General features: G+C 70.8%; 51 protein-coding genes, 2 pseudogenes and 1 riboswitch (1 of these 54 cut by a window edge). Of the genes and pseudogenes, 28 read left to right on the top strand and 25 right to left on the bottom strand.

Annotation, left to right across the window (positions count from 1 at the left end; genetic code table 11):
* Both cyc1 and CHR28_RS31510 read left to right on the top strand, forming a co-directional pair.
* Positions 1–848: the 3' portion of an epi-isozizaene synthase gene (gene cyc1, locus CHR28_RS31515; protein ID WP_094057129.1), read on the top strand. It extends 238 nt beyond the left edge of the window; only the last 848 of its 1,086 coding nucleotides appear in the window; the start codon falls outside the window, past its left edge; its stop codon occupies positions 846–848.
* Positions 845–2,215, top strand: coding sequence for a bifunctional albaflavenone monooxygenase/terpene synthase (locus CHR28_RS31510; RefSeq protein WP_094057128.1), 1,371 nt, complete (start codon positions 845–847; stop codon positions 2,213–2,215). Before cyc1 ends, CHR28_RS31510 begins: the two co-directional genes overlap by 4 nt.
* A 12-nt stretch (positions 2,216–2,227) precedes the next feature.
* Here CHR28_RS31510 and CHR28_RS31505 read toward each other — a convergent pair whose 3' ends face one another.
* Positions 2,228–3,190 carry a GlxA family transcriptional regulator gene (locus CHR28_RS31505; protein ID WP_094057127.1) on the bottom strand — a complete coding sequence of 321 codons (963 nt, stop codon included), beginning with the start codon at positions 3,188–3,190 and terminating at the stop codon, positions 2,228–2,230.
* Between the two features lie 93 nt (positions 3,191–3,283).
* Between CHR28_RS31505 and CHR28_RS31500 the strand changes: the two genes are divergently transcribed.
* Positions 3,284–3,526, top strand: coding sequence for a hypothetical protein (locus CHR28_RS31500; RefSeq protein WP_179272617.1), 243 nt, complete (start codon positions 3,284–3,286; stop codon positions 3,524–3,526).
* Here the strand turns inward: CHR28_RS31500 and CHR28_RS31495 are convergent.
* Both CHR28_RS31495 and CHR28_RS31490 read right to left on the bottom strand, forming a co-directional pair.
* Positions 3,439–4,446 carry a ribonucleotide-diphosphate reductase subunit beta gene (locus tag CHR28_RS31495; RefSeq protein ID WP_094057125.1) on the bottom strand — a complete coding sequence of 336 codons (1,008 nt, stop codon included), beginning with the start codon at positions 4,444–4,446 and terminating at the stop codon, positions 3,439–3,441. The two genes, CHR28_RS31500 and CHR28_RS31495, sit on opposite strands and share 88 nt — an antisense overlap.
* Entirely contained in the window at positions 4,446–6,797 is a 2,352-nt protein-coding gene (locus tag CHR28_RS31490) for a ribonucleoside-diphosphate reductase subunit alpha (RefSeq protein WP_094057124.1), read from the bottom strand. Before CHR28_RS31490 ends, CHR28_RS31495 begins: the two co-directional genes overlap by 1 nt.
* 121 nt (positions 6,798–6,918) lie before the next feature.
* Positions 6,919–7,044, bottom strand: a riboswitch (cobalamin riboswitch).
* A 415-nt stretch (positions 7,045–7,459) separates the two neighbouring features.
* Here CHR28_RS31490 and CHR28_RS31485 point away from each other — a divergent pair.
* The gene (locus CHR28_RS31485) at positions 7,460–10,882 is read left to right on the top strand and encodes an ATP-binding protein (RefSeq protein ID WP_256984511.1); all 3,423 of its coding nucleotides are present in this window, start codon (positions 7,460–7,462) and stop codon (positions 10,880–10,882) included.
* Between the two features lie 118 nt (positions 10,883–11,000).
* Here CHR28_RS31485 and mctP read toward each other — a convergent pair whose 3' ends face one another.
* The 3 genes from mctP to CHR28_RS31470 form a co-directional block, all read right to left on the bottom strand.
* Positions 11,001–12,629, bottom strand: a complete 1,629-nt coding sequence (gene mctP, locus CHR28_RS31480; protein ID WP_094057123.1) for a monocarboxylate uptake permease MctP — start codon at positions 12,627–12,629, stop codon at positions 11,001–11,003.
* Positions 12,626–12,892 carry a DUF3311 domain-containing protein gene (locus tag CHR28_RS31475; protein WP_094057122.1) on the bottom strand — a complete coding sequence of 89 codons (267 nt, stop codon included), beginning with the start codon at positions 12,890–12,892 and terminating at the stop codon, positions 12,626–12,628. The genes mctP and CHR28_RS31475 overlap by 4 nt, the downstream gene beginning before the upstream one ends.
* 130 nt (positions 12,893–13,022) lie before the next feature.
* Positions 13,023–13,787: a GntR family transcriptional regulator gene (locus tag CHR28_RS31470; RefSeq protein WP_094057121.1), complete on the bottom strand. Its 765-nt coding sequence runs from the start codon at positions 13,785–13,787 to the stop codon at positions 13,023–13,025.
* Positions 13,788–14,098: 311 nt separating this feature from the next.
* Between CHR28_RS31470 and CHR28_RS31465 the strand changes: the two genes are divergently transcribed.
* The 6 genes from CHR28_RS31465 (at position 14,099) to CHR28_RS31440 (ending at position 19,688) form a co-directional block, all read left to right on the top strand.
* The gene (locus tag CHR28_RS31465; RefSeq protein WP_094057120.1) at positions 14,099–15,382 is read left to right on the top strand and encodes an extracellular solute-binding protein; all 1,284 of its coding nucleotides are present in this window, start codon (positions 14,099–14,101) and stop codon (positions 15,380–15,382) included.
* Positions 15,383–15,452: 70 nt separating this feature from the next.
* Positions 15,453–16,442, top strand: coding sequence for a carbohydrate ABC transporter permease (locus CHR28_RS31460; protein WP_094057119.1), 990 nt, complete (start codon positions 15,453–15,455; stop codon positions 16,440–16,442).
* Complete coding sequence (locus CHR28_RS31455; RefSeq protein ID WP_094057118.1) at positions 16,439–17,278, top strand: carbohydrate ABC transporter permease; 840 nt, start codon at positions 16,439–16,441, stop codon at positions 17,276–17,278. The genes CHR28_RS31460 and CHR28_RS31455 overlap by 4 nt, the downstream gene beginning before the upstream one ends.
* Positions 17,279–17,287: 9 nt before the next feature.
* Positions 17,288–18,826 (top strand): glycoside hydrolase family 3 protein, encoded by a 1,539-nt coding sequence (locus CHR28_RS31450; RefSeq protein WP_094057117.1) that lies wholly within the window; start codon positions 17,288–17,290, stop codon positions 18,824–18,826.
* A gap of 95 nt (positions 18,827–18,921) precedes the next feature.
* On the top strand, positions 18,922–19,170 hold the full coding sequence (locus tag CHR28_RS31445) for a helix-turn-helix transcriptional regulator (RefSeq protein WP_094057116.1): 249 nt from the start codon (positions 18,922–18,924) through the stop codon (positions 19,168–19,170).
* Positions 19,167–19,688 carry a hypothetical protein gene (locus CHR28_RS31440; protein WP_094057115.1) on the top strand — a complete coding sequence of 174 codons (522 nt, stop codon included), beginning with the start codon at positions 19,167–19,169 and terminating at the stop codon, positions 19,686–19,688. The genes CHR28_RS31445 and CHR28_RS31440 overlap by 4 nt, the downstream gene beginning before the upstream one ends.
* Before the next feature lie 101 nt (positions 19,689–19,789).
* Here the strand turns inward: CHR28_RS31440 and nagB are convergent, their stop codons facing one another.
* Positions 19,790–20,575: a glucosamine-6-phosphate deaminase gene (gene nagB, locus CHR28_RS31435; RefSeq protein ID WP_094057114.1), complete on the bottom strand. Its 786-nt coding sequence runs from the start codon at positions 20,573–20,575 to the stop codon at positions 19,790–19,792.
* Between the two features lie 154 nt (positions 20,576–20,729).
* Between nagB and CHR28_RS31430 the strand changes: the two are divergent.
* Positions 20,730–21,056 (top strand): annotated as a pseudogene (locus tag CHR28_RS31430) (SIS domain-containing protein); the annotation flags it as partial.
* A 92-nt stretch (positions 21,057–21,148) separates the two neighbouring features.
* Here CHR28_RS31430 and CHR28_RS31425 read toward each other — a convergent pair.
* Positions 21,149–21,901 carry an SDR family oxidoreductase gene (locus CHR28_RS31425; protein ID WP_094057113.1) on the bottom strand — a complete coding sequence of 251 codons (753 nt, stop codon included), beginning with the start codon at positions 21,899–21,901 and terminating at the stop codon, positions 21,149–21,151.
* Positions 21,902–21,999: 98 nt separating this feature from the next.
* Here CHR28_RS31425 and CHR28_RS31420 point away from each other — a divergent pair, with 98 nt between their 5' ends.
* Both CHR28_RS31420 and CHR28_RS31415 read left to right on the top strand, forming a co-directional pair.
* Complete coding sequence (locus tag CHR28_RS31420; RefSeq protein WP_094057112.1) at positions 22,000–22,650, top strand: TetR/AcrR family transcriptional regulator; 651 nt, start codon at positions 22,000–22,002, stop codon at positions 22,648–22,650.
* A gap of 369 nt (positions 22,651–23,019) precedes the next feature.
* A complete protein-coding gene (locus CHR28_RS31415) occupies positions 23,020–24,486 on the top strand; it encodes a sensor histidine kinase (protein WP_094057111.1) in 1,467 nt (488 codons plus the stop codon).
* Between the two features lie 302 nt (positions 24,487–24,788).
* Here CHR28_RS31415 and CHR28_RS31410 read toward each other — a convergent pair whose 3' ends face one another.
* Together CHR28_RS31410 and CHR28_RS31405 are read right to left on the bottom strand one after the other, a co-directional pair.
* On the bottom strand, positions 24,789–25,046 hold the full coding sequence (locus CHR28_RS31410) for a WhiB family transcriptional regulator (RefSeq protein WP_003992873.1): 258 nt from the start codon (positions 25,044–25,046) through the stop codon (positions 24,789–24,791).
* Between the two features lie 319 nt (positions 25,047–25,365).
* Positions 25,366–26,334, bottom strand: coding sequence for a diacylglycerol/lipid kinase family protein (locus CHR28_RS31405; RefSeq protein WP_094057110.1), 969 nt, complete (start codon positions 26,332–26,334; stop codon positions 25,366–25,368).
* Positions 26,335–26,449: 115 nt separating this feature from the next.
* On the opposite strand from CHR28_RS31405, the gene CHR28_RS31400 reads away from it, so the two are divergent.
* On the top strand, positions 26,450–26,899 hold the full coding sequence (locus tag CHR28_RS31400) for a hypothetical protein (RefSeq protein WP_094057109.1): 450 nt from the start codon (positions 26,450–26,452) through the stop codon (positions 26,897–26,899).
* Positions 26,900–26,944: 45 nt separating this feature from the next.
* Here the strand turns inward: CHR28_RS31400 and CHR28_RS31395 are convergent, their stop codons facing one another.
* The 3 genes from CHR28_RS31395 to CHR28_RS31385 form a co-directional block, all read right to left on the bottom strand.
* A complete protein-coding gene (locus tag CHR28_RS31395; RefSeq protein WP_179272616.1) occupies positions 26,945–28,087 on the bottom strand; it encodes an RNA polymerase sigma factor SigF in 1,143 nt (380 codons plus the stop codon).
* Positions 28,088–28,104: 17 nt separating this feature from the next.
* Positions 28,105–28,518, bottom strand: a complete 414-nt coding sequence (locus CHR28_RS31390) for a hypothetical protein (RefSeq protein ID WP_003992877.1) — start codon at positions 28,516–28,518, stop codon at positions 28,105–28,107.
* 274 nt (positions 28,519–28,792) lie between these two features.
* Positions 28,793–29,053, bottom strand: coding sequence for a UBP-type zinc finger domain-containing protein (locus CHR28_RS31385; protein WP_094057107.1), 261 nt, complete (start codon positions 29,051–29,053; stop codon positions 28,793–28,795).
* 62 nt (positions 29,054–29,115) lie between these two features.
* Between CHR28_RS31385 and CHR28_RS31380 the strand changes: the two genes are divergently transcribed.
* The gene (locus CHR28_RS31380) at positions 29,116–30,711 is read left to right on the top strand and encodes a Na+/H+ antiporter (protein WP_094057106.1); all 1,596 of its coding nucleotides are present in this window, start codon (positions 29,116–29,118) and stop codon (positions 30,709–30,711) included.
* 117 nt (positions 30,712–30,828) lie between these two features.
* On the opposite strand, the gene CHR28_RS31375 is transcribed toward CHR28_RS31380, so the two are convergent.
* A complete protein-coding gene (locus CHR28_RS31375; protein ID WP_094057105.1) occupies positions 30,829–31,746 on the bottom strand; it encodes a 1-aminocyclopropane-1-carboxylate deaminase/D-cysteine desulfhydrase in 918 nt (305 codons plus the stop codon).
* A 10-nt stretch (positions 31,747–31,756) separates the two neighbouring features.
* Positions 31,757–32,248, bottom strand: coding sequence for a DUF6010 family protein (locus CHR28_RS31370; RefSeq protein WP_256984510.1), 492 nt, complete (start codon positions 32,246–32,248; stop codon positions 31,757–31,759).
* A 326-nt stretch (positions 32,249–32,574) separates the two neighbouring features.
* On the opposite strand from CHR28_RS31370, the gene CHR28_RS31365 reads away from it, so the two are divergent.
* From CHR28_RS31365 to CHR28_RS37340, 5 genes are all read left to right on the top strand, one after another.
* The gene (locus CHR28_RS31365) at positions 32,575–33,981 is read left to right on the top strand and encodes a family 2B encapsulin nanocompartment shell protein (protein WP_094057104.1); all 1,407 of its coding nucleotides are present in this window, start codon (positions 32,575–32,577) and stop codon (positions 33,979–33,981) included.
* Between the two features lie 111 nt (positions 33,982–34,092).
* Positions 34,093–35,256, top strand: coding sequence for a family 2 encapsulin nanocompartment cargo protein polyprenyl transferase (locus CHR28_RS31360; RefSeq protein WP_094057103.1), 1,164 nt, complete (start codon positions 34,093–34,095; stop codon positions 35,254–35,256).
* 469 nt (positions 35,257–35,725) lie between these two features.
* Complete coding sequence (locus CHR28_RS31355; RefSeq protein ID WP_094057159.1) at positions 35,726–36,370, top strand: GNAT family N-acetyltransferase; 645 nt, start codon at positions 35,726–35,728, stop codon at positions 36,368–36,370.
* A gap of 179 nt (positions 36,371–36,549) precedes the next feature.
* Complete coding sequence (locus CHR28_RS31350; protein ID WP_094057102.1) at positions 36,550–37,134, top strand: dihydrofolate reductase family protein; 585 nt, start codon at positions 36,550–36,552, stop codon at positions 37,132–37,134.
* A 26-nt stretch (positions 37,135–37,160) separates the two neighbouring features.
* Positions 37,161–37,460 (top strand): hypothetical protein, encoded by a 300-nt coding sequence (locus CHR28_RS37340; RefSeq protein ID WP_107473149.1) that lies wholly within the window; start codon positions 37,161–37,163, stop codon positions 37,458–37,460.
* A gap of 193 nt (positions 37,461–37,653) precedes the next feature.
* Here the strand turns inward: CHR28_RS37340 and CHR28_RS31340 are convergent, their stop codons facing one another.
* The gene (locus CHR28_RS31340; RefSeq protein WP_094057101.1) at positions 37,654–38,406 is read right to left on the bottom strand and encodes a VOC family protein; all 753 of its coding nucleotides are present in this window, start codon (positions 38,404–38,406) and stop codon (positions 37,654–37,656) included.
* A gap of 104 nt (positions 38,407–38,510) precedes the next feature.
* Between CHR28_RS31340 and CHR28_RS31335 the strand changes: the two genes are divergently transcribed.
* Positions 38,511–39,665: an inorganic phosphate transporter gene (locus CHR28_RS31335; protein ID WP_094057100.1), complete on the top strand. Its 1,155-nt coding sequence runs from the start codon at positions 38,511–38,513 to the stop codon at positions 39,663–39,665.
* A 108-nt stretch (positions 39,666–39,773) separates the two neighbouring features.
* Here the strand turns inward: CHR28_RS31335 and sodN are convergent, their stop codons facing one another.
* Positions 39,774–40,169: a superoxide dismutase, Ni gene (gene sodN, locus CHR28_RS31330; RefSeq protein ID WP_004983535.1), complete on the bottom strand. Its 396-nt coding sequence runs from the start codon at positions 40,167–40,169 to the stop codon at positions 39,774–39,776.
* 146 nt (positions 40,170–40,315) lie between these two features.
* On the opposite strand from sodN, the pseudogene sodX reads away from it, so the two are divergent.
* A pseudogene (sodX, locus tag CHR28_RS38615) lies at positions 40,316–40,567 on the top strand (nickel-type superoxide dismutase maturation protease); the annotation flags it as partial.
* A 65-nt stretch (positions 40,568–40,632) separates the two neighbouring features.
* Here the strand turns inward: sodX and CHR28_RS31320 are convergent.
* A complete protein-coding gene (locus CHR28_RS31320; RefSeq protein ID WP_094057098.1) occupies positions 40,633–41,292 on the bottom strand; it encodes a CGNR zinc finger domain-containing protein in 660 nt (219 codons plus the stop codon).
* A gap of 89 nt (positions 41,293–41,381) precedes the next feature.
* On the opposite strand from CHR28_RS31320, the gene CHR28_RS31315 reads away from it, so the two are divergent.
* Complete coding sequence (locus CHR28_RS31315; protein WP_094057097.1) at positions 41,382–42,152, top strand: class I SAM-dependent methyltransferase; 771 nt, start codon at positions 41,382–41,384, stop codon at positions 42,150–42,152.
* Positions 42,153–42,217: 65 nt separating this feature from the next.
* On the opposite strand, the gene CHR28_RS31310 is transcribed toward CHR28_RS31315, so the two are convergent.
* From CHR28_RS31310 to CHR28_RS31300, 3 genes are read right to left on the bottom strand one after another with little or no spacing between them, the layout of a single operon-like run.
* Positions 42,218–42,979: an amino acid ABC transporter ATP-binding protein gene (locus CHR28_RS31310; protein WP_094057096.1), complete on the bottom strand. Its 762-nt coding sequence runs from the start codon at positions 42,977–42,979 to the stop codon at positions 42,218–42,220.
* Positions 42,976–43,917, bottom strand: coding sequence for an amino acid ABC transporter permease (locus CHR28_RS31305; RefSeq protein ID WP_094057095.1), 942 nt, complete (start codon positions 43,915–43,917; stop codon positions 42,976–42,978). The genes CHR28_RS31310 and CHR28_RS31305 overlap by 4 nt, the downstream gene beginning before the upstream one ends.
* A 32-nt stretch (positions 43,918–43,949) precedes the next feature.
* The gene (locus tag CHR28_RS31300; RefSeq protein WP_094057094.1) at positions 43,950–44,906 is read right to left on the bottom strand and encodes an ABC transporter substrate-binding protein; all 957 of its coding nucleotides are present in this window, start codon (positions 44,904–44,906) and stop codon (positions 43,950–43,952) included.
* A 624-nt stretch (positions 44,907–45,530) separates the two neighbouring features.
* Here CHR28_RS31300 and CHR28_RS31295 point away from each other — a divergent pair.
* The 4 genes from CHR28_RS31295 to CHR28_RS31280 all read left to right on the top strand — a co-directional run bounded on the left by CHR28_RS31295 (position 45,531) and on the right by CHR28_RS31280 (position 48,842).
* The gene (locus CHR28_RS31295) at positions 45,531–46,763 is read left to right on the top strand and encodes an NAD(P)-dependent malic enzyme (RefSeq protein WP_094057093.1); all 1,233 of its coding nucleotides are present in this window, start codon (positions 45,531–45,533) and stop codon (positions 46,761–46,763) included.
* 222 nt (positions 46,764–46,985) lie between these two features.
* Positions 46,986–47,951, top strand: coding sequence for a zinc-binding dehydrogenase (locus tag CHR28_RS31290; protein ID WP_094057092.1), 966 nt, complete (start codon positions 46,986–46,988; stop codon positions 47,949–47,951).
* 112 nt (positions 47,952–48,063) lie between these two features.
* Positions 48,064–48,273 carry an HTH domain-containing protein gene (locus CHR28_RS31285; RefSeq protein WP_003992902.1) on the top strand — a complete coding sequence of 70 codons (210 nt, stop codon included), beginning with the start codon at positions 48,064–48,066 and terminating at the stop codon, positions 48,271–48,273.
* On the top strand, positions 48,273–48,842 hold the full coding sequence (locus CHR28_RS31280; protein WP_094057091.1) for a Clp protease N-terminal domain-containing protein: 570 nt from the start codon (positions 48,273–48,275) through the stop codon (positions 48,840–48,842). Before CHR28_RS31285 ends, CHR28_RS31280 begins: the two co-directional genes overlap by 1 nt.
* Before the next feature lie 14 nt (positions 48,843–48,856).
* On the opposite strand, the gene CHR28_RS31275 is transcribed toward CHR28_RS31280, so the two are convergent.
* Together CHR28_RS31275 and CHR28_RS31270 are read right to left on the bottom strand one after the other, a co-directional pair.
* Positions 48,857–49,918 (bottom strand): PadR family transcriptional regulator, encoded by a 1,062-nt coding sequence (locus CHR28_RS31275; protein ID WP_094057090.1) that lies wholly within the window; start codon positions 49,916–49,918, stop codon positions 48,857–48,859.
* A gap of 1 nt (position 49,919) precedes the next feature.
* Complete coding sequence (locus tag CHR28_RS31270) at positions 49,920–50,891, bottom strand: DUF4097 family beta strand repeat-containing protein (RefSeq protein WP_094057089.1); 972 nt, start codon at positions 50,889–50,891, stop codon at positions 49,920–49,922.
* A 147-nt stretch (positions 50,892–51,038) separates the two neighbouring features.
* On the opposite strand from CHR28_RS31270, the gene CHR28_RS31265 reads away from it, so the two are divergent.
* Positions 51,039–51,875 carry a hypothetical protein gene (locus CHR28_RS31265; protein WP_094057088.1) on the top strand — a complete coding sequence of 279 codons (837 nt, stop codon included), beginning with the start codon at positions 51,039–51,041 and terminating at the stop codon, positions 51,873–51,875.
* A 458-nt stretch (positions 51,876–52,333) separates the two neighbouring features.
* On the opposite strand, the gene CHR28_RS31260 is transcribed toward CHR28_RS31265, so the two are convergent.
* Positions 52,334–52,513, bottom strand: coding sequence for a DUF6104 family protein (locus tag CHR28_RS31260; protein WP_003992906.1), 180 nt, complete (start codon positions 52,511–52,513; stop codon positions 52,334–52,336).
* Positions 52,514–52,587: 74 nt separating this feature from the next.
* Positions 52,588–56,083, bottom strand: a 3,496-nt coding sequence (locus CHR28_RS31255; protein ID WP_107473148.1) for a multifunctional oxoglutarate decarboxylase/oxoglutarate dehydrogenase thiamine pyrophosphate-binding subunit/dihydrolipoyllysine-residue succinyltransferase subunit, incomplete at its 5' end; no start/stop codon positions are given.

Here is a 56,083-nt window from a genome sequence, read left to right as displayed (position 1 = left end):
CCCCCGACGAGGTGATGCAGGCCATAGCGGACTACAGCGCCTGGTTCTTCGTCTGGGACGACCGCCACGACCGCGACATCGTGCACGGGCGCCCGCTCGCCTGGCGGACGCTGCGGGACCGGTTGCACGCCGCCCTCGACTCCCCCGGGGAGCACCTGCACCACGAGGACCCACTGGTCGCCGGGTTCGCCGACAGTGTGCTGCGGCTGTACGGGTTCCTGCCGCAGACGTGGAACCTCCGGTTCGCCCGGCACTTCCACGCCGTGATCGAGGCCTACGACCGGGAGTTCCACAATCGCACGCACGGCATCGTGCCGACGGTCGAGGAATACCTCCGGCTGCGCCGGCTCACCTTCGCGCACTGGATATGGACGGACCTGCTGGAGCCGGCCGCGGGGTGTGAACTCCCCGAGGCCGTGAGAAAGCACCCGGCCTATCGGCGGGCGGCCCTGCTGAGCCAGGAATTCGCCGCCTGGTACAACGACCTCTGCTCGCTGCCGAAGGAGATAGCGGGCGACGAGGTGCACAATCTCGGAATCAGTCTCATCACCCATGAAGGGCTGACGCTGGAAGAGGCGGTCGTGGAAGTGCGCCGCCGGGTCGAGGAATGCATCACCGAATTTCTCGACGTCGAGCAGAAGGCCTTGCGATTCGCCGACGGTCTCGACGACGGCACTGTACGCGGAAAGGAACTGAGAGCCGCCGTGCGCCTCTGCCTGAGCGATATGCGGAACTGGTTCAGTTCCGTCTACTGGTTCCATCACGAGTCCGGCCGGTACATGGTCGACAGCTGGGACGACCGGTCCACGCCCCCGTACGTCAACAACGAAGCGGCAGGTGAGAAATGACCGTCGAGTCTGTGAAGCCCGAAGCACCCCTGGCTCCGGAACTGCGTGAACCGCCCCGGGCCGGGGGCGGCGTCCCCGTGCTCGGCCACGGCTGGAAGCTGGTGCGCGACCCGCTGGCGTTCATGTCCCGGCTGCGCGACCACGGCGACGTGGTCCGTCTGAAGCTGGGCCCGAAGACGGTCTACGCCGTCACCACCCCGGCCCTCACCGGCGCGCTGGCCCTGAGCAGCGACTTCATCATCGCCGGGCCGCTGTGGGAGTCCCTGGAGGGGCTGCTCGGCAAGGAGGGCGTGGCCACGGCGAACGGCCCGCGCCACCGCCGCCAGCGGCGCACCATCCAGCCGGCCTTCCGGCTCGACGCCATCCCCGCGTACGGGCCGATCATGGAGGAGGAGGCGCACGCGCTCACCGAGCGCTGGCAGCCCGGCGAGACCGTCGACTGCACCTCGGAGTCCTTCCGGGTGGCCGTGCGCATCGCGGCCCGCTGCCTGCTGCGCGGCGACTTCATGGACGAGCGGGCGGAGCGGCTGTGCGTCGCCCTGGCCACCGTGTTCCGAGGGATGTACCGGCGGATGGTGGTCCCGCTCGGGCCTCTGTACAACCTTCCGCTCCCGGCCAACCGCGAATTCAACCGGGCCCTGGCCGATTTGCATCTCCTGGTCGACGAGATCGTCGCCGAGCGCCGCGCAAGCGGTCAAAAGCCGGACGATTTGCTGACGGCATTGCTGGAGGCGAAGGACGAGAATGGCGACCCCATCGGGGAACAGGAGATCCATGATCAGGTCGTCGCGATCCTGACCCCGGGCAGCGAAACCGTGGCATCCACGATCATGTGGCTGTTGCATATGCTCGCGGAGCACCCCGAACACGCCGACCGGGTGCGCGACGAAGTGCAAGCGGTCACGGGTGGGAGGCCGGTGGCATTCGCCGACGTCCGAGAGCTCAGGCACACCAACAATGTGGTGGTCGAGTCCATGCGTTTGAGTCCGGCGGTGTGGATTCTGACGCGCCGGGCGGTACGCGACACGGAACTCGGCGGATACCGCATTCCGGCCGGGGCGGACATCGTATACAGCCCGTACGCGATCCAGCGCGATGCGAAGTCCTACGAGCGGAACCTGGAGTTCGACCCGGACCGCTGGCTGCCGGAGCGGGTCAAGGCGATCCCGAAGCACGCCATGAGCCCGTTCAGCACGGGCAACCGCAAGTGCCCCAGCGACCACTTCTCGATGGCCCAGCTGACGCTGATCACGGCGGCGCTGGCCACGAAGTACCGCTTCGAGCAGGTGTCCGGGTCGAACGACAGCACGCGGGTCGGCATCACGCTGCGGCCGCACGACCTGCGGGTCCGACCGGTGGCGAGGTGAGAACCGCCGGCCTCAGGCCGCCTCGGGGCCCTTGAACGTGCGCCGGTAGGCGTTCGGCGTGGTGCCGACCGCCCGGACGAAGTGGTGGCGCAGCGCGGCCGCGTTGCCGAACCCCGTCCGGCCGGCGATCGCGTCCATCGTCTCGTCCGTCGCCTCCAGCAGCCGCTGGGCCAGCAGCACCCGCTGGCCCAGCACCCAGCGGTAGGGAGTCGTGCCCGTCTCCTGCTGGAAGCGGCGGGCGAACGTGCGCGGGGACATGTGGGCGCGGGCGGCGAGCTGCTCGACGGTCACCTCCTCGTCGAGGTGGCGTTCCATCCACGCCAGCACCTCGCCGATCGTGTCGGCCTCGGAGTGTGGCAGCGGGCGCTCGATGTACTGCGCCTGGCCGCCGTCGCGGTGCGGCGGCACCACCATCCGGCGGGCGATCTTGTTGGCGACCTCGGAGCCCTGCTCCTTGCGGACCAGGTGCAGGCAGGCGTCGATGCCGGCGGCGGTGCCCGCGGAGGTGATCACCGGGTCCTCGTCGACGTAGAGCACGTCCGGCTCGACGGCCACGCGCGGGTACCGGCGGGCGAGGTCGTCGGCGTGCTTCCAGTGCACGGCGCAGCGCCGCCCGTCCAGCAGCCCGGCCGCGGCCAGCACATAGGCGCCGGAGCAGACGCTGAGCACCCGGGCGCCGCGGTCGACACCGCGGCGCAGGGCGTCCAGCAGCTCGGGCGGGAAGTCCCGGGTCGAGAAGCTGCGCCCGGCCGGCACGGCGATCAGGTCGGCCGTCTCCAGGCGCTCCAGGCCGTGGTCCACCCGCAGCGACAAGCCCGAGTTCATGCGCAGCGACGGGCCCTCGGCCGAGGCGACGGCGAAGTCGTACACCGGCAGGCCGTCGTCACTGCGGTCGGTGCCGAAGACCTCGCACACCACGCCGAGTTCGAAGGGGTTCACGCCGTCGAGGAGGGCGACGGCCACGTTCTGCAGCATGTCCCCAGTGTGCCTCGCCGATGGCAGTAATTCGAGGGTCTACGGCAGTACTGCCACTGACGGTAAGGACCATTCGGCGCGACAGTGGTGTCCATGAACACGAACCAGACACAGACACTCATCGCCATGGTCTTCGTACTCGGGACGCTGGTCCTCCTGGTCCTCCCGTCCGTGCTCGGCCTCGTGCGCGACCGGCGCATCGACCGGCAGATCCGGGAGGCCCAGGAGGCCCGTGAGGACGCCGCGGCTCAGAAGTCCTCGTCCAGGTCGACGGTGCCCTCCACCGCCACCTGGTACGCGGAGGGCCGCCGCTCGAAGAAGTTGGTCAGCTCCTGAACCCCCTGGAGCTCCATGAAGGAGAAGGGGTTCTCGGAGCCGTACACCGGAGCGAAGCCCAGGCGGGTCAGCCGCTGGTCGGCGACGCACTCCAGGTACTGCCGCATCGACTCGGTGTTCATGCCCGGGAGGCCGTCACCGCACAGGTCGCGCGCGAACTGCAGCTCGGCCTCGACGGCCTCGCGGAGCATGTCCGTCACCTCCTGCCGGAGCCGGTCGTCGAACAGCTCCGGCTCCTCCTTGCGGACGGTGTCGACCACGTCGAACGCGAACGACATGTGCATGGTCTCGTCCCGGAACACCCAGTTGGTGCCGGTGGCCAGGCCGTGCAGCAGCCCCCGGCTGCGGAACCAGTACACGTAGGCGAAGGCGCCGTAGAAGAACAGGCCCTCGATGCAGGCCGCGAAGCAGATGAGGTTGAGCAGGAAGCGGCGCCGGTCGGCCTGTGACTCCAGCCGGTCCAGCTTCTCGACCGAGTCCATCCACCGGAAGCAGAACTCCGCCTTCTCCCGGATGGACGGGATGTTCTCCACCGCCGCGAAGGCCGCCGCGCGGTCCTCCGGGTCGGGGAGATAGGTGTCGAGCAGCGTCAGATAGAACTGGACGTGCACGGCCTCCTCGAAGAGCTGCCGCGACAGATACAGGCGCGCTTCAGGGGAGTTGATGTGCTTGTACAGCGTCAGCACCAGGTTGTTCGCGACGATCGAGTCGCCCGTCGCGAAGAACGCCACCAGCCGGCCGATGAGGTGCTGCTCCGCGGGGGAGAGCTTGGCGAGGTCGGCGACGTCCGAGTGGAGGTCGACCTCCTCCACGGTCCAGGTGTTCTTGATGGCGTCCCGGTAGCGCTCGTAGAAGTCCGGGTAGCGCATGGGGCGCAGGGTGAGCTCGAAGCCGGGGTCGAGAAGGTTCTGGGTGCTCATTACTGGCAGGCCTCGCAGGACTCGGGGTTTTCCAGGGAGCAGGCGACCGCCTCGGGGTCGGGGGTGGCCTGCACGGGGACGGCGGCGCGGGCGGCGCGGGCGATACGGGTCGCCGGGCGCGAGCGCAGGTAGTAGGTGGTCTTCAGCCCGGACTTCCAGGCGTAGGCGTACATCGAGGAGAGCTTTCCGATGGTCGGCGTCTCCAGGAAGAGGTTCAGGGACTGGGACTGGTCCAGGAACGGGGTCCTGGCCGCCGCCATGTCGATCAGGCCGCGCTGCGGGATCTCCCAGGCCGTGCGGTAGAGGGCACGCACGTCCTCGGGGATCCAGGCGAAGCCCTGCACCGAGCCGTTGGCCTCGCGCAGGGCCTCACGGCTGCGGGCGTCCCACACGCCGAGCCGCTTGAGCTCGTCCACCAGGTAGGAGTTGACCTGGAGGAACTCACCCGACAGCGTCTCGCGCTTGAACAGGTTGGACACCTGCGGCTCGATGCACTCGTACACGCCCGCGATGGAGGCGATCGTGGCCGTGGGCGCGATGGCGAGGAGCAGGGAGTTGCGCATGCCGGTCGTGGCGATCCGCTCGCGCAGGGCGGCCCAGCGCTCGGGCCAGGTCAGGTCCACGTCGTAGTGGTCGGGGTGCAGCACGCCCCGGGCCGCACGGGTCTTCTCCCAGGCCGGCAGCGGGCCGCTCCGCTCGGCGAGGTCGGCGGAGGCCTCGTAGGCGGCGAGCATGATGCGCTCGGCGATACGGGTGGACAGGGCCTTCGCCTCGGGCGAGTCGAAGGGCAGGCGCAGCTGGAAGAAGACGTCCTGGAGGCCCATCGCGCCGAGGCCGACCGGACGCCAGCGGGCGTTGGAGCGGCCCGCCTGCTCGGTCGGGTAGAAGTTGATGTCGACGACCCGGTCGAGGAACGTCACGGCCGTGCGGACGGTCTCGTCCAGGCGCTCCCAGTCGATGTCCCCGCCGGTCACGAACGCGCCGAGGTTGACCGAGCCGAGGTTGCAGACCGCCGTCTCCCCGTCGCTGGTCACCTCCAGGATCTCGGTGCAGAGGTTGGAGGAGTGCACGACGTGGCCCGGCTCGGCCGTCTGGTTGGCGGTGCGGTTGGCGGCGTCCTTGAAGGTCATCCAGCCGTTGCCGGTCTGCGCGAGGGTGCGCATCATGCGGCCGTACAGTTCGCGCGCGGGCAGCGTCTTCCGTGCCAGGCCCTTCGCCTCGGCCGCCCGGTACGCGGCGTCGAACTCCTCGCCCCACAGGTCGACCAGCTCGGGCACGTCCGCGGGGGAGAACAGCGACCACTGCGCGTCGGCGTTCACGCGGCGCATGAACTCGTCCGGGACCCAGTGCGCGAGGTTCAGGTTGTGCGTGCGCCGGGCGTCCTCGCCGGTGTTGTCGCGCAGTTCCAGGAACTCCTCGATGTCGGCGTGCCAGGTCTCCAGGTAGACCGCTGCGGCGCCCTTGCGGCGACCGCCCTGGTTCACGGCGGCGACCGAGGCGTCGAGGGTCTTCAGGAACGGGACGATGCCGTTGGAGTGGCCGTTCGTGCCGCGGATCAGCGAACCCCGGGCGCGGATGCGGGAGTAGGCGATGCCGATGCCGCCGGCGTGCTTCGACAGGCGGGCGACCTGGTGGTAGCGGTCGTAGATGGAGTCCAGCTCGTCCTGGGGGGAGTCCAGGAGGTAGCAGGACGACATCTGGGGGTGCCGGGTGCCGGAGTTGAAGAGCGTGGGGGAGGAGGGGAGGTAGTCGAGACGGCTCATCAGCCGGTAGAGCGCCGCGACTTCGTCCACGGCCCGCGCGGTGTCGTCCTCGGCGAGGCCGCTCGCCACGCGCAGCATGAAGTGCTGGGGCGTCTCGACCACCTTGCGGGTGATCGGGTGCCGGAGCAGGTAGCGGCTGTGCAGCGTGCGCAGGCCGAAGTAGCCGAAGCGGTCGTCGGCGGCGGTGTCGATCAGGGCGTCGAGCCGGGCCGCGTGCCGCCGGACGAAGTCGGCGGTCCGGTCGGCGATGAGCCCTTCGCGGTGGCCCACGGCGACCGACTCCGTGAAGGAGGTGACGCCCTGGGAGGCGGCCTCGGCGCGGATGCCGATGGTCAGCAGCCGGGCGGCCAGCCGGGAGTAGGCGGGGTCCTCGGAGATGAGACCGGCGGCCGCCTCGGTCGCCAGCTCGCGCAACTCCGTCTCGTCCGCCCGCGCGGACCGGCCGCGCAGCGCGGCGGCGGCGACCCTGCCCGGGTCGGCGTCGGGGAGGTCGGCGGTCAGCTCGGTCAGGGTCCGCAACAGCGCGGCACCGGGAGCGTCGTGCGCGTCCTCGGCGGATGAGACCGGATCGGCTGGCGCGATGGTCACGTGGGGCTCTCCCTCGCTCGGCACGGGGCCTCGCCGAGGGCAGGGGCAGCACACGAGCGCACGCGGCGCCGCGTCCACCGGCCCATTCCACGAGGCCCGGACGTCAGGCACACCGGCCGGGTGGCCGGGTGCACTGTCGGCAGGTCCTCGGACTGACGCTTGCGCACGGAACATGCACAAGTACACCGTTGCGGGACAGTTCCGGATTCGCACCGGATTCCCCTGCGGCGACAGCGAGCATGAGCATACATCTTGTGCCGGGTTCGGATGCCACCCCCAGATGTTGTGTCGCGCTGGTTTCGGAGTGTCAACTGTCAGATGAGGAGAGTGATCTCCCGCAGGGCGCCGCACCGGTTCCGGAGACGGTCTCCGGAACCCGCCGCCACCGGTTGCGGGGGCTGCCCAGAGTGCTTCCATGGAGGTAGGTGCCGCACCCACCAGGTCCTCCGTACCGGAACATCGCGCTCGGAGGGAGGTGGCACCATGACGAGGGTCGTCCGCCGTACCCCCGGCAAGGAGCGTCCGCGCAACGCCCCGATGGCGACGCTGGACGCGCGTCGGATGGCGGGGCGGATCCGCCGTACCGGCGTCGGCTGCTGGCACAGTCTGACCATCCGGCTGGAGGCCCGCCGCGGCTCCACCCGCCCCAAGAAGTGGCGCAGATGGTTCCCTACACCAACCTCGTCCGGGCCGTCTGGGCGGTGGGCGCGCTCGTGGTCTTCGGCTGGATCGGGGCCGGCGTGCACATGCTGGCGGTCACCGGGGAGACCCCGGTCGAGAGATGGCAGAAGGACCCGGGCGTCGAGGCCCTGGTGCGGTTCATCGGTCCGGTCCTCACCGCCTCGGTCGCCGCCGCGCTCTTCCTGTTCTGGTGGTACAGCTGGAACAAGCGGCGGTACCTGGCGAAGGCGCGCAAGAACCCCCACGGACTCGTGCTCACCGCCGGACAGGACCCCATTCAGATCGTGGGCCGCGAGGAGCTCGCCCAGGTCATCGCCCAACGGCTGCGGCAGCGCACGACCCGCCGGCCCTATCTGCTCGTGGGCGGTGTCGGCACGGGAAAGACCGCGGTCCTGGTACGGCTCACCGAACTCCTGGCCAAGGAGCGCGCGGTGCCCGTGCCGATCCGGCTGCGGGACGCCGACGGCGAAACCGACCTGAACTTCGAGCGCATGGCCAAGCGGCGTTTCGTCGAGGAGGCGCCCCAGGGCATCCTGTCGCGCACCAAGATCGACCGGGTGTGGCAGCAACTGCTCGCCGACGACAAGCTGGTCGTGCTCGCCGACGGCCTCGAAGAGGCGCTGCTCGACGGCAGCTTGCAGCAGAACCGGGACAACATCATCCGCCGTGCCATCGAGCGCGCCCACGAGGAGCGGCTCCCGGTGGTCATCGCCTCCCGGCCGCACACCCCGCTGGACACCACGCCCGCCGCGATCGTGGAGCTGGAACCGCTCAGCGAGGAGGAGGCGTTGCGCTTCGTCAAGGACTCCGTGCCGGAGACGGACGAGCGCCGCGTGGACTGGATCGTGGAGACGGCGGAGGTGACCGAGTCGCCCGTCTATCTGCAGATCGCCCGTGAACTGCACCAGCACGGAGCCCTGGAGCGCGACCGGCCGACCGACGACCCGAAACGCCTGAACACCCGCAGCCGGGACCGCAGCACCCTCAGGCTGTGGCTGCTGGACACCTGGTCCCGCTCCCTGGAGGAGGGCCGGCTGCGCGAGAACGTCGCCCTGACGCCGCAGGAGCGCCGGGACACCCTCGCGGTGGTCTCCGCCCTGGCCTGCGTCGGGCTGCTGCAGGACAAACTGGAAGTGGACTTCGCCGAGCTGCTCGGCGAGGACGTCCACCCCAGCCGGGCGCGGAACGCGCGAATCCGGGCAGGGCATCTGTGGACCAGGGCGCGGGCACCCGACCGGTACGGCGAGCGGGGGGACGCCTTCACCGAGTGGCACCGGGAACGGATCTGGACCGCGCTGTGCGCCGCGCTCGGCGACGAGGAGAGCAAGCGGCTGCACAAGGGGAACATGACCCAGTCGCACGCCGTGCTCGCCCGGCTGGTGGGCAACGCGGACAAGCTGGGGCTGCTGGAGGGCTTCGAGAAGAGGGCGCGCTTCCCGCACAGCATCCTGCAGGCCTACTTCGGCTTCCGGCTGCTGAGCGGGCTGGAGGAGGCCGACGCGTACGAGCTGATCGGACAGGCGCTGCAGCCGCCCGGACCCGGGCGTGAGCTCCTCGTGGCCCTGGTGCTGATGTCCCGTCGCCGGTCCGCGGACCGTTCCGCCCGGGACGGCATGAACCGGTTCGGACTCCCGGTGGGCAGGGAGGAGTTGCTGCGACGGGTCCCCGTGCTCGGGCGCGCCCCCTCCGAGAGGCTCTGCGCGGCCGCTCGGCAGCGACCGGACGACCCGAAGACCCTCGATCTGTACGCGGCCGCCCTGGAGGTCGAGAGCGTGGAGGCCGACGCCGGACGGCTGAGCGGCATCATCGAGCGGGTGTCGGACGACTGGCCCCGCATCAAGGGGGACCAGAGCTCACTGGAGGACGCGAAGCTGAGGCTGCTCAGGCAGCTGGGCGCGGCGCTGGAGGGGGCCTCGAAGAAGATCGACACCACGCCCATGTACGAGCAGCTCCTCCGGGTGGGCATAGCGGAGCCCTCGTACTCCATACGTCTGGCCGCCGCTCAGGAATTCGGCAACGGCGGCAACGAGGCGTTCGCCGTGATCCGCAAGTGGGTCGGTCTCAACAGCGACCCCATAGGGGAGTACAACGCCAAGGTCCGCGAGATGAAGGCCGAGCGGACGCGGGAGTTCGAGGCGTGGACCGTGCGCATGGGCCGGGCCAGATCCGTCCGTGCGCGAGAAGCGTCCGACGCGTCCGTCGCCCGGTTGCAGGCCGAGCGGGAGGAGTTCAACCGGCAGTACGAGAGGCACCGCGTCGAGCTGCTGCGGGAGTTCGTGATGCGCGCCTGGATGCTGCCCATGCTGCTGGGGTCGGTCGACGACTCCCATCGCGGAGAGGCCGAGGAGCGCCTCACCAAGTGGCTGCGCCACCTCGACCCGGCCCACACGGGCGGCAGCCCCGACCTGCCGCTCGCCCTTGAGGCGGCGCTGGCCCAGGGCTTCAAGTACGCGGCCAACCGGCGCCGGCGTCATCCGCACACGGACCCCGGACGGCGGGTCGATCTGATCCGGCAGGCGGAGACCGTCCTGCAGCAGTCCCGTTGCTGGTACGCGCAGCTCAGCCTGTTGCAGGCGCTGTGTCTGTGGCGGCTCCCGGACCGGGCGGGCCGGCACGAGGGGGACGGCTTCCTCACGGCCCGGCAGAACGGGAATCACGACCGTTCGCATGAGCCGGTCCCGACGATCGGCGGCGCCACGGCGGTGCAGACCGTGCAGCGCTGGCTGGCCATGGCCGGCACGGTGAACCGGCCGCCCGGAGCGAACGGCAGCTCGCCGCGGCGGCTGCTGCACCCGTTCGTCGCCGAGGCGGGCGACCTGGTGGCCCTCGCCCTGGAGACCGGGCAGCCCGAGCGTTTCCTGTGGATCGACGAGAAGGGTGTGGCCGACAACATCGGATCCCGCGCCATCGACTCCGGCGGATACCGCAAGCACAACCTGTGGATCCCGCCGTCGGTCGGCTGGAGCACCCTCGACGGACGGGCCCAGCGTCTCGTCGCGGACGTGCTCGTGCTGCTGAACCTCATCGAACGGGACGGAAAGCCCGGCGAGGTGGAGGAGCGGATGATCCGTTCGGAGCAGTCCGGCAGGCCGCTGCCGCCGTGCCTGCGCGAGAACCGTGAGCCGCTGCAGCCCGGCGCGCGGGTCGGTACGGCCGCGCCGCCCGCACCCGGCACCACCTGCCTGCCGGACTGCAAGTTCCAGCTCTGCCCGTACCCGCCCAGGGGTGTGCCCCGGGGAGAGATCCGGGAGCCGTTCTGCCGCCAGCAGCAGGCCCTGCTGCCCGGGCGCCTGCGCCGCTGGTTCCCCCGGCTGCTGCGCCGCAAGACGCCACCCTGGGTGAGCATGCGCGTCCGGGAACTGGACCGCTTCTGGGACGAGATGGCCACCCGCACCCGCGACTAGCGCCGCGCCGGGGACGCCGACGGGCCGCCGGATGCCTCTCCGACGGCCCGTCCGGTGCCCGGCTCAGTGCACGGCCCGTCCGGTGTCCGGCTCATGCACGGCCAGTCCGGTGCCCGGCTCAGTGCGAGGTGCCCGCCGTGGCCGGCGGAAGCTCCACCTGCACCCCGGGGTCGCCCGCGTCGGCCGTGTAGTCCTCCGGCTTGGTCTCGTCGATGCCGTCGGGGGCCTTCACGGCCTTGAGGACGAACGTCAGGACCACCGTCACCACCACGTTCAGCACGAACGCCGTGAGGCCGATGTAGCCGATCTCGCCGATGCCGGGGATCTCCTTGGAGGAGCCGCCGAAGTGCTTCTGCGTGGGCGAGGCGACGCCGTACGCGGCGACCGTGCCGTAGACCATGCCGACCGCCCAGCCGGCGAGCAGCGCCCAGCGGTGGAACCAGCGGGTGAACAGGCCGCCCACCAGGGCCGGGAAGGTCTGCAGGATCCAGATGCCGCCCAGCAGCTGGAAGTTGATGGCGACCGTCTTGTCCATGGTGAGGACGAAGACCAGCGCGCCCACCTTCACCAGCAGGGACACCAGCTTGGAGACCTTGGTCTCCTGCGCGGGCGTGGCATCCGGCTTGATGAAGTCCTTGTAGATGTTGCGCGTGAAGAGGTTCGCGGCAGCGATGGACATGATGGCCGCCGGCACCAGCGCGCCGATGCCGATCGCCGCGAACGCCACACCCGCGAACCAGTCCGGGAACATCGTCTCGAACAGCTGCGGGATCGCCAGCTGGCCGTTCTGCACCTTGATGCCGGCCGCGATCGCCATGAAGCCGAGCAGGGCGAGCAGGCCCAGCATCAGCGAGTACAGCGGCAGGATCGTGGTGTTGCGGCGGATCACCTCACGGCTCTTGGAGGACAGCGTCGCCGTGATCGAGTGCGGGTACATGAACAACGCCAGGGCGGAGCCCAACGCCAGCGTGGCGTAGGTCCACTGGCCCGCCTCCGGCGGTGTCAGCGCACCGCGCGGCGCGCCCGTCGCCGGGTTGGTCTGGCTGAACGCGTCGCCCGCCTTGGCGAAGATGTCGTCGAAGCCGCCCAGTTTGATCGGGATGTAGATGATCGCCACCGCGATGACGATGTAGATCAGCGTGTCCTTCACGAACGCGATGAGCGCGGGCGCCCGCAGACCCGACGAGTAGGTGTAGGCGGCCAGCACGCCGAAGGCGATCAGCAGCGGCAGGTCCTTGATGAACCAGTTGGTGTTCTCGCCGCCGCCGACGCCCATCACGTCCAGCACGGCCTGGATGCCGACCAGTTGCAGCGCGATGTAGGGCATCGTCGCCAGGATGCCGGTCAGCGCCACCGCAAGGGACAGGCCCTTGGAGCCGAAACGGCCGCGCACGAAGTCGGAGGTCGTCACGTAGCCGTGCTTGTGGGAGACCGACCACAGGCGCGGCAGGAACGTGAAGATCAGCGGGTAGACCAGGATCGTGTAGGGCACCGCGAAGAAGCCCGCGGCGCCCGCCGCGTAGATCGCCGCCGGCACGGCCACGAAGGTGTACGCCGTGTACAGGTCGCCGCCGAGCAGGAACCAGGTGATCCAGGTGCCGAACGAGCGGCCGCCCAGGCCCCATTCGTCCAGGCTGTGCTCGTTCTCGGCCTTGCGCCAGCGCGCGGCGAGGAAGCCCATGACCGTGACGGCCAGGAAGAAGAAGATGAAGACGGCGAGTGCGACGCCGTTCACGCCGTCCTTCACTCCGACGCACCGCCCTTCGCGGCCGAGCGGGCGCGCTGGTCACGCTGCCACAGCTTGAAAGCGATCATCGTCAGTGCCGTGGAGATCAGCACCCACGCCATCTGGTACCAGTAGAAGAACGGGATGCCGATGAAGGCCGGGTCGGTCTTCGCGTACGAGCCGACCCACAGCATGGCGATGAAGGGCGCTATGAGACAGACGGCGATGACGACGCGCATCGGCGTCACCACCGGTCCTCTGCTGACTTGTGGGGGTTGCGACATCAGGCGGCTCCGTCCCCTCGAGTGATCACCTGGGCAATGCGCAGGCAATCTAGGTCAGGGTGCGGCGGCAGCGGAACCCCTCGTCCGCAATGCGGTACCCAAAAGAAACCGGAGTCCCGTCGCGGGCCGGTCAGTCCTGGGGGCGCTTCAGGCGGGCCACGAACTTGTACCGGTCGCCCCGGTAGACCGACCGCACCCACTCCACCGGCTGGCCGTCGCGGTCCAGCGAGTGCCGGGAGAGCATCAGCATCGGCAGACCGACGTCCGTGCCGAGCAGGCCGGCCTCGCGCGGGGTGGCCAGGGACGTCTCGATGGTCTCCTCGGCCTCGGCGAGATGGACGTCGTAGACCTCGGCGAGCGCGGTGTAGAGGGACGTGTACTTCACCAGGGACCGGCGCAGGGCGGGGAAGCGCTTCGCGCTGAGGTGGGTGGTCTCGATGGCCATGGGCTCGCCGTTGGCCATGCGCAGGCGCTCGATGCGCAGCACGCGCCCGCCCGGCGTGATGTCGAGCAGCCCGGCGAGCCGGTCGTCGGCGGTGATGTAGCCGATGTCCAGCAGCTGCGAGGTCGGCTCCAGGCCCTGGGCGCGCATGTCCTCGGTGTAGGAGGTCAGTTGCAGGGCCTGCGAGACCTTCGGCTTGGCGACGAAGGTGCCCTTGCCCTGGATGCGTTCCAGCCGGCCCTCGACGACGAGTTCCTGCAGCGCCTGGCGCACGGTCGTGCGGGAGGTGTCGAACTCCGCCGCGAGGGTGCGCTCGGGCGGGACGGGCGTGCCGGGCGCCTGGGTCTCCGTCATGTCGAGCAGGTGCTTCTTCAGGCGGTAGTACTTGGGCACACGTGCGGTACGGACGGGCACCCCGTTCTCGTTCTCCGCACTGCTGACGTCGGTGCTCATGCTCCGCCTTCCCGGCTCGGTCCGCCGAACGATCTCACTTGTATACCGTCGGCGCCTTGTTTGGTCTAGTCCACCATGACAAGTGGTCTACCTGAAGTATGGCCTGTGCAAGCGGGTTTTCGCTGGCTTCTTACTTAAAGGTTCCTGCATATGTAGGTCGCATAACGGCTGGTCAGAGCCTTCTCGCGAGCCTTGACAGGCTGGTTGGCCTGGGCCAAGCTCCCCGTACTGGTCTACACCAATGGTCCAGGCCCGGCCCCACGTTCACTGCGGGGAGCCAGGGGGGTTGTGGGATCCCTGAGGAGGGTGGCGTGAAGCGCAAGCTGACAGCCGCGATCGGTATCGCGGGCATGATGGTCTCCATCGCGGCGTGCGGCGGCGAGGGCGACGGGGGCGCGGACAAGGGCGGCGCGGACGCCAAGGAGCTGACCGTCTGGCTCACCGTCGACGCCCAGAACAACTGGCCGGAGCTGGTGAAGGCCGCCGACGACGCGGTGAAGAAGAAGCACCCGGGCCTGAAGATCAACCACGAGTACTACGGCTGGCCGGACAAGAACGCCAAGCTCGACGCCGTCCTGGCCACGGACAAGGCCCCCGACGTGGTCGAGATGGGCAACACCGAGATGCTCGGCTACATGGTCAAGGGCGCCTTCGCCCCCCTCGACCAGGGCAAGTTCGACAACGCGGACGCCTGGCTGGACGGCCTGAAGGCCTCGGTGACCTACGAGGGCAAGACCTACGGCGTCCCCTACTACGCCGGCGGCCGCGTCGCCAACTGGCGCAAGGACGTCGCCGCCTCGGTCGGCGTGAAGACGGCTCCGAAGACGTACAAGGAGCTGACCGACGCCCTGGACAAGATCCAGAAGAAGCAGGGCGACAAGTTCAACGCCTGGTACCAGCCCACCCGCGACTGGTACGCGGCCATGTCCTTCGTCTACGACGCCGGCGGCGCCATCGCCACCGAGTCGGGCGGCCAGTGGAAGGCCTCGCTCTCCTCGCCCGAGTCCCTCAAGGGCCTGAACGAGTTCAAGAACGTCGTCGACAAGTACATGCACGGCGACAAGACCAAGGACGAGTCCGACCGCTACATCGTCTACGGCCAGGGCAAGTCCGCCATGATCTTCGCGGCCGCCTGGGAGGGCGCCACCGCCGAGGACCCGAAGAACGACAAGACCGGCAAGCTCAAGGGCAACCTCGAGAACTTCGTGATGCCCGGCCCGTCCGGCAAGAACATGCCCGTCTTCCTGGGCGGCTCCGACCTCGCCGTGCCGGTGAAGTCCGACGCGCAGGACCTGGCCGCCGAGTGGATCAACGCGTTCGCCGGCTCCTCCGGGCAGAAGGGCCTGATGGCCAAGGGCAACCTGCCCAACAACAAGACGGACCTCGCGACGCTCAAGAACGACCCGAAGACGGCCGTGCCCGCCACCGCGGCCGAGGCCAACTGGTTCGTCCCGATGGCACCCGGCTGGGGCCAGGTCGAGAAGGCGCAGATCCTGCAGACCATGCTGCAGAGCATCGGCACCGGCAAGAAGTCCGTCGAGGCCGCCGCCAAGGAGGCGGACGCCGCGATCGACAAGGTCATCAACACCAAGTGACACACGGGCGGGGCTCCCTCACGGGAGCCCCGCCGTCGTCAGGACCTGAGGGACCGCCAAGGAGCGCGCGATGAGTGCCGCAGACATCACCACCCCCGCCAAGGTGCCGCCACCGCGGCCGGTACCTGTGCCGCCCCCCGCCGGGCGGCGGCCCCGCGGGCGGCGCACCTCGGGCGGTGCCGCCGTCCCCTGGCTGCTGCTCGCCCCCTGCCTGCTGATCCTGGCCCTGGTCATGGGCTATCCGCTGGCCCGACTGGTCACCCTGTCGTTCCAGAAGTTCGGGCAGTCCCAGCTGTGGGGCTTCCAGCCGGCCGAGACCGTCGGCTTCGACAACTTCGCCAAGGTGCTCGGCGACGGCGAGTTCTGGGCCGTCGTGCTGCGCACCGTGATCTTCGCGGGCGGCGCCGTCGTCCTCACCATGGTCATCGGCATGGCGCTCGCGCTGCTGCTCCAGCGCGTCTCGGGCTGGCTGAAGATGCTGATCAACATCGTGCTGGTGGCCAGCTGGGGCATGCCCGTGATCGTGGCGACCACGGTCTTCAAGTGGCTCTTCGACTCGGACTACGGCGTCTTCAACGCCCTGCTGAGCAAGCTGCCCGGCGTCGACATGATCGGCCACAACTGGTTCGCGAGCGGCCCCGAGGGCCTGGCCGTGATCATGCTGCTGGTGGTGTGGGGAGCCGTGCCGTTCGTGGTCATCACGCTCAGCGCGGGCCTCACCCAGGTGCCGAAGGAGCTGGAGGAGGCGGCCCGCCTGGACGGCGCCGGCTCCTGGGGCGTCTTCCGCTACGTCACCCTGCCCGTCCTCAAGCCGATCATCGTGATGCTCACGACCCTGTCGGTCATCTGGGACATGGGCGTCTTCCCGCAGGTGTTCGTCATGCGCAACGGCCACCCCGAGCCGGAGTTCCAGGTCCTCAACACCTACTCCTACGACCGTGCCTTCGTGGTCAACGACTACGCCCAGGGCTCGGCCATCGCGCTGATCACCGTCCTGCTGCTGCTCGGCGTGGTCGCCGTCTACATGCGGCAGATGCTGAAGATCGGAGAGGTCGAATGAGCAGCACCCTGACGGGCCGCCGGGCGCCGAAGCTGTGGTGGAACGTCCTCGGTCTCCTCGTCTTCGTCACCGCCGGCTTCCCGCTGTACTGGATGCTCAACACGGCGTTCAAGCCGGCCAAGGACGCCATCGACCCCGACCCGAGCCTGCTGCCCACCGGCCTGACCTTCGACAACTTCGGCCGGGCGCTGGACATCGCCGACTTCTGGGGCCCGGTCGGCCGCAGCATGGTGGTGTCGCTGGCCGTGGTCGTCATCGGCATGGTGGTCGGGCTGCTGGCCGCGCTCGCCATCTCCCGGTTCGCCTTCCGGGGTCGCAAGATCGTGATCGTGGGCATCCTCGCGGTGCAGATGGTGCCGCTGGTCGCCATGATCATCCCGGTCTTCCTGCTCCTGAACGACCTCGGCCAGTACGACCGCCTCACCGGCCTCATCATCACCTACCTCACCTTCGTCCTGCCCTTCACGGTCTGGACGCTGCGCGGCTTCATCGTCAACATCCCGAAGGAACTGGAGGAGGCGGCCATGGTCGACGGCTGCTCCCGCACCAGCGCCTTCCTGCGGGTGGTCTTCCCGCTCCTGGCCCCGGGCATGGTCGCCACCTCGGTCTACGCCTTCATCCAGGCCTGGAACGAGTACCTCTACGCCCTGATGCTCCTCAGCCAGAAGAACCAGACCGCGACCGTCTGGCTCGGCAACTTCACCACCAAGCACGGCACCGAATACGCCCCGATGATGGCCGGAGCCACGATGATGGCCGTGCCGATCGTCGCCCTCTTCCTCCTCGTCCAGCGCAAGATGGCCGCGGGCCTGACCGCGGGCGCCGTGAAGGGATGACCTCACCCGATGACGACACTCGCCAGCGGCACCGACACGCTCACCCGCGACGCCCTGACCGTCCTGCAGCCCGGCTTCACCGGCACCACCGCTCCCGACTGGCTGCTGCGCCGGCTCGGTGAGGGCCTCGCCTCCGTCGGGCTCTTCGGCCGCAACATCGCCTCACCGGACCAACTGGCCGCCCTCACCGCCCAGCTGCGGGCCGAGCGCGACGACGTCCTCGTCGCGATCGACGAGGAGGGCGGCGACGTGACCCGCCTGGAGGTGCGCAACGGCTCCTCCTTCCCCGGCAACCGCGCCCTCGGCGCGGTCGACGACGTGGAGCTGACCCAGCAGGTCGCCCACGAACTGGGCCGCCGCCTCGCCGCCTGCGGCGTCAACCTCAACTGGGCCCCCTCCGCCGACGTCAACTCCGACCCGCGCAACCCGGTCATCGGCGTGCGCTCCTTCGGCGCCGACACCGCCCTGGCCGCCCGGCACACCGCCGCCTACGTCACCGGCCTGCAGTCCGCCGGCGTCGCCGCCTGCACCAAGCACTTCCCGGGCCACGGCGACACGGCCATCGACTCCCACCACGCCCTGCCGCGCATCGACGTCTCCGCCGAGGTGCTGGCCGAGCGCGAACTGGCCCCCTTCCGCGCCGCCATCGCCGCCGGCACCCGGGCCGTCATGAGCGCCCACATCCTGGTCCCGGCGCTCGACCCCGACCACCCGGCCACCCTCTCCCGCCGCATCCTGACCGGCCTGCTGCGCGGCGAACTCGGCTACGACGGCCTGATCGTCACCGACGGCATGGAGATGCGCGCCATCGCCGGCACCTACGGCATCGAACGCGGCAGCGTCCTCGCCGTCGCCGCCGGAGCCGACGCGATCTGCGTGGGCGGCGGCCTGTCCGACGACGCCACCGTGCTCCGCCTGCGGGACGCCCTGGTCGGAGCCGTCCGCTCCGGCGAACTTCCCGAGGCACGCCTCGCCGAGGCCGCCGACCGCGTCCGGTCCCTGGCCCGCTGGACCGGCACGGCCGGCCCGTCTGCCGAGGAGGGCCACGGCAGCGCGATCGGCCTGCGCGCCGCCCGCCGCGCCCTGACGGTGACCCCCGCTCCCGGCCTCGGCAGCCCCGAGGCCTTCGAGCCCCTCACCGAACCCCCCTACGTCGCCGCCCTCGCCCCCGTCGCCAACATCGCCGTCGGCGACGAGACCCCCTGGGGCGTCGCCGCCGAGCTGATCCACCTCCTGCCCGGCACGGTGACCGGCAGCTTCTCCGCCGGCGACGGCACGCAGAGCGAGTCCGGGCGGGATGCCGGCCGGGCGGCCCTGCAGGCGGCCGGTCCGCGCCGCATCGTCGCCGTCGTCCGCGACGAGCACCGCCATCCCTGGATGGCCGACGCCCTCGACACCCTGCTGGCCGCCCGCCCAGACACGATCGTCGTCGAGATGGGCGTCCCGCAGGCCGCCCCGCGCGGTGCCCTGCACATCGCCACCCACGGCGCCGCCCGCGTCTGCGGTCGCGCCGCGGCCGAGGTGATCGCCGGAGCGGTGGGCCGCTGAGTCCTTCCTCCGAGCCCTCCTCTGAACCCGTCCTCCGAGTCCCTCCCCGATGAACGTGGTTGTGAGCCTGCGACCGAATGTAGTACTTCTTATACATGAGCGAGCAGGTGCACAACAGGTTGGCGATGGCGCGTGCCGAACGGAAGGTGTCGCGCCAGAGCCTGGCCGAGGCAGTGGGAGCCCACTACCAGACCATCGGCTACATCGAGCGGGGGCAGTACAACCCGAGCCTCGACCTGGCGCTGAAGATCTCGAAGTTCTTCGGACTGCCGGTCGAGGCGCTGTTCTCCCTCGAACCGTTCCGGCCGCTCACGGACGAGGTCTACGGGAGGAACCAGCCATGACGACGACACGCCTGACCCGCTACGACCGGACCATGCTGCGGCTGATGAACGACCGCCGCGGAGCGGCCTGGTACGCCACGGCGGCCCGTCGCCGGCTGGCCGTCACCGCCCATGTCGCGCTCACGCTGGCCATCGGCGGCCTGATGACCCACCTGTTCCTCGCCGAGGACGAACCGCTGTGGACCATCGCCGTGATGGCGGTGCTGCTGCTCCCCTGGATGGTCGCGACCGGCGTGATCAACGGCGCCACCCGGGGCCTGCTGGAGCTGCGCGCCCACGTCCTGGACGAGCGGCAGTCCGCCGAACGCAGCCGCGTCCTGGCCCGGGCCCACCGCGTGACGACCCTGCTACTGGCCGCCGCTGCCGCCACCCTGCTGGTCACGGGCGGCATCGCCGGCGACGCCCCCAAGGCCTACGCGGCCCCCTTGCTCATCGCCGTCCTCGTCACCCACTGGGTGATGCCCCTGTGGGTGGCCGGCTGGCTGGCCCAGGACGAACCGGCCGACGACGACATCTGACGACCCGGGCTGGGGCCTGTCGTCTGGATCGGGTCGCAGGAAAGTGACGGTGCTGTTCCGTGCCGGACCACGCGTCTGGGGCGCGATTCAAACGACAGGCCCTAGATCCCCTGCCAGTCCGGCTTGTTGGCGTACGTGTGCCGGAAGTAGTCCGCCAGCTTCAGCTTCGACGCGGCGGCCTCGTCGACGACGACGGTCGCGTGCGGGTGGAGCTGGAGCGCGGACGCCGGGCACACCGCCGCGACCGGTCCCTCCACCGTCGCCGCCACCGCGTCCGCCTTGCCCTCGCCGGTGGCGAGCAGCACCAGGTGCCGCGCCTCCAGGATGGTGCCGATGCCCTGCGTGATCACGTGGTGCGGCACCTGGTCGATGTCACCGTCGAAGAACCGGGCGTTGTCGATCCGGGTCTGCTCGGTCAGCGTCTTGATCCGGGTCCGCGAGGCCAGCGACGAGCACGGCTCGTTGAAGCCTATGTGCCCGTCGGTCCCGATCCCGAGCAGCTGGAGGTCCACACCGCCGGCCTCCGCGAGGGCCCTGTCGTACGCCTCGCACGCCCCCTGCACGTCCTGCGCCGTGCCGTCCGGGCCCGTGAACTGGTCCATCCCGATCCCGAGCGGCTCCAGCACCTCCCGCCGCAGCACCGACCGGTACGACTCCGGATGGTCGGCGGGCAGCCCCACGTACTCGTCGAGCTGGGCGATCCGCGCCCGCCCGGCGTCCACGGCACCGGAACGCACCTTGGCCGCCAGCGCCTCGTACACCGGCAGCGGCGTCGAGCCCGTGGCCACGCCGAGCAGGGCGTCGGGCTTGCGTCGGAGCAGCTGAGCCATGGCCTCGGCGATGAGCTCGCCACCCGCCTTGGCGTCCGGAACGATGACAACTTCCACGCTGGGCCTGCCGATCTGAGGAGGATGCTCGACTGGGACTGCGACTGGGACTGGAGGACCCGGGAGGGCCGTGTGGTTTAGACCAATCTAACAGAGCGAGGGCGTCCCTCCCAGGGTGCGGGGCGCCGCGCCGACCTGCTGCACGGACCGCCGCTCCGATCTGCTGCATGGACCGCTCGCCATGGTCGACAACGTCTCCCCGGTCATCGCCATGGTGACCGACGGCAAGGGCGGTGAAGCGCCCCAGCCCGTACTGGACCGGCTGCGCGGCCGCGGCGCCGACCTCGTCGTCATCGGCCCCGAGCACCAGGTCGAGCAGGCCTCGGCCGGCTTCGTCCCGCCCACCCAGGGCGTCACCGAGGAGGTCCAGCCCGCCCCGGAGATCATCCCGCTGCGGCTCCTGGCCTACGAGGTCACCATCGCCCGCGGCCAGGAGCCGGACGCACCGCGCGCGCCGGCGAAGGTGACCGAGACCCGGTGAGTGGGTGAGGGAGGGGGTGCAGGGGAGTTAGGTGGTGCAGGGGAGGTAGGGGGCGGGCGCGGACCGTGCACTGCGAGGCGGGCTCGGCCGGGCTAGGTCAGCGAGCCCCCTGTCACATCCACCCAGCTCCCCGTCACCCACCGGCCTCCGTCCGAGACCAGGAACGCCACCACGTCGGCGACCTCGGCGGGCTCGCCCACTCCGCCCAGCGCCGATATCGCCGCGGCCTTCGCCCAGCCGTCTTCGCTGCCGTGCAGCAGCTCGGCCGTGTTGTCCGTGTCGATGATGCCCGGCGCCACCGAGTTCACCGTGATGCCCCGTGCCCCCAGCACCTTGGACAGGTCACGGGAGAGCACGTCCAGCGCGCCCTTCGTCATCGCGTACGCCACGTTGTCCGGCATCACCGCCGTGCGGGCCAGCCCGGATGAGATGTTGACGACCCGGCCGCCGTCCCGCAGGCGCGCCATGCCGTGCTTGAGGATGAAGAACGGCGCCTTCACGTTCACCGCGAAGGCCTCGTCGAACTCCCGCTCCTCCAGCTGCGCGATGGGGCGCGTGTTGCCGATGGCCGCGTTGTTCACCAGGATGTCGAGCCCGTCCGCGTGCCGGTCGAACTCCTCCCACAGCGCCTCGGCGTCGCCGGGCACGCCCAGTTCGACACCGACAGCGAATGCCGAGCCGCCCGCCGCCTCGATCGCGGCGACCGTCTCCTTCGCCGCGGCCTCGTTCCTCCCGTAGTGCACGGCGACGCGTGCGCCGTCCCTTCCCAGCCGCTCGGCGATTCCCCGGCCGATGCCTCGGCTCGCCCCCGTGACCAGTGCCGTCCTGCCTGTGAGCACGCCCATGACGGCGCCCCCCTTCGCATTTCTCTAGCGGTCGCTACAAAAATGACCGTACAACAGCCCGCCGACATTTCTCTAGTGCCCGCTATAAAATGCACCCCATGGTGAACGACGACGGAACCGCCAAGACCCGGGCCAAGGCCGCACCAAGGCCCCGCGGGCGCCCTCGCTCCTTCGACCGCGAGACGGCCCTGGAGAAGGCGCTCCTGGCCTTCTGGGAGCACGGCTACGAGGCCACGTCCGTCTCCGACCTCACCCGCGTCATGGACATCGGCGCCCCCAGCCTCTACGCGGCCTTCGGGGACAAGCGGTCCCTCTTCGACGAGGTCGTGCGCGTGTACGGCACGCGCTACGGCTCGTTCACCGAGCGCGCCCTGGCCGAGGAGCCCACCGCCCGGGACGCCGTTGCCCGCACGCTGCGCGAGGCCGCCACCGCTTACACGGAGCCGGGTCACCCGCACGGCTGCCTCGTCGTGCACGCCGCCGCGAACTGCTCCACCCCCGAGGTCGAGCAGTCGTTGCGGGACCGCCGCAACGCCAACATCGCCGCCTTCGAGCAGCGGATCAAAGCCGATGTCGCCGCCGGCGTGCTCCCAGCGGACACCGACGCCGCCGCGCTGGCCCGGCACACCGGCGCGATGATCCAGGGCATGTCACAACAGGCACGCGACGGGGCGAGCCGGGAGGAACTGGAGGCCGTCGCGGAAATTGCCCTGTCCATCTGGCCCCGCACAGGAACCCACACGGGTTAGGCTGCGTGATGGACGCCCGTGCGTCCGACGGGTCGCGGAATTAACAACAACGAACAGCCTCCCACGCATGGACACCCCGAGTGGTCTAGTCCACAATGCGTGATGAGAGCGCGTGCACCACGCGCACCAGACCTCCGTCCTCCCCGCACAGGAGGACGGACCGAGGAACCGAGGCTCTCTGCCCTGACTGCCCCGGCTCCTCATCCTTCGGCCGACCGGGACCGCACACCCCACGGCCGATATTGCTCCGGGCTGCGGTGCCGGGAGGGTTGAGGGTCCCTCTCAGGCGCCGCGGCCCGCGGGTGTTTTTCGGGCTCCGGGTATTTCAGAGCCGTACAAACGCCCGGGTACGCTCGCCACGTGCCCTCCATGAACGAACTCGTACGCCAGCACACCGCCCTCGACGACACCGACCTCGAGTGGCTGCACCTGCTGGTCTCGGAGTGGCAGTTGCTCTCCGACCTCTCCTTCGCCGACCTGGTCCTCTGGGTCCCCACCAGCGACGGCACCCGGTACGTCTCGGTCGCCCAGATGCGGCCCAACACCGGCCCGACCTCGTACCAGGACGACATGGTGGGCCACCTCGTCCCGCGGGGCCGCCGCCCCATGCTGGACGCCGCCCTGGACGAGGGCCGCATCGTGCGCGAAGGGGACCCCGAGTGGCGCGAGGAGGTGCCCGTCCGGGTCGAGTCGATCCCCGTACGGCGGGAGGGCAGGGTCCTCGGCGTCATCGCGCGCAACACCAACCTCCTCACGGTGCGCACCCCGAGCCGGCTGGAGCTCACCTATCTGCAGAGCGCCTCCGACCTGGCGCAGATGATCGCGGCCGGTTCCTTCCCGTTCGCCAATCAGCAGCTCGACATGGACGCCTCGCCCCGCGTCGGCGACGGCCTCATCCGGCTCGACGCCGACGGCCTCGTCCAGTACGCCTCGCCCAACGCGCTGTCCGCCTACCACCGGCTCGGCCTCGCCTCCGACCTCGTCGGACAGCACCTCGGCAGGACCACGGCCGAACTGGCCCCGACCCGGGGCCCGGTGGACGAGGCCCTGGCCAAGGTGGCCAGCGGCTGGGCGCCGCGCGAGTTCGAGATCGAGGCCCACGACGGGGTCATCCAGTTCCGCGCGATTCCCCTGAAGCCCAAGGGCACCCGCATCGGCTCGCTCGTACTGCTCCGGGACGTCACCGAACTGCGTCGCCGCGAGCGCGAGTTGATCACGAAGGACGCGACGATCCGGGAGATCCACCACCGGGTCAAGAACAACCTCCAGACCGTGGCGGCCCTGCTCCGCCTCCAGGCCCGGCGCATCGAGTCCGACCGCGGGCGCGAGGCCCTGGAGGAGGCGGTGCGGCGGGTCGGGTCGATTGCGATCGTGCACGAGACCCTCTCCCAGAACCTGGACGAGCGCGTCGAGTTCGACGACATCGCCGACCGGGTCCTCGCGATGGTCGCGGAGATCTCCCCGGGCAAGGTCGCGGGCCGGCGCACCGGACGCTTCGGCATCCTGGACGCCGAGGTCGCGACCCCGCTGTCGATGGTGCTGACCGAAGTCCTGCAGAACGCGCTGGAGCACGGCTTCCGCGAAGGCGACACCGGCACCGTAGAGGTGTCGGCGGTCCGCGGCGGCACCACGAAGGAGGCGCGTCTGCTCGTCACCGTGCAGGACGACGGCGTCGGACTGCCGGAGGGTTTCGATCCGCACACCGCCGGCAACCTCGGCCTGCAGATCGTCCGCACCCTGGTCGAGGGGGAGTTGGGCGGCACCTTCGACATGGTCCCGGCCCCGGACCGCGGCACCCGCGTGATCCTGGACATCCCGGTGCGCGCGCAGAAGTAGCCGAGTCCCGCCTCCGACGCAGGGTGAGCGGTCGGCTTCCGGCGCGGGGTGAGCGGTCGGCTTCCGGCCCAAGGTGAGCGGTCGGCCTCCGGCTTAAGGTGGCCGTCACATGCCGGGCCGCACCCGCCCGCGGGAAGCGGCTGAGAAAAGCAATGAGCCCCGGGCCACCAAGTGGCCCGGGGCTAAAGCTCGTTGCTGCTTAACTAAGCGCATCGGGGGAACTGCGCGCTGCGGCTCGGGGGCGGGAGATGCGTGCTCGCTGCACGCGCCGCCAAGCTCAGGCTGTCAGCAGGGGTGGGTTGTCAGGCGGAGGCCTGACGGGCCCGGTTGCGAGCGGCGCGGCGCTTCATGGCGCGGCGCTCGTCCTCGCTGAGACCACCCCAGACGCCGGAGTCCTGGCCGGACTCGAGCGCCCACTGCAGACACTGCTCGATCACCGGGCAGCGACGGCAGACGGCCTTGGCTTCCTCGATCTGCAGCAGCGCAGGACCGGTGTTGCCGATGGGGAAGAAGAGCTCGGGGTCTTCCTCGCGGCAAACGGCGTTGTGACGCCAGTCCATGGCTGCTACCTCTCCTTGGTATTACGTGCAGATGCTTGTGAATGTGAACGCTTTCACGAATCCCTCAACAAGTGAAGGGCCGACCGCCAGGTTCCCTGGCGTGGGTCCTGTGAGTTGAAGAGGGGTTCTGGTGATCAGTGGAGGCCGGTGTTGCGGGCCGTCCCGATCGCCACGTAGAGACTCGCAAACCTCAGCGGCGGATACAACCCCTTCTGGAAAGTTTTTTTTGATTCTTCGGTGTCGACTAGGTCACAGCCGTACTTCCATGGGGTGGATCCTGGCCTAAACGTTCGAGTGAAAGGACTTTCGCCAGTTCTGCTCACACAATCACACGCAGTGCACGGCGTACGCCTGTGAACGTCACGCTGGTTCGCAGCCCCAGGTGGTCACCGTCCATCTGGAGGGGGAGCGGCACCTTCGAATGCAAGGTGAACTCGGTCAAGTCGTGCAGGGAGGTGGCGTGCTTGCCCTGGGGTCCCCGCTCCGGGGACGAAGTGAGCAACTGGGTGCCATACCGGGCAACAGCGGCGGTCGACAGGCGGCTGAGAGCGAAGATGTCGAGGCCGGTATCGAACGAGGCCTTAGGCGCCGCGTAGATCGGGCGATTCCCCAGAAACGTCCACGGGGAGGTGTTCGAGACTATGGACAGCACCAGATCGTGGACGGGGTCCGCGCCGGCCCGTTCCAGGGTGATCGTCCCGTTCCGGCGGTGGGGCTCGCCGAAGAGCTGGCGCACGACCTGGCGGACGTAGAGAGCGTGTGTGGATTTCCGGCCGCGCTCGCGGTGCTGCTCCACCCGGCCCACCACGCCGGCGTCGAAGCCGAGGCCCGCGTTGAAGGTGAACCAGCGGGCCGGCACCGACTCGTCCGCCGTGCCCGGCGTCCCCGAGGTCAGCCCGAGGCCGACCGTGCGTTCGCTGCCGTCGCGCAGGGCGTCCAGCAGGGCGCCGGTGGCCTCCACGGCGTCGTTCGGCAGGCCGAGGGCGCGGGCGAAGACATTGGTGGAGCCGCCGGGGACCACGGCGAGACCGGGGAGATGCCCCGGAGCCGGGCCGGCGTGGAGCAGACCGTTGACCACCTCGTTGACCGTGCCGTCGCCGCCGAGGGCGACCACCAGGTCGATGTCGTCACTGTCCGCGGCCTGCCGGCCCAGGTCGCGCGCATGGCCGCGGTACTCGGTGGTGACCGCCTCCAGCTTCATCTCACTGGCGAGCGCGTGGATCAGTACGTCGCGTGTGCGCGCGCTCGTAGTGGTTGCCGCCGGATTGACCACAAGAAGTGCACGCATGACTGGCAGCGTACCTACTGGGTGGTACCGGGCCCAGACCGAGGTGGGGATCAGGTAAGAGAGCAGGGGTGAACCTCGGCACGGGGGCGCACGACGCGAGGGCTACCCTTCAGGGGTGAGCAGTGAGCAGACCCCCACCACCCCGGAGATCACCGGCCCCCGCCCGCGGCGCCTCACGTACGCGGCGCTGCTGGCCGCCCTGGAGGGGCTCGCGCTGGTCGTCGGCGGGGTCTGGATCCTCGTCCTCGGCTTCACGGGGCACCCGGACGACCGGCAGCAGGCCGTCACCGGGGGCATCACGCTGGTCGTGCTCGCGCTGCTGCCGCTGCTCGCCGCGCGCGGGCTGCTCGCCCTGCGCAGCTGGGCCCGCGGCCCGGCCGTCATCACCCAGCTCATGGCGCTGCCGGTGGCCTACAACCTGCTCCAGGCCGACAGCATGGCCATCCCGGGCGGGATCGCCCTGGCCGTGGTCGCCGTCGCCTCGCTCGTCCTGCTGATCAACCCCGAGACGACCCGGGCCCTCGGGATCCGCGGGCCCGGCAACGCCGGCGGTACTCAGAAGTAGACGGCAGGACGGCAGGCGGCACGGCGAAGGGGCCGGGAGAGGCCGTCACTCCTCGACGAGGAGCTTCTCCCTGAGCTGCGCCAGCGTGCGCGCCAGCAGCCGGGAGACGTGCATCTGCGAGATGCCGACCTCCTGCGCGATCTGCGACTGGGTCATGTTCCCGAAGAAGCGCAGCAGCAGGATCCGCTTCTCGCGCGGCGGGAGGTCCTCCAGCAGCGGCTTGAGCGACTCCCGGTACTCCACGCCTTCCAGCGCCTCGTCCTCCGCGCCGAGGGTGTCGGCGACCGCCGGGGACTCGTCATCGGTGTCGGGGACGTCCAGGGACAGCGTGGAGTACGCGTTGGCCGACTCCAGGCCCTCCAGGACCTCCTCCTCGGAGATGGCCAGCTTCTCGGCGAGCTCGTGGACCGTGGGGGAGCGGCCGTGCAGCTGCGACAGCTCGGCCGTCGCCGTGGTCAGCGACAGCCGCAGCTCCTGCAGCCGGCGCGGCACCCGCACCGCCCAGCCCTTGTCGCGGAAGTGCCGCTTGATCTCGCCGACGACCGTCGGGGTCGCGTACGTGGAGAACTCCACGCCGCGGTCCGGGTCGAAGCGGTCGACCGACTTGATCAGTCCGATCGTGGCGACCTGGGTCAGGTCGTCCAGCGGCTCGCCGCGGTTGCGGAAACGGCGCGCGAGATGCTCGACGAGCGGCAGGTGCATGCGGACCAGCTGGTTGCGCAGCTCCGCGTACTCCGGGCTGCCGCTGCTCAGCGTGCGCAGTTTGAGGAACATCTCGCGCGCGCCGCTGCGGTCCGGGGCGCCGTGCTGCGCGCCGTGCGCGTGCTGCGCGCTCGGCGCCTCGTCCTCGGAGTGTCGCTCGTGCTCGCTCATCGTCCCGCCCGTCGCCCTTCCCCGAGCCCTCGCCTCCTCCGCCCCTCTCGACTTCGCGCGAGTGGGGGGAACCCCCTGGGCCGGGGCCGTGCCGATCCCCCCGCCCGGAGGCGCGCTCCGCACGGCACCGTCCTGGCCGTGCCGCCCGCCGCCCGGGAGGACGGCCCCCGCGGAGTCGTCCTCGGGATGCGGGCGGGCCTGCTCGGGGATGCCGTCGATGCCCTCCGCCATGCGCCGGGCTCCGGCCGGACCGCTCAGGCCCGTGCCCGTGCCCTCGGCCGGCAGCTCTCGTGTGCCGCGCTCTTCGTCCCGCACCGGCCCGTCCTCGTTCCTCACGCCGGCCCGGGTCCCGCGCCGCGCTGTTTGTAGAGGCTGATCGAAACGGTTTTGTCCTTGTCCACGGCAGAGGAGACCTTGCCCGCGAGGGCGGACAGGACGGTCCAGGCGAAGGTGTCCCGCGAAGGGGCATGACCATCGGTGGTCGGCGCCGAGACGGTGACCTCGAGTGAGTCGTCGACGAGGCGGAAGACGCAACTGAGCACCGAGCCGGGCACGGCCTGCTGGAGCAGGATCGCGCAGGCCTCGTCCACCGCGATGCGCAGGTCCTCGATCTCGTCGAGGGTGAAGTCCAAACGGGCCGCGAGACCGGCCGTGGCCGTACGCAGCACCGACAGGTAGGCACCCGCGGCCGGCAGCCGGACTTCCACGAAGTCCTGGGTCGCGGGCTCGCCTGCGATCTGGGACACCCTCACCTCCATGGTGGTACAAGCGTTTCAGGGCCGAGGGTCGCCCCCCGGGGTAACGCGATACGTGGTTCAGCGGTGACGCTATCGCGCTCTCGACGATCCTGTCCCCGGGACCCCAACCCCTTGCCGTCACTCACAGTAAACCTGTGGACACGCTCCGTGTCTAGGGGTTGGGCGGGCCCAAATGGGAAGAGCGCGCGCCGGATTGACGTACCCAGACGTCAGACGCTCGAACCGTCCTGGTCGGACCGTCCTGAGCCGGGCTGGTGCCCCCTCACACGAGGACATGGTCGACGAAGCACCAACGCCAGGTCTCCCCGGGTTCGTGCGTCCGCATGACGGGATGACCGGACTCCGTGTGGTGCCGCGCGGCGTGCCGCCCCGGCGAGGAGTCGCAGCAGCCGACGTGACCGCAGCTGAGGCACAGCCGTAGTTGCACCGGATCCATGCCCTCCGCCAGGCACTCCGGACACGTCTCGCTGAGCGGGCCGGGTTCGGGGTGCGGCAGCGCGTCGGCGTGCGTGCACTGTTTCATGATTGCCAGGTTACGACGGTCGAGCGGAAGACCGCGTCGGAAAATGAGGGCGGGCGAGGACGATGGACGTGATGCCACTGCTGTTGCTGGTGGCGGGTAGTGCCGCGATCGCCGCGGCCGCGCGGCGGACTCCGGTGCCCGCGCCGCTGCTGCTGGTCGCGGCCGGGCTGGCGGTCAGTTACATGCCCGGCGTGCCCGACTACACCCTCGACCCGCACGTCGTCCTGCCGCTCATCCTGCCCCCGCTGCTGCACACGGCCGCCACCGACAGCTCCTACCTCGACCTGCGGGCGCAGCTGCGGCCGGTCGCGATGCTGTCCGTCGGGTACGTGCTGTTCGCGACCTTCGTGGTCGGCTGGGCCGTGTACGTGATCGTGCCGGACATGCCGCTGACCGCGGCCCTGGTCTTCGGTGCGGTCGTGGCACCGCCGGACGCGGTCGCGGCGACCGCGGTGGCCCGCCGGGTCGGCCTGCCGTCACGGATCACCACGATCCTCCAGGGCGAGTCCCTGCTGAACGACGCCACCGCGATCACCGCCTACCGCGTGGCCCTGGCCGCCGCCGTCGGGGAGGGCGCCACCTGGGCCGGGGGCATCGGCGAGTTCCTGCTCGCCGCGATCGGCGGCGTCGTGGTCGGACTGGTGCTGATGGCGCCGATCCACTGGCTGCGCACGCACGTGAAGGAAGCGCTGCTGCAGAACACGCTCTCCCTGCTGATCCCGTTCGTCGCCTACGCCGTCGCCGAGCAGCTGCACGCCTCCGGTGTCCTCGCGGTCGTCGTGGTGGCGCTCTACCTGGGACACCGCGCGTGGGAGGTCGACTTCGCCACGCGTCTGCAGGAGGAGGCGGTGTGGAAGATGGTCGCCTTCGTCCTGGAGTCCGCGGTGTTCGCGCTGATCGGACTGCAGCTGCCGGTGGTGCTCCGCGGCCTCGGCGAGTACGAGGGCGTCGAAGCCGCCTGGTACGCCGTCGCCGTCTTCCTGGTCGTCGTCGCAGCCCGCTTCGTCTGGGTGTACCCGGCCACCTTCCTGCCCCGGCTGATGTCGGCGCGCATCCGGGAGCGCGAGGGACAGCTGACGTGGAAGGGGCCGTTCGTCATCGCGTGGGCCGGCATGCGGGGTGTGGTCTCGCTGGCGATCGCCTTCTCGATCCCGCTCACCCTGCACGACGGTGAGCCGTTCCCGCAGCGCAATCTCATCCTCTTCCTGACCTTCACGACCGTCATCGGGACCCTGGTCGTGCAGGGACTGACCCTGCCCCCGCTGATCCGGCTGCTGAGGTTCCCCGGGCGGGACACACAGGCCGAGACGCTCGCCGAGGCCAATGCCCAGGCGCAGGCCTCGCGGGCCGCCGAGCGGCGCCTTGACGAACTCCTCGCCGACGAGCGCAACGCCCTGCCCGCCCCGCTCGCCGACCGGCTGCGCACCGTCCTGGAACGCCGCCGCAACGCCGTCTGGGAACGGCTGGGGCAGGCCAACCCGGTCACCGGGGAGTCGGTCGACGACACCTACCGTCGCCTGTCCCGGGAGATGATCAGCGCCGAGCGCGAGGTGTTCGTCAGGCTCCGGGACGGCCGCTACATCGACGACGAGATGCTGCGCACGCTGCTGCGCCGCCTGGACCTGGAGGAGGCGGCTGCCTTCCGGGAGGCGACGTAGCGGCGGGAAGTGAGTGGCGGCAGGAGTCCCTGTGGCGGCGGGGGACGATGCTGCCGCAGGGAACGATGTGACGCAGTGGCAGGCCCGGGCCGCCCGGGCTGGCTCTGTCAGGCCCCGTCAGGCCGGGTCAGGGAAGGGGCGGCCGGTGATCACGGCCGCCACCGTCGTCCCGCGCGGGAAGGCGCCCTCGTCGGCCAGGGTGACGAGCCCGTACAGCAGCTTGGCGACGTACAGGCGTTCGACGGGCAGTCCGTGGCGCTGCTCGAAGTCCGCGGCGAAGGCGTCGAGCTCCCCGGGCACGCGCGCGTAGCCGCCGAAATGGAACCGGTCGTCCATGTCCCAGTCGCCGCGCCGGCCGCCGAAGGCCTCCCGCTGCAGGGCCTCCGTGTCGGCGGCCAGAAAGCCGCCCTTGAGGACCGGCACGCCCAGCGCGCGCTGCCCCGGTGCCAGACCGGCGGCCAGGCCCGCCAGCGTGCCGCCGGTGCCGCAGGCCACGGCGACGACGTCGGCCCGGTCGCGCAGCTCGGCGCCGAGCTCCCGGCAGCCGCGGACGGCTTGCGCGTTGCTGCCGCCCTCGGGGACGACGTACGCGTCCTCGGCGTCCGCCGCCCGCAGGAGCCCGGCCAGGACTCCTGCCTCGGACTTGCGGCGGTAGGACGCCCGGTCGGCGAAGTGCAGCCGCATGCCGTCGGCCGCGCACCGGGCCAGCGAAGGGTTGAGGGGCCGGCCGGCCAGCTCGTCGCCGCGGACGACACCGACCGTGGGGATGCCGAGCAGGCGGCCGGCCGCGGCCGTGGCGCGCAGGTGGTTGGACCAGGCACCGCCGAAGGTGACGACGGTACGGCCGTCCGCCGCCGCCAGATTCGGCGCCAGCTTGCGCCACTTGTTGCCGATCAGCTCCGGGTGGATCAGGTCGTCCCGCTTGAGCAGCAGCCGCACACCCCGGCGTTCGAACCGGTCGTCGGCGGCCTCCTGCACCGGCGAGGGCAGCCGGGGCCGCAGACCGGCGAGGCCGGGGGTGTCGGGGCTGGTCACCGGGCCATTGTCACCCGAGGGTGGGAGAGGCGGCACCGGCCGTCCCGCCGCGCCCGGCCTCGTCGCGGCCGGGGTCCTCGCCGCTCGCCGCGCCGGGACCCGTCCGCCCGGATCCGCGCCGGTTCCGCGCCCACTCGACGAGCGAGGGGCCGCCGCGCAGGCACCACAGCGCGATCACCGGGTCGCAGATCGCGCAGCCCAGCGAGGACGTGTGGGCGAACGGGATGATCGGGTTGCCCTTGATGTGGTGGACGACGTCCCACACCGTGTGCAGCAGCCAGCCGACGCCGATCCACGTCCACGACTCCAGACCGCGGAAGGCCACGTACGTCAGCAGCGCGGTGAAGGCGAACTCCCAGCCGCCCAGGCCGCCACCGCTGAGGTACGCGGCGCCGGCCCCGGCCACCATGACCGCGTTCAGGCGGCGCCGGTGCGGTTCCCGGACCAGGGACATCAGCAGGGCGTAGAGGATGCCGATGCCGATCGGCGCGACGTACTGCATGGCGGGGCCGTTTCTGGAGGCGGCAGGGGAACGGCTCACCACGCTAGAACCGGCCCCTGAAGCCCCCCAGAGGCACGGCCGCCAAGTTCCCACGGGTTGTCGCCAGCCGGTCCGGAGCCCCGGCTGGGTGCCTCTGAAAGCCTCGCCAGGCCTCGCCGAGGCGCTTTCGAACACCGCCGAAAACGGGCGCCTCCTGCCCAACAGTACGAAGATCCATTCCCGCTCTTTCGGGTAATACCATCGCTGCGCTGCGTGAGGAAGGCTGGTCGTGCACATCGATGCCCGAGGCAAATGGGCGTCGGTCACAACCGGGAGGGCAGTTCTCTATGTCGGTAGGCGAAGAGGTCCGCACCGAGCAGACCAAGCCGCAGCAGAGTCTCGGCACGGCGGCCGCGCGGAACCTGGCCACCACGACCAAGTCCGTGCCGCAGATGCAGGAGATCAGCTCCCGCTGGCTGCTGCGGATGCTGCCCTGGGTCGACATCCAGGGTGGTACGTACCGGGTGAACCGGCGGCTGACGTTCGCCGTGGGCGACGGCCGGCTGACGTTCGTCAAAACCGGCGACCGCGTCGAGATCATCCCCGCGGAGCTGGGCGAACTGCCGGCGCTGCGCTCCTACGAGGACGAGGAGGTGCTCTTCGAGATCGCCCGCCGCTGCGAGCAGCGGGAGGTCCCGGCGGGCGAGGTGATCGCCTCCTTCGGCAGCCCGTCCGACGAGGTGTACCTGCTCGCGCACGGCCGCGTCGAGAAGGTCGGCACGGGCCCCTACGGCGACGACGAGTCCCTCGGAGTCCTCGCCGACGGCGCCTACTTCGGCGACGACGCGCTGCTGAACGAGGACGCCATCTGGGAGTACACGGCCCGCGCGCTCACCGCGTGCACGGTCCTGGTGCTGCCCCGCCAGGAGTTCGCGCAGATCGCCGAGCGCTCGGACTCGCTGCGCGAGCACCTCCAGCACATCCGCTCGATCCCCTCGCAGCGCTCCAACAAGTACGGCGAGAAGGAGATCGACCTCGCCGCCGGCCACTCCGGCGAGCCGGACATCCCGCACACGTTCGTCGACTACGAGGCCAGGCCGCGCGAGTACGAACTGAGCGTCGCGCAGACCGTGCTGCGCATCCACACGCGCGTGGCCGACCTGTACAACCAGCCGATGAACCAGACCGAGCAGCAGATCCGGCTCACGGTCGAGGCGCTGAAAGAGCGCCAGGAGCACGAGCTCATCAACAACCGCGACTTCGGGCTCCTGCACAACTGCGAGTACGACCAGCGGATCCAGCCGCACGACGGCGTGCCCAGCCCGGACGACCTGGACGAGCTGCTCAGCCGGCGCCGCGGCACCAAGCTGCTGCTCGCCCACCCGCGCGCGATCGCCGCGTTCGGCCGCGAGCTCAACAAGCGGGGGCTGGTCCCGGAGACCATCGACATGGCCGGGAACCGCATCCCCACCTGGCGCGGGGTGCCGATCTTCCCGTGCAACAAGATCCCGGTGACGGAGGCCCGCACGACGTCGATCATCGCCATGCGTACCGGCGAGAGCGACCAGGGCGTCATCGGTCTGCGGGCCTCGGGCATCCCGGACGAGATCGAGCCCAGCCTGTCGGTGCGCTTCATGGGCATCAACGAACAGGCCATCATCAAGTACCTGGTCACGGCCTACTACTCGGCAGCGGTCCTGGTACCGGACGCGCTCGGTGTGCTGGAGAACGTCGAGATCGGCCGCTGGCGGTGACGCTCCCGGCAGGCCGGCCGTGTCCCGCCCGGGCGGGGCGGGTACACCCTGGGGGTACGCGCCCGGCAACGGCCCAGGCGCCACCGTCCGTTCCTTCTCCGAGGCGGTCCGATGGGTGAATCCCTCACGGAGTCCAGGACGGAGCCGACGCTGCCCGCCCCCGGTGGGCTGCGTGGCGCCGAGCCCCGGAGGGCGGCCGGGGCTCCGGAAGGGCGGGGATCCGACGGGCAGGACGGCCGGCCGGGAGGGGCCGAGGGGCACGAGGCGGTCATGCTCCTGGAGCGGGCGCGGGCGGAGGTCGACCCGGTGCTGCGCTCCGCGCTCGACGCACGGCCCGGGCCGCTGCGCCGCGTCGCGTACTACCACTTCGGCTGGGAGCGGGCGGACGGCACACCGGCCGAGAGCGGCTCGGGCAAGGCGATCCGTCCCGCGCTGGTCCTCGCCGCGGCGGCCGCCCTGGGGGGACCCGAGGCGCGGGCCCGGGCGGTGCGGGCGGCCGCCGCGGTGGAGCTGGTCCACAACTTCACCCTGCTGCACGACGACGTGATGGACCGCGACGCCACCCGTCGTCACCGGCCCACCGCCTGGGCCGTGTTCGGGGACGCCGACGCGATCCTCGCCGGAGACGCCCTCCAGGCGCTGGCCCTGCGGCTCCTCGCCGAGGACCCGCATCCGGCCTCCCGACCCGCAGCCGTCCGGCTCGCGGACTGCGTGGTCGAACTGTGCGCGGGGCAGCACGCGGACACGTCACTGGAGCGGCGCGTCCCGGCCGAGGTCACGCTGGACGAGGTGCTCGCCATGGCGGAGGCCAAGACGGGTGCCCTGCTGGGCAGCGCCTGCGCGATCGGGGCGCTGTACGCGGGCGCCGGGGAGTCGGACGTGGCGGCGCTGGACGCGTTCGGCCGGGAGGCCGGGCTGGCCTTCCAGCTCATCGACGACGTCATCGGCATATGGGGCGACCCGAGCCGCACCGGCAAGCCCGTCGGCGCGGACCTGGCCACCCGCAAGAAGTCCCTGCCGGTCGTCGCGGCCTTCGTCTCCGGCACCCCGGAGGCCGCCGAACTCGCCGATCTGTACGCCCGACCCGGCGACAAGGAGGACCTGGACCACATCGCCCGGACCGTGGAGCGCGCGGGCGGCCGTGACTGGGCACAGGACCAGGCGGCCGACCGGATGGCCCGCGCGATGCAGCACCTGGCGCACGCGGTGCCGGATCCGGAGGCGGCGGGCGGGCTGCTGGCCCTCGCCGAGTTCGTGACCCGGCGCAGCAGTTGACGGCCGGCGGCACGGGATGCCGACGGCACCCGGAAGCCGGCGGCACCCGGAAGCCGGCGGCACCCGGAAGCCGGCGGCACCCGGACGCCGGGGGCACCCGGACGCCGGCGGCAGCGAGGACCGGCGGCGTGGCTGCCGACGGTCCTGCGGGTGAACCGAGGCCCGCACCGAGACAGAACCCTTCGGGCGACCGGAGGGCCAGACCCCGGGGCTCCGGAGCCGTGCGGATCCTGACACCGCACGGTCGCCGGACCCCGGCCGGCGGGTCCCGCACTGCCCCACGGTGTGCGGGGCCCGCCCCTCACTCGTGTACGCACCTCGGTTTGGACACGCGTTCGACGGGTTTGCGCCAAGGTCCGGGCCCACGCTCCGCGCCGGCCCCCGGCCGCCCTACGATCAACGCCCGTCGGCTCGGTGACGGCACCGGTGACCGGCACCGATGACCGGCACGGGCGAAGGGGCGGGGATCATGGGCGTGGCGATCCGGACGGCGGGCGCGGCGGACCGGGAGCTGATCGTCCGGCTCCTGGACGAGGCCTTCCAGGACGATCCCGTGAGCGGCTGGGTCTTCCCCGCGGCCGCGGAGCGCCGGGCCAAGCACCCCGGGCTCATGGCCGCCTTCACCGACATCGTGCTCGCGTCCGGCCGTATCGACGTCACGGAGGACGGGTCCGCCTGCGCGCTGTGGCTCTCGATGCCGGCCGAGGAGGGTCCCGGCGATGACGGCCACGGCGGGCAGGGCCCCGCCGACGCCGGTGAGGACGACGGGCCGGCCCAGGTGCGGGAGGCCGTCGACCCGGACAACGCGCGCATCGAGGAGATCGGCCGGCTCACAGCCGCGATCCATCCCTCCGGGCGGGCCCACGAGTACCTGTGGATGATCGGCGTGGCCCCTGGCCGTCAGGGTGAGGGTCTCGGCACCGCGCTCATCGAGTCGGTCCTGGACCGCTGCGACCGCGAAGGGCTGCCCGCCTACCTGGAGGCGAGCAGCGCCCGCAGCCGCACGCTGTACGAACGTCTCGGCTTCGAGCTCTCCGGCCCGGTCCTCGACCTCCCCGACGGCCCGGCGATGTGGCCGATGTGGCGCGAGCCCCGTACGGCGAGGACCGCCTGACCCTCCTGGGGCCGCCTATTGCAGCCGCCCTATTGCGGCTGCCCTCCTGCGGCCGAGCCGCTGCCATGCGGAGTCCCCTCTGCCACTTTCCCCTGCCTGCCGATAATCCCTTGCAACCACTACAGCGGGAGTACTACAACTGGAGTTGTTGCAGCGACGGCCGACGGAAAGAGACGGATTTGCGCAAGCTCACGTACTTCATCGCCTGCTCCCTCGACGGCTTCATCGGAGACCCGGACGGGGACGCGACGGCGATGATGAGCTTCCTCGACGAGGAGTACCTCGCCTACCTGGGAAGCGAATATCCGGAGACCGTGGCCACCCACGGCCGCCGGGCCCTCGGTATCGACGACCTGCCGAACAAGCGGTTCGACATGCTCATCCAGGGCCGGGGGAGCTACGACCTGGCCCTGCGGGAGGGCATCACCAGCCCGTACGCCCACCTGCGCGAGTACGTCGTGTCCAGCACCCTGAAGGACTCGCCCGATCCGAACGTGGAGATCATCTCGGACGACCCGATCGGCAAGGTCCGGGAACTGAAGGCGGAGGACAGCGAGTTCGGCATCTACCTCTGCGGCGGGGCGAAGGTCGCGGGCGCGCTGGTCGACGAGATCGACGAGCTGATCATCAAGTCCTATCCGCTGGTGTACGGCACGGGCATGCCCATGTTCGAGACGGGTTTCGCGATCTCGGAGTTCGCCCTGGAGTCCGTGCGCGCGTTCGGCAACGGCGTGGTGGTGCGCACGTACAGCAGGAAGCGCTGAGGCCCTCACCGGCCTACCCTGAAAGCATGGGCAGCGACGAGCACGTCTGTCCGACCTGCGGACAGCCAGTGGAAACAGTCGTCCGGCGGCACAAGACGCTGGGCACATGGGTCCCGAAGTGGGTGGCGGGCCCGTGCCGCAACCCCGACTGCGGGGCCTACGACACGGAGGCCGCGGAAGCCGGCCACCCGGAGAAGGACGCCCGGACGGCCGGGCACGTCGAGACGGCCCGGCCGGCCCAGGGCTCCTCCCCTCCCGTGGCCACGGGACCCGTGACGTCCCCGCCGGAACAGGCCCCCGGAGAAACCATCACGAAGCACCCCTGAGGCGCGAAGCCCACTGAGGCGCGAAGCCCACTGAGGCGCGAAGTACCCCAAGGCTCGAAGTACCCCGAGCCCCGAAGCATTCGTGAGCCCGCGGCACCCCTGAGAGCCCGTGCGGTCCGGTCGAGGGTCGCCGCCGGAAGCGCCACCGGCCGCAAGCTCCGTCGGCATGCACCGCGTCCGCAGGAGCCGTACGTCAGGTACCGGACAGGCGCCGGGCCGGTGGCCGGCCCGTGTGCGGGTCCCGGGTGGTCAGGCAGTAGGTGCCGCCCGCCGGGTCGCGCATCACCGTCCAGCCGGAGAAGCCGGCCACGCACTCGGCCCCGAGCGTCTCGTGCCAGGCCCGGGTCGCCTCGACGTCCGCGCAGGCGAGGTCGAGGTGGGCGGAGACCGGGCGTTCCGTGCCCAGCCGTTGCAGGAGCAGACGGACCGGCAGGCCCGGCGGCGGCTCCAGCACATGGAACTCGGGGAGGGCGCCCGGCCGTGACTCCCAGCCGGTCAGCAGCCCGCTCCAGAAGGCGACTTCGGCGGAGTACGCCGACGGCGGCACGTCCACGCACACCTGGTCGAGCCGGCTGCCCCGCACCACACCCGGCCGGGACGACTGCCCGCGCCAGGGGTCCGCGCAGAACAACTGCCCGCCCGGCGAACGCAGCACGACGAGCGAATCGGAGTCCAGCATCACGCGCGCCCCGAGCCGCACCGCCGCGTCGGCGAACTCCCGTATGTCGTCCACGCAGAAGTCGAGGTGCGCGCCGCCCGGACCCGCCCCCACCGCCTGGGCCTTGACGCACGCGTCGGCGCCGTCCGGGAGCAGCGTGACGAACTCGGAGTGCTCGCCGCGCAGTTCGGAGAGCCGGGTGGCGGTCACCGCCGTCCAGAAGTCGCAGGCGGAGCCGAAGGCCGCGCGGGGCCGGTCGACGAAGGCGTACGTCCAGCGGATGCTCATGGCGGTGATCGTAGAGGGCGCACGCCACGGCCACCTGCGTGAACCTTGAGCAGCCTGCGCCCCGCCGTTGCCCGCCCTCGGCCCGGACTTGTTTGCATGCTGCAATGGACCACATCACGTTCCTCGTGGCCGTCGTCATCGTCACGGCGCTCGCCTTCGACTTCACCAACGGATTCCACGACACGGCGAACGCGATGGCCACGTCCATCGCCACGGGCGCGCTCGCGCCCCGTACAGCGGTCCTGATCAGCGGTGTCCTCAACGTCGTCGGTGCCTTCCTGTCCACCGAGGTCGCCAGGACGATCTCCGGCGGCATCGTGGACGACACCCTCGTCACCCCCGGGATGATCTTCGCGGGGCTCGTCGGGGCGATCCTGTGGAACCTGCTGACCTGGCTCCTCGGACTGCCCTCCAGCTCCTCACACGCCTTGTTCGGCGGGCTGATCGGAGCCGTCTGGGTGGGGGCGGGCAGCCGCGGGGTGGACTTCGCCAAGGTCGTCGAGAAGGTGCTGGTGCCGGCCGTGGCCTCGCCGGTCGTGGCCGGGGTCGCCGCGCTGCTCGCCACCTGGCTCGCCTACCGGCTCACCGTCCGCGCCCGCGAGGAGTCCGTGCGCAAGGGCTTCCGGATCGGCCAGATCGCCTCCGCCTCCCTCGTCTCCCTGGCCCACGGCACCAACGACGCGCAGAAGACCATGGGCGTCATCACCCTCACCCTGATCTCGGCCGGCGCGCTCGGCCCGGACGCGGGCCCGCCCCTGTGGGTGGTCGCCTCCGCGGGCCTCGCGATCGGCCTCGGCACCTACCTCGGCGGCTGGCGGATCATCCGCACCATGGGCAAGGGCCTTACCGAGATCCAGTCGCCGCAGGGCTTCGCCGCCGAGACCGCCTCCACGACGGTGATCCTGACCTCCGCCCACCTCGGCTTCGCCCTGTCCACCACGCAGGTCGCCTCCGGCAGCATCCTCGGGGCGGGGCTCGGCCGCAGGCTCGCAGCGGTCCACTGGGGCGTGGCGGGCCGGATGGCGGTCGCCTGGGTGGTCACTCTGCCCGCCGCCGCGCTGGTGGGAGGCCTGGCCGCCGCGGTGGTCCAAGGCGGCGGTGACCTCGGCACGGCGGCCGTCGCCCTGGTCGGCGCGGCCCTCGCCGCGGGCATGGTGGTGCTCTCGCGCCGCAACCCCGTGCACGCGCGGAACGTCAACGACGGCCGTGCGGTGAGCCTGCGCGCCGAGCCGCCGGCCAAGGTCCGCACGGCTGCCTGAACGACCGGCGGCCGGACCCGCACCTCGGCGGGCGCGGGCCGTACCGGGCACGTACGACGAAGGGGCCCGGCCGGATCGGCGGCCGGGCCCCTTCGGCATACGTGGCGATCAAGCCTTCTTGGTCTCCCAGAAGATCTTGTCGATCTGGGCGATGTAGTCCAGCGCCTTCTGGCCGGTGGCCGGGTCGGTCGACGCCTTGGCGGCCGAGAGGGCCTTCAGGGTGTCGTTGACCAGCTGGTGCAGCTCCGGGTACTTCTCGAAGTGCGGGGGCTTGAAGTAGTCGCTCCAGAGCACCGAGACGTGGTGCTTCGCGAGCTCGGCACGCTGCTCCTTGATGACGGTGGCGCGGGCCTGGAAGTGCGGGTCGTCGTTTCCGGCCATCTTCTCCTGGACGGCCTTGACCGACTCCGCCTCGATGCGGGCCTGGGCGGGGTCGTAGACACCGCAGGGAAGGTCGCAGTGCGCGCTGACCTTGACCTTGGGTGCAAACAGGCGGGAAAGCATGGAGCATTCCTTCCTCGTGATCGTCTTCTCACAGGGGACATTACTCCGTGGGGGAGGGGTTTTCGCGAGTGCCCCCTTGGGCTTAGGACAAAAGTCCGGGGTGAGACTGAGACTGGTGGAGGAAAGAACCGGGGAGGTGCCGGGTGATGCCGGAGCTGTCGCAGGAGTCCGAGCGGGGGAGGCCGGCCGCGCCGTTCGGGGTGGCCGAGGTGACCGGGCCGTCCATGGTGCCCACGCTGTACCACGGAGACCGGCTCCTGGTGCACTACGGCGCCCGGATCAGGACCGGTGACATCGTCGTGCTGCGGCATCCCCTCCAGCAGGACCTGCTCGTGGTGAAGCGGGCCGCCCAGCGGCGCGAGCAGGGCTGGTGGGTGCTCGGCGACAACGCCTACGCCGGCGGCGACAGCACCGACTACGGCGTCGTGCCCGACGAGCTGGTGCTCGGCCGGGTCCGGTTCCGCTACCGGCCGCTCAGGCCGGGCCGGCGCTCGCCGTGGGCGCTGCTCGGCTGGGCGCTGTCGGCCGCCAGGCCCGTCTTCTCGGGCAGGTCGGGCCGGGCCGCCTCCAGGCGCTTGCGGGCCCGGTAGGCGGCGACGTTGGCGCGGGTCGCGCAGCGGTCGGAGCAGTAGCGCCGGGAGCGGTTGGTCGAGGTGTCCAGATAGGCGTTGCGGCAGGGCGCGGCCTCGCACAGGCCGAGGCGGTCCACGCCGTACTCGGTCAGATGGAAGGCCAGGCCCATCGCGGCGATCGCCGCGTAGCCGGCGGTGGCGTTGGACGGGTGGTCCGCCAGGTGCATGTGCCACAGCGGGCGGCCGTCGTCGTCGCGGAAGTCGTGCCCGGAGATCTGCGGGCTCACCGGGAACTCCAGCAGCAGCGAGTTCAGCAGGTCGACGGCGAGCTGCTCGTCACCGCCGTCGGCCGCCTCGAAGACCGCGCGCAGCCGGGCCCGGACCGAGCGGAAGCGGGTCACGTCCGCGTCCGTGGCGCGACGCGCCGCCGACTGCTGGCCGCCGAACAGATCACGGACGGCCTCGACCGACGTCAGGGTGTCCTTGCCCCGGGCCGGCTCCTCGGTGTTGACGAGGCGCACGGCGTAGTCCGAGTAATAGGCCAGTTCCACTTGTAGTCCTTACGGAGGGGCTTTAGGGTCGTGAGCGCGCACTGGTAAGAGCTGATGGTGCATCCAGGGTATTACGAGGGAGGGGCTCGATGACGGACGCGGACACCCGCACCGCCGCCACCGACTGGCAGGCCTGGCAGGAGAGCTGGGACCGGCAGCAGGAGTGGTACATGCCCGACCGCGAGGAGCGGTTCCGGATCATGCTCGACATGGTGGAGGCCGTCGTGGGCACCGCCCCGCGCGTCCTCGACCTCGCCTGCGGCACGGGCAGCATCACCGCCCGGCTGCTCGCCCGGTTCCCGGACGCCACCAGCACCGGCGTCGACCTCGACCCGGCGCTCCTCGCCATCGCCGAGGGCACCTTCGCCGGTGACGACCGGGTCACCCTGGTCACCGCCGACCTCAAGGACCCCGACTGGCCGGCGCGGCTGCCGCACGACACGTACGACGCCGTCCTGACCGCGACGGCCCTGCACTGGCTGCACCGGGAACCTCTCGCGGAGCTCTACGGCCGCCTCGCCGGACTCGTCCGCGACGGCGGGGTCTTCATGAACGCGGACCACATGATCGACGAGACGACGCCCCGGATCAACGCGGCCGAGCGCGCGCAGCGCCACGCCCGTATGGAACAGGCCAGGGAGTCCGGCGTCCTCGGCTGGACCGAGTGGTGGCAGCTCGCCGCCCGGGACCCGCTCCTGGCCGGTCCGACGGCCCGGCGCCACGAGATCTACGGCGACCACGCCGACGGTGACACGCCGTCGGTGCAGTGGCACACGCGGGTGCTGCGCGAGAAGGGGTTCGGCGAGGCCAGGCCCGTGTGGTGCTCGCCCTCGGACACCCTGCTGCTCGCCATGAAGTAGCCGCGCTGGGCAACGCGAAGGGGGCGGTACGGAGATCCCGTACCGCCCCCTCGCCGTGCGTACCGTCAGAGCACCTTGGACAGGAACGACTTCGTCCGCTCGTGCTGCGGGTTGGTCAGCACCTCGCGCGGGTGGCCGGATTCGACCACCACGCCGCCGTCCATGAAGACCAGGCTGTCGCCCACCTCGCGGGCGAAGCCCATCTCGTGGGTGACGACGACCATCGTCATACCCGACTCGGCCAGGTCGCGCATGACGTCCAGGACGTCACCGACCAGCTCCGGGTCGAGCGCCGAGGTCGGCTCGTCGAACAGCATCAGCTTCGGGTCCATGGCGAGAGCCCGCGCGATGGCCACGCGCTGCTGCTGGCCGCCGGAGAGCTGCGAGGGGTAGTTGCCCGCCTTGTCGGCCAGGCCCACCCGGTCCAGCAGCTCCAGGGCGCGCTGCCGGGCCTGGCCCTTGTTCACGCCCTTGACCTGGACCGGTGCCTCCATGACGTTCTCGACGGCCGTCATGTGCGGGAACAGGTTGAAGCGCTGGAAGACCATGCCGATGTCCCGGCGCTTGCGCGCGACCTCGCTGTCCTTCAGCTCGTAGAGCTTGTCGCCCTTCTGCTTGTAGCCGACCAGCTCGCCGTCGACGTACAGGCGGCCGGCGTTGATCTTCTCCAGGTGGTTGATGCACCTCAGGAACGTCGACTTGCCGGAGCCGGAGGGGCCGATGAGGCAGAACACCTCGCCGGACTTCACCTCCAGGTCGATGCCCTTGAGCACCTCGACCGGACCGAAGGACTTGTGGACGCCTTCGGCCTTCACCATGGCGGTCATGCGGTGCCTCCCGTCGTCGACGAGCGGTTGGACAGGGACAGCACGTTGGCCTTGATCTTCTGGAACGGCGTGGCCGGGAGCGACCGGCTCGAACCACGCGCGTAGTACCGCTCCAGGTAGTACTGGCCGATGCTGAAGACCGAGGTCAGCAGCAGGTACCAGGCCGCCGCCAGGAACAGCATCTCGGCGGGGGCGCCGGAGGTCTGGCCGATGTCCTGTGCGGCGCGGAGCAGTTCGGGGTACTGGACGACCGAGACCAGCGAGGTCGTCTTCAGCATGTTGATGACCTCGTTGCCCGTCGGCGGCACGATCACGCGCATCGCCTGCGGGATCACGATCCGGCGCAGCGTCTTGGAGTGGCTCATGCCCAGGGCGTGCGACGCCTCGGTCTGGCCCTCGTCGACCGAGAGCAGACCGGCACGGCAGATCTCCGCCATGTACGCGGCCTCGTTCAGGCCGAGGCCGAGCAGCGCCGTCAGGAACGGGGTCATGAAGTCCGACCACTCGTCCTTGTAGAACGGCCCGAGGTTGATGTACTCGAAGACCAGGCCCAGGTTGAACCAGACGATCAGCTGGACCAGGACCGGGGTGCCGCGGAAGAACCAGATGTAGAACCACGCGATCGACGAGGTCACCGGGTTCTTCGACAGGCGCATCACGGCGAGCAGGACGCCGCCGATGATGCCGATCGCCATGGACAGCACGGTCAGCAGGAGCGTCTTGCCCACGCCGTCCAGGATGCGGTCGTCGAAGAAGTAGTCGGGGATGGCGTCCCAGTTGATCTTGCCCTGGGCGAACGCGTAGACGACGCCGCCCAGCAGGGCGAGCGCGACGACGGCCGAGATGTACCGCCCGTAGTGCCGGACCGGGATGGCCTTGATGGCCTCCGGCCCGGCCGGGGGCGTGTCGCCCGCCGTCTTGTCGATGTCAACAGTCACGGGTGTTGCCTTTCAGTGCCGCTGCGTCGCGGTCACTTGCCGCCGTTGATCGTGGCCTCGTCGATGGAGCCGTCCGTGACGCCCCACTTCTTCATGATCTTCTCGTACTCGCCGTTCTCGATGATGGCGTCGAGAGCGGCCTTGAGGGCGTCCCGCAGCTCCGTCTGGTTCTTGGCGACGGCGATGCCGTACGGAGCGGCCTCGACCTGCTCGCCGACCAGCTGGAAGTCCTTGCCGCCGCCGGAGGTCTTCACGGCGTACGCGGCGACCGGGAAGTCGGACGAGCCGGCGTCGGCGCCGCCCGCGCGCAGGCGGGTCTGGGCCTGCTGGTCGTTGTCGAAGGGCTCGATGGCGATCTTCTTGCCGGACGGGCACTTCTTCGACTCGGCCTTGGCGAGGTCCTCGGAGACCGTGCCGCGCTGCAGCACGATCTTCTTGCCGCACAGGTCCGACCAGGTCTTGATGCCCTGGTCGTCGCCCTTCTTGGTGTAGATCGACACACCGGCGGTGAAGTAGTCGACGAAGTCGACGCCCTCGCCGACCTTCTTGCCGGTGTCGGAGTCGATGCCCTCCTGACGGTCCTTGGTGTCGGTCATCGCGGACATGGCGATGTCGTACCGCTTGGAGCGCAGACCGGTGATCAGCGTGTCGAAGGTGCCGTTCTCGAACTGGAAGTCGACCCCGAGCTGCTTGCCCATGGCGGCGGCGAGGTCGGGGTCGATGCCGACCACCTTGCCCGAGCTGTCCTTGAACTCGACCGGGGCGTAGGCGATGTCCGAACCGACCTTGATGACGCCCTTGTCGCGGATCGACTTGGGAAGCTTGTCGGCGAGCGGGGCCGCGGCCGACGCGGTCTCGCTGTCCGAGCCGTTGTCCTTGGTCTGGTCACCGCATCCGGTGAGCATCAGCGCGCCTGCGACCGCGATCGCACCGACCGCTGCTAGCCGGGAGCGGGCGGCGGTCGTACGACGGGTGGAGCTTGCGGTCATGGTGGGTTCCTCCGGCGGATGGGTGGAGTTGCCGATGGGGCGGAGCGCTGCCGATGGGTTCGGCAGTGCCGTGGCCTGCCGACGGGCCGGCAGCGCCGTGGGTCGACGAGAACACACGTCTTCGAGTGTCGCGACCTCGTGTGATTACGGCATCTTGCCATTCGGACTGCGCCATTCTGGGGGCCAGCCATGTCAAAATCGGATAACGGGCGACCCCCGAACCGCACCACTCCGGTACATCACGGCCGGACCTTCTGTGGGAATGCTTCCTTCCGGCCGGAAGATCTTCGGCATATCCCGGGATTTCGGCACGGGGGCCGCGGGCTTCGCCGCCGCTTGAGTGGTTCTCGATCGTTTGTCCAGGCCTTGCCCCGATTTTGGACGAAGAGTCAGGGCGCCGGTATGTGACCTTGGCGTTATGGACTCGTCCTCGGTGCCTTCCGTCCGGTAAGAAGGGTCTTTACACCCCTCATCCGGGGCTCAGGGCGCGTGTGCGGCGCGCCCGACGCGTACGCGCCCGTACGTATCACGTACACAGCACGACCACGGCCGTACGCGGTCCCGCCCACCCCTCACCAGGAGTGGCCACCCTCAAACCAATGAAGATTTAAGGGGTAAAACGAAGTGGCAGCGGAGATCGTCAATCCTCGCAGCGAGAGCAAGACCGGCGATACGGGCAACGAGGGCAGTGCGGAGCCCCTCGACTCCTTCGATCCGGCGTTCGCGCTGCACCGCGGCGGCAAGATGGCTGTGCAGGCCACGGTGCCGGTCCGCGACAAGGACGACCTGTCCCTGGCGTACACGCCCGGCGTCGCGAAGGTGTGCAGCGCGATCGCGGAGCAGCCGGAGCTGGTGCACGACTACACGTGGAAGTCTTCGGTCGTCGCCGTCGTGACGGACGGTACGGCCGTGCTGGGGCTCGGTGACATCGGGCCCGAGGCCTCCCTCCCGGTGATGGAGGGCAAGGCCATCCTGTTCAAGCAGTTCGGCGGTGTGGACGCGGTTCCGATCGCGCTGAACTGCACGGACGTCGACGAGATCGTCGAGACGGTGGTGCGGCTCGCGCCGTCGTTCGGCGGGGTCAACCTGGAGGACATCTCGGCGCCCCGGTGCTTCGAGATCGAGCGGAAGCTGCAGGAGCGGCTGGACATCCCGGTCTTCCACGACGACCAGCACGGTACGGCGGTCGTGACGCTGGCCGCCCTGCGCAACGCCGCGCGGCTGAGCGGTCGGGCCGTCGGTGACCTGCGGGCCGTCATCTCCGGCGCGGGCGCGGCGGGTGTCGCCATCGCGAAGATGCTGGTCGAGGCCGGGATCGGCGATGTCGCCGTGGCCGACCGCAAGGGTGTCGTGTCGGCGGACCGGGACGACCTCACGCCGGTGAAGCGGGACCTGGCCGGGTTCACGAACAAGGCCGGGATCACGGGATCGCTGGAGACGGCGCTGGCCGGGGCCGACGTGTTCATCGGGGTGTCCGGCGGGACGGTGCCGGAGTCCGCGGTCGCGTCCATGGCCGAGGGGGCGTTCGTCTTCGCCATGGCGAACCCGAACCCGGAGGTGCACCCCGAGGTCGCGCACAAGTACGCGGCCGTGGTTGCCACCGGCCGGTCGGACTTCCCGAACCAGATCAACAACGTGCTGGCCTTCCCCGGGATCTTCGCCGGGGCGCTGCAGGTGCGGGCCTCCCGGATCACCGAGGGGATGAAGCTCGCCGCCGCCGAGGCGCTGGCGGCCGTGGTCGGGGACGACCTCTCCGCCGACTACGTCATCCCGTCGCCGTTCGACGAGCGCGTGGCGCCGGCGGTGACCGCGGCGGTCGCCGCGGCGGCACGTGCCGAGGGCGTGGCTCGCCGCTGATGCGGCCGACCGAGTGATGAGGTGACCCCGCCCGGCCGGGCGGGGTCATTTCTTTACCGGGGGATCGGCTGTCCGGGTGATGTGCGGGCGCGGCGGCACCCCGTTCCGCCGGGTTGCGGGCCCGCCCCCGGCCTCAGCAGCGGCGTCCTGTCCTGGCAAGAGGGTGTGTCTCACAGGGGCAGACGGTTCCGTCGCCCCGGTGGGGAACCTATCGTCAAGGTCATGTTCGCTGTCTACGCCGCCCGAATCGACCGCGACCAGCCGCTGTCCGGCCTGGAGTTGGGGGAGCGCCCGGCTCCCGAGGCCCGTCCCGGCTGGAGCACCGTCACGGTCAAGGCCGCCTCCCTCAACCACCACGACCTCTGGTCCCTGCGCGGCGTCGGCCTCGCGGAGGACAAGCTGCCGATGATCCTCGGCTGCGACGCCGCCGGTGTCGACGAGGACGGCAACGAGGTCGTCCTGCACTCCGTCATCGGACAGAGCGGGCACGGGGTCGGCCCGAAGGAACCCCGTTCCATCCTCACCGAGCGCTACCAGGGCACCTTCGCCGAGCAGGTGTCCGTGCCGACCTGGAACATCCTGCCCAAGCCGAAGGAGCTCTCCTTCGCCGAGGCCGCCTGTCTGCCGACGGCGTGGCTGACCGCGTACCGGATGCTGTTCACGAACGCGGGTGTCCGGCCCGGCGACTCCGTGCTGGTGCAGGGCGCCGGAGGCGGTGTCGCCACGGCCGCCATCGTGCTGGGCAAGGCGGCCGGGCTGCGGGTCTTCGCCACCAGCCGGGACGAGGCCAAGCGCAAGCGGGCCGTGGAGCTGGGGGCCGTCGAGGCGCTGGAGGCCGGGGCGCGCCTGCCGCAGCGGGTCGACGCCGTGATCGAGACCGTCGGGGCCGCGACCTGGTCGCACTCCGTGAAGTCGCTGAAGCCCGGCGGCACGCTGGTCATCTCCGGTGCCACCAGCGGCGACCGTCCCTCCCACGCCGAGCTGACCCGCATCTTCTTCCTGGAGCTCAAGGTCGTCGGCTCCACGATGGGGACCAAGGACGAACTGGAGGATCTGCTGGCGTTCTGCGCGGCCACCGGCGTGCGGCCCGTCATCGACGACGAGCTGCCCATGGACCGGGCGCGGGAGGGCTTCGAACGGCTCGCGTCCGGTGAGCAGTTCGGGAAGATCGTGCTGACCAACCCCTGAGCGCGCGCCGCCGGGTGCTCGAACGGCCGGTCCGGGAACGGGCCGGCCGTTCTGCGTGTCACCGTGTCAACTGGGGTTGACGGATGCCGTGATGTCAACCTATGTTGACACCATGACCGAAGCAACCGATCTGGCCGAGCGTGCCGGTGACCGTGACCCGCGGGTCGGCCTGCGGGCCGTGGCCGCGCTGCGCCGGCTGCTGGAGCAGCTGGAAGCCGTGCAGGTGCGCAACGCGCGCAACCAGGGCTGGTCGTGGCAGGAGATCGCCACCGAACTCGGTGTGAGCAGGCAGGCCGTGCACAAGAAGTACGGGAGGCATTGATGTTCGAGCGGTTCACCAAGGACGCCCGGGATGTCGTGAAGAGCGCGTTCACGTATGTCGAGGGGGGTGGCGGGGGCAGTGTGGAGGCCGAGCATCTGCTGCTGGCCCTGCTCGACCGGGAGGGCAGTCGGGGGTCCTTCGCGCTTGCCGCTCTGGGGCTCGGGCCCGACGAGCGGGAGCCTGTGCGTGAGGCACTGCGGGAGGCGCGCAGGCGCGCCGGGCTGTCCCGGGCCGAGAGCGACGCGCTCGCCGGGCTGGGGATCGACGTCGCGGAGATCGTCGCCCGGGTGGAGGAGGTGCACGGCGTCGGAGCGATGTCCGGCGACCGCAAGGACACCCGGTGGTGGTCCGGGCGCCCCTCCTTCGGGCGCGCGGCCAAGGACGTGCTGGAAGGGTCGCTGCGCGCGGCCCTCGCCCAGCGGGACCGGCACATCGGCGACGAGCACCTGCTGCTGGCCCTGACCGTGCGCCCGGGCGTGCCGGCCGAGGTCCTCGCCGACCACGGGGTGACGTACGCGTCGCTGGTGCGCGTGCTGTACGGGGCCGGGGGCGAGGCCAAGGCCGGCTGAGCGCGGCCGCCCGCCTACTTCTTCGGCGTGCGCAGGAGCGCTCCTATGCGGGCCGCGGCCGTCGACAGATGGCGGCGGGCGTCGCGCAGTTGGTCGGGGGTGACGCCGTGGTCGCGGGCCGCGTCCCGGATGTCGTCCCGGAAGCGGTCCAGGAGACGGTCCAGGTCGCGGGCGGGGTCGCCGGTGGACTCCGTGGCGTCCTCGTGGGCCCAGGCCGGTTGGTAGGAGGCCGGGAAGTCCTCGGTGGGCCGGGCGCCCTCCGACGGTGAGCCCGGCTTGCCGCTCGCGGTACCGCTCCAGTCGAAGCCGAAGTCCTTGCCGTAGTCCTTGCCGAACTCGCCGAACTCCTTGGCCAGTTCGCTCAGGCCCTCGCGCAGGCCGGTCGGCCAGTCGCCGCGGGTGAAGTGGTCCTGCACCTGCTCCTGGACGCGGCGGGCGATGCGCTGCACCTGCTCCTGTGCCTGGGCGCGGGCCTGCTCCTGGGCCTCCTTCGCCTGGCGGCGGGCACGCTGGGCGTCCTCGCGGGCGCGGCGGCTCTCGTCCTTGGCGCGCCGGGCCTGCTCCTTCCACTCCTGCCGGGCCCGCCGCATCTCCTCCTTGGCGATGCGCCAGGTGTCCTTGTCGCCGTACTGCGCGAAGTCGCCGTAGGGGGCGCCCTCGGGGCCGCCGGTCCGGCTGCCGTTGTCCCGGCGGGCCTCGGTCGCCGCGGCGCGCATCTCGCGGCGCAGGTCACCCGCGGCTCCGCGCACGTCCGCCTGGATCTCGGCGGCCAGTTCGGCGACGGACTCCCGGATCTCCAGCTCCAGGTCGGCCAGTTCACCGCTGCGGTCGGCCAGTTCGGCGCGGCCCGCGTCCGTGATCGAGTAGACCTTGCGGCCGCCCTCGGTGGTGTGGGTGACCAGGCCCTCGGCCTCCAGCTTGGCCAGTCGCGGGTAGACCGTGCCCGCCGACGGTGCGTACAGCCCCTGGAAGCGCTCCTCCAGGAGGCGGATCACCTCGTAGCCGTGACGAGGGGCCTCGTCCAGCAGCTTCAGCAGGTAGAGGCGGAGGCGGCCGTGGGCGAAGACGGGGGGCATGTCAGAGCACCTTCTTGTCGGTCGTGCCGTCGGCCGGGGCGGTGGTGGTGCCATCGCCGGGGCCGGAGACGGAATTGTCTCCCGAGTCGCCCTCGGGGTGGCCCGCCGGGGCCGCCGGGGGGCTGTCGGTGCCGGGATGCGCGTCCCGTGGCGCGTGGTCGTCCTCCTCCTGGGCCGGCCGGCGCAGCAGGGCGATGGAGCCGGAGACCGTCGTGGCCCGCAGGGTGCCGTGGCCCGCGCCGAGGCGGCCGGTGATCTTGTGGGCGCCCCACTGGCCGTGGACCCGGAGGTCGTCGAAGGCGTTGGAGACGGAGCCGCTCGCCGTGTTGGCCTCGACCTCGGCGTCCGCCCGGTGCGGCAGCCGGATCGCGATCTCGCCGGAGACGCTGGTCAGCTTCACGTCCGTGGGGCCGTCCGGGGCGAGGTCGACGATCATCGAGCCGCTCACCGAGTCGGCCCGGACCGAGTGGCCGGAGCCCTCGACCACGGTGAGGTCGCCGGAGACCGAGTTGAACCGCAGGTCGCCCGCGACGTCCTGGGCCTCCAGGCTGCCGGAGACCGTGTCGGCGCGGACCGGGCCGGACAGGCCCACCAGGGTCGTGTCACCCGTGACTCCCTTGACCACCGTCGGGCCCTGGATGCCGGAGACGACGGCCGCCGCACCGACGACTCCCGCCTCGACGCGGGTGCCGGCCGGGACGGCCAGGGAGACCACCGCGCTGCGGCGCCAGCCCTTGCGGTCCAGCCAGGACAGGAAGCCTTTCCAGGGCAGGTCCTCGTAGGCCACCGTCAGGGTGCCGCCCTTCCGGGTCACGATGAGGGGTGGGCCCTCGATCTCGGTGACTTCCAGGCGGGCGGAACCTTCGTCCGTACCCACCACGTTCACCGTTCCGTTGACCAGGCGTACGTGGAGATCGCTCACGGGCTCGTCGAAGGTGAGCTTGCTCGGTTCCGTGACGGACCACTCGGACATCGTGGGACCTCCCCGACTCGACGCGCCATATCGCGTCTCCTGTCAATCACGTTATATCGTGGTCGGGGAAAGTCAAGACACCCGTTCTGGGGATGCGGGGGCAGGCATAAGTGCTCATATCGGATCGATTCGCCCTAGCGTGTGAGCATGCCGACGGAAGCTGCGCCCAACGGTCCCGCGCCAGGGGCGCTGCTGCTGTGCCGGGCGGTGCCCGGGGCCGTCGGTCCGGTCGCCGATCTGCTGCGCGAGCCCATGCGGCTGACCCGGGCGGGTGACGACTGGAGCGTTCTCGTCCCCGAGGGCCGGCCGTGGCGGGACGGCGGCGAGCCCGTCGACCGCGTCGTCACCGGCTGGGCCACCGCCCTGGCCGTGGGGGCGCCCTGGCCCGTCCTCGCCCTGTGGTGGGACGCCGACCACGCGGGCTTCACCCTCGCCTACGGCTTCCGCCGGCCGGTCGGGTTCGTCTGGCTCGCGAGCGGCGTCCCCGCGGGGGAGGACGAGGCGATGAGCACGTTCGCCGCGCGCGTGGGTCTCGACCCCGTCCTGGATCTGCAGGCCCTCGAACAGCTCACGAAGCCCGATGCCGCGGCCGACGGCCCGGCGCGGCTGCGCGGTCTGCTGGCCGTCCTCGCGCGCGTGGGCGTCTCGATGCCGCCCGGGCTCGTTCCCGGCGCGCCCGCCGAACGGCTCGGGGAAGCCGTCGCCGTACTGCCGGACAGCCTGTCCGTCGAGTGGCCGGGCCTGCGCGAGGCGGTCGCGGAGCGCGGGACCGTCGAGCACAGCCGTCTCGGCCCCTGGCTGCCCTGGGCCGGCGGCCCCAGGGCCCGCGCCCTGGCCCTCGCCCAGGTGGCGGCAGGCGTCCCGCTGCTGGCCTGGGGCCTACGTCGGCCCGGCGGCGGCTGGGGCTGGGCCACGGCCGGGGCACTGCTCCTGACCCACGGCGCGCTGGGCTTGGCCTACGACCTCACGCACCCGCGCGACTGAACGCGGGCGGGGCGGCGGGCCGGGCGTCGCGGGGGGTGATCGGCGTCGGGTGTGGGGTCGGCTCGGCGTCCCCCGTGGGCTGGGCGGGAGGCACGGGCCACTCCGGGGTGGGCTGGGCGTCCTGCGTGGGCTCGGCGTGAAGCATGTGCCTTGGGGCGGCGCCCCGGCAGCCCCGCCTGCGGCTCACTGATGTGTGCGGCCGGCCTCTCGGCGGGGCGCAGCTGGTGGCGAGGGCGGTCGCTGCCGGGTGCCGCCGGCGGGGCGGGGCCGTGACTGCAGGGCCACCGAGCAACGCTCCGACCCCCTGCGCCCTAGCGGCCCCTCCGCAGCGGACCAGCGACCGTTCTGCCGTCCGGGTCGGCCCTGCGCACTCGAGCCGGTGCCGGCCGGGTCGGTCCTGGGCGCTCCAGCCGGTGCCGGCCGGGTCGGTCCTGGGTGCTCCAGCCCTCCGTCGGGTTCTACTCGTCGTCTTCGTCGTCCAGGCGGGCCAGCCACGTCGCCAGGCGCTCCACCGGCACCTCGAAGTCGGGGTTGAGATCGACGAACGTGCGCAGTTGCTCGGCGAGCCACTCGAAGGTGACCTCCTCCTCGCCGCGCCGCTTCTCCAGTTCCTCGATGCCACGGTCCGTGAAGTACATGGGTCAAGGATATGCGGCCGGGCCGCACCCCCTGCTGGGGATGCGGCCCGGTGACGTGCGACGCGATGCGAGGACTACGCCTCGAACACCTCACGCACCAACTGCTCCTGCTCGGCCTGGTGCCGCTTCGCGGAACCGACGGCCGGGGACGAGCTGTGCGGACGCGAGATGCGGCGCAGGCGCTCGCCGTGCGGGACGTCCGCGCCGACCGCCAGGTCCAGGTGGTCGATCAGGTTGAGCGCGATGAACGGCCAGGCACCCTGGTTCGCCGGCTCCTCCTGGGCCCACAGGTACTTCTCGGCGTTCGGGTACTTCTTGATCTCCGCCTGGAGCTCGGCACCCGGCAGCGGGTACAGCCGCTCGATGCGGATGATCGCCGTGTCCGTGACGCCGCGCTTCTGACGCTCCGCCTCCAGGTCGTAGTAGACCTTGCCGGCGCAGAAGACGACCTTCTTGACCGCGGCCGGGTCGACCGTCGCGTCGCCGATGACCGGCTGGAAGTGGCCCGTCGTGAACTCCTCCGCCTTCGACGCCGCCGCCTTCAGCCGCAGCATCGACTTCGGCGTGAAGACCACCAGCGGCTTGTGGTGCGGGTTGTGCACCTGCCACCGCAGGAGGTGGAAGTAGTTCGACGGCGACGTCGGCATGGCGACCGTCATGTTGTTCTGCGCGCACATCTGCAGGAAGCGCTCCGGGCGGGCCGAGGAGTGGTCCGGTCCCTGACCCTCGTAGCCGTGCGGCAGCAGCAGGACGACACCGGAGGTCTGGGCCCACTTCTGCTCGGCCGACGAGATGAACTCGTCCACGACCGTCTGCGCGCCGTTGACGAAGTCGCCGAACTGCGCCTCCCACATCACGAGCGCCTCGGGGCGGGCCAGCGAGTAGCCGTACTCGAAGCCCATCGCCGCGTACTCGGACAGCAGGGAGTTGTAGACGTTGAGCCGCGCCTGGTCCTCGGAGAGGTACTGCAGCGGCGTGTACTCCTCGCCGGTGCTGCGGTCGATGATGACCGCGTGGCGCTGGCCGAACGTACCGCGCTGCGAGTCCTGGCCCGCCAGGCGGACCGGGACGCCCTCCAGCAGGAGGGAGCCGATCGCGAGGGTCTCGCCCATGCCCCAGTCGATGGTGCCGTCCTCGACCATGGACGCCCGGCGCTGCAGCTGCGGCAGCAGACGCGGGTGCACGGTGACGTGGTCGGGGATGTTGACCTGGGACTCGGCGATCCGCTTGACGACCTCCGTGGTCACCGCGGTGTTCACGGCGACCGGGAACTCGGCCTGCGGGTCGGTGGGCTCCACCGTGGCCGGCTGCGACGTGGCCTCGCGGACCTCAGTGAAGACCTTCTCCAGCTGGCCCTGGTAGTCCTGCAGCGCCTGCTCGGCCTCTTCCAGGGTGATGTCGCCGCGACCGATGAGGGACTCGGTGTACAGCTTGCGCACCGAGCGCTTCTTGTCGATCAGGTCGTACATCAGCGGCTGCGTGAAGGCCGGGTTGTCCGACTCGTTGTGACCGCGGCGGCGGTAGCAGATGAGGTCGATCACCACGTCCTTGTTGAACGCCTGGCGGAACTCGAAGGCGAGTCGCGCCACGCGGACGACGGCCTCGGGGTCGTCGCCGTTCACGTGGAAGATCGGGGCCTCGATCATGCGGGCCACGTCCGTCGCGTACATGGAGGAACGCGAGGACTCGGGGGCCGCGGTGAAGCCGACCTGGTTGTTGATGACGATGTGGACCGTGCCGCCGGTGCGGTAGCCGCGCAGCTGCGACATGTTCAGGGTCTCGGCCACCACGCCCTGGCCCGCGAAGGCCGCGTCGCCGTGGATCGCGACGGGCAGGACCGTGAAGTCCGTGCCGCCCTTGCCGATGATGTCCTGCTTGGCGCGCGAGACGCCCTCCAGGACCGGGTCCACCGCCTCCAGGTGCGAGGGGTTCGCGACCAGGGAGACCTTGATCTGCTCGCCGTCCAGGCCCGTGAAGGTGCCCTCGGCGCCCAGGTGGTACTTCACGTCGCCGGAGCCGTGCATCGACTTCGGGTCGAGGTTGCCCTCGAACTCGCGGAAGATCTGCGCGTACGACTTGCCGACGATGTTGGCGAGGACGTTCAGGCGGCCGCGGTGGGCCATGCCGATGACGACCTCGTCCAGGCGGGACTCGGCGGCCGAGTCCAGCACCGCGTCCAGCAGCGGGATGACGGACTCGCCGCCCTCCAGGGAGAAGCGCTTCTGGCCGACGTACTTGGTCTGCAGGAACGTCTCGAACGCCTCGGCCGCGTTCAGCCGGCGCAGGATCCGCAGCTGCTCCTCGCGCTCCGGCTTGGAGTGCGGGCGCTCCACGCGGTCCTGGATCCACTTGCGCTGCTTCGGGTCCTGGATGTGCATGAACTCGATGCCGGTGGTGCGGCAGTACGAGTCGCGCAGGACGCCGAGGATGTCGCGCAGCTTCATCATCGACTTGCCGGCGAAGCCGCCGACGGCGAACTCGCGCTCCAGGTCCCAGAGCGTGAGGCCGTGCTCGGTGATGTCCAGGTCGGGGTGCTTGCGCTGCTGGTACTCCAGCGGGTCGGTGTCGGCCATGACGTGGCCGCGGACCCGGTAGGAGTGGATCAGCTCGAAGACGCGGGCGGCCTTGGTGACGTCGTCGTCGTGGCTGGCGTCGATGTCCTTGAGCCAGCGGACCGGCTCGTAGGGGATGCGCAGGGCCTCGAAGACGTCGTCGTAGAAGCCGTTCTCGCCGAGCAGGAGGTTCGCGACCTGGCGGAGGAACTCGCCGGAGGCGGCGCCCTGGATGACCCGGTGGTCGTAGGTCGACGTGAGGGTCATGACCTTCGAGATGCCGAGCTTGTTCAGGGTGTCCTGGCTGGTGCCCTGGAACTCCGCCGGGTAGTCCATGGAGCCGACGCCCATGATCACGGACTGGCCGGGCATCAGGCGCGGCACCGAGTGGACCGTGCCGAGGCCGCCGGGGTTGGTCAGGGAGACCGTGACCCCGGAGAAGTCGTCCATCGTCAGCTTGCCGTCGCGGGCGCGGCGGACGATGTCCTCGTAGGCCTGCCAGAACTCGAAGAAGTTCAGCGTCTCGGCCTTCTTGATCGCCGCGACGACGAGCTGGCGGTCGCCGTTCGGCTTGACCAGGTCGATGGCGAGACCGAGGTTGACGTGCTCCGGCTTGACCAGGGTCGGCTTGCCGTCCACCTTCGCGAACGAGTAGTTCATCGCCGGCATGGCCTTGATCGCCTGGACCATGGCGTAGCCGATGAGGTGCGTGAAGGAGATCTTCCCGCCGCGCGCCCGCTTGAGGTGGTTGTTGATGACGATGCGGTTGTCGAACAGCAGCTTCACCGGGACCGCGCGCACGGACGTGGCCGTGGGCAGCTCCAGGGAGGCGTCCATGTTCTTCGCGACCGCGGCGGCCGGGCCGCGCAGCACGACCTGCTCGGGGCCCGCGGGGGCCTCGGCGGCGGGCTCGGCCTTCTTCGCGGGGGCGGCCGCCGGCTTGGCGGCGGCCGCCGGCTTCGCGGGGGCCGGGGCGGCCTTCGCGGGAGCGGCGGCCTGGGCCGGGGCCTGCGCGGCG

It is taken from the genome of Streptomyces sp. XY006 (genome assembly GCF_002237655.1).
Taxonomy (GTDB): Bacteria; Actinomycetota; Actinomycetes; order Streptomycetales; family Streptomycetaceae; genus Streptomyces; species Streptomyces levis.
The sequence above is the reverse complement of the archived record's forward strand: the minus strand, read 5'-3'. Positions and strand labels throughout refer to the sequence as shown.

Coding starts and splice junctions, on each gene's coding strand:
- CHR28_RS31420 (WP_094057112.1), top strand. CDS start 22,000: ATGGTGAACGACGACGGAACCGCCAAGACCCGGGCCAAGGCCGCACCA.
- CHR28_RS31300 (WP_094057094.1), bottom strand. CDS start 44,906: ATGACCGCAAGCTCCACCCGTCGTACGACCGCCGCCCGCTCCCGGCTA.
- CHR28_RS31385 (WP_094057107.1), bottom strand. CDS start 29,053: ATGAAACAGTGCACGCACGCCGACGCGCTGCCGCACCCCGAACCCGGC.
- CHR28_RS31310 (WP_094057096.1), bottom strand. CDS start 42,979: ATGACCGCCATGGTGAAGGCCGAAGGCGTCCACAAGTCCTTCGGTCCG.
- CHR28_RS31380 (WP_094057106.1), top strand. CDS start 29,116: ATGGACGTGATGCCACTGCTGTTGCTGGTGGCGGGTAGTGCCGCGATC.
- CHR28_RS31485 (WP_256984511.1), top strand. CDS start 7,460: ATGGTTCCCTACACCAACCTCGTCCGGGCCGTCTGGGCGGTGGGCGCG.
- CHR28_RS31260 (WP_003992906.1), bottom strand. CDS start 52,513: ATGTACTTCACGGACCGTGGCATCGAGGAACTGGAGAAGCGGCGCGGC.
- CHR28_RS31355 (WP_094057159.1), top strand. CDS start 35,726: ATGGGCGTGGCGATCCGGACGGCGGGCGCGGCGGACCGGGAGCTGATC.
- CHR28_RS37340 (WP_107473149.1), top strand. CDS start 37,161: ATGGGCAGCGACGAGCACGTCTGTCCGACCTGCGGACAGCCAGTGGAA.
- CHR28_RS31360 (WP_094057103.1), top strand. CDS start 34,093: ATGGGTGAATCCCTCACGGAGTCCAGGACGGAGCCGACGCTGCCCGCC.
- CHR28_RS31460 (WP_094057119.1), top strand. CDS start 15,453: ATGAGTGCCGCAGACATCACCACCCCCGCCAAGGTGCCGCCACCGCGG.
- CHR28_RS31475 (WP_094057122.1), bottom strand. CDS start 12,892: ATGTCGCAACCCCCACAAGTCAGCAGAGGACCGGTGGTGACGCCGATG.
- CHR28_RS31410 (WP_003992873.1), bottom strand. CDS start 25,046: ATGGACTGGCGTCACAACGCCGTTTGCCGCGAGGAAGACCCCGAGCTC.
- CHR28_RS31440 (WP_094057115.1), top strand. CDS start 19,167: ATGACGACGACACGCCTGACCCGCTACGACCGGACCATGCTGCGGCTG.
- CHR28_RS31285 (WP_003992902.1), top strand. CDS start 48,064: ATGACCGAAGCAACCGATCTGGCCGAGCGTGCCGGTGACCGTGACCCG.
- CHR28_RS31500 (WP_179272617.1), top strand. CDS start 3,284: ATGAACACGAACCAGACACAGACACTCATCGCCATGGTCTTCGTACTC.
- CHR28_RS31365 (WP_094057104.1), top strand. CDS start 32,575: ATGTCGGTAGGCGAAGAGGTCCGCACCGAGCAGACCAAGCCGCAGCAG.
- CHR28_RS31275 (WP_094057090.1), bottom strand. CDS start 49,918: ATGCCCCCCGTCTTCGCCCACGGCCGCCTCCGCCTCTACCTGCTGAAG.
- CHR28_RS31290 (WP_094057092.1), top strand. CDS start 46,986: ATGTTCGCTGTCTACGCCGCCCGAATCGACCGCGACCAGCCGCTGTCC.
- CHR28_RS31450 (WP_094057117.1), top strand. CDS start 17,288: ATGACGACACTCGCCAGCGGCACCGACACGCTCACCCGCGACGCCCTG.
- CHR28_RS31315 (WP_094057097.1), top strand. CDS start 41,382: ATGACGGACGCGGACACCCGCACCGCCGCCACCGACTGGCAGGCCTGG.
- CHR28_RS31505 (WP_094057127.1), bottom strand. CDS start 3,190: ATGCTGCAGAACGTGGCCGTCGCCCTCCTCGACGGCGTGAACCCCTTC.
- CHR28_RS31470 (WP_094057121.1), bottom strand. CDS start 13,787: ATGAGCACCGACGTCAGCAGTGCGGAGAACGAGAACGGGGTGCCCGTC.
- CHR28_RS31405 (WP_094057110.1), bottom strand. CDS start 26,334: ATGCGTGCACTTCTTGTGGTCAATCCGGCGGCAACCACTACGAGCGCG.
- CHR28_RS31340 (WP_094057101.1), bottom strand. CDS start 38,406: ATGAGCATCCGCTGGACGTACGCCTTCGTCGACCGGCCCCGCGCGGCC.
- CHR28_RS31445 (WP_094057116.1), top strand. CDS start 18,922: ATGAGCGAGCAGGTGCACAACAGGTTGGCGATGGCGCGTGCCGAACGG.
- sodN (WP_004983535.1), bottom strand. CDS start 40,169: ATGCTTTCCCGCCTGTTTGCACCCAAGGTCAAGGTCAGCGCGCACTGC.
- CHR28_RS31270 (WP_094057089.1), bottom strand. CDS start 50,891: ATGTCCGAGTGGTCCGTCACGGAACCGAGCAAGCTCACCTTCGACGAG.
- CHR28_RS31415 (WP_094057111.1), top strand. CDS start 23,020: ATGAACGAACTCGTACGCCAGCACACCGCCCTCGACGACACCGACCTC.
- CHR28_RS31265 (WP_094057088.1), top strand. CDS start 51,039: ATGCCGACGGAAGCTGCGCCCAACGGTCCCGCGCCAGGGGCGCTGCTG.
- CHR28_RS31335 (WP_094057100.1), top strand. CDS start 38,511: ATGGACCACATCACGTTCCTCGTGGCCGTCGTCATCGTCACGGCGCTC.
- CHR28_RS31455 (WP_094057118.1), top strand. CDS start 16,439: ATGAGCAGCACCCTGACGGGCCGCCGGGCGCCGAAGCTGTGGTGGAAC.
- CHR28_RS31425 (WP_094057113.1), bottom strand. CDS start 21,901: ATGGGCGTGCTCACAGGCAGGACGGCACTGGTCACGGGGGCGAGCCGA.
- CHR28_RS31495 (WP_094057125.1), bottom strand. CDS start 4,446: ATGAGCACCCAGAACCTTCTCGACCCCGGCTTCGAGCTCACCCTGCGC.
- CHR28_RS31510 (WP_094057128.1), top strand. CDS start 845: ATGACCGTCGAGTCTGTGAAGCCCGAAGCACCCCTGGCTCCGGAACTG.
- CHR28_RS31280 (WP_094057091.1), top strand. CDS start 48,273: ATGTTCGAGCGGTTCACCAAGGACGCCCGGGATGTCGTGAAGAGCGCG.
- CHR28_RS31370 (WP_256984510.1), bottom strand. CDS start 32,248: ATGCAGTACGTCGCGCCGATCGGCATCGGCATCCTCTACGCCCTGCTG.